Origin of the sequence: Micromonospora sp. NPDC005806, assembly GCF_042871425.1 — a bacterium.
In the GTDB taxonomy this organism is placed as follows: Bacteria; Actinomycetota; Actinomycetes; order Mycobacteriales; family Micromonosporaceae; genus Micromonospora.
Genome location: NZ_JBIAIL010000002.1, coordinates 282336 through 338798 on the forward strand (window position 1 = coordinate 282336; position 56463 = coordinate 338798).

Here is a 56463-nt window from a genome sequence, read left to right on the forward strand (position 1 = left end):
GAGGTGTGATGAGATGTTGATGCAATTTGATAGCAATCCGTCTGGCCGGAGTCACTCAAAGTAATGGCACACCCTCACCGCGTCGTCCTGCTCGCCGGGCCTTCCGGCTCCGGAAAGTCGTACATCGCACAACGAACCGGGCTTCCCGTGCTCTGCCTGGACGACTTTTACAAGGACGGCGATGACCCTACGTGTCCCCGCCTAAACGGACAAGTGGACTGGGAATCCCCCAGGTCCTGGGACGCGGCTTCGGCGGTGGACACCATTGCCCGACTGGCCCGGGAGGGCAAGTCCGAAGTGCCGGTTTATGCGATCGGCGCGGACCGGAGGGTGGCCACCCGGCCATTCGATGTCACCGGATCGCCATTTTTCATCGCCGAAGGGATCTTCGCCGCCGAGATCGTCGAGGAGTGCCGCCGCCGCGACCTGCTCGCCGGGGCGTATGCGCTGCGCCGGCCGCGCGGGGCGACGTTCCTCCGCCGGCTCGCCCGCGACCTGGCCGAGCAGCGCAAGGCACCCGCGGTGCTGATCCGGCGCGGGCTGACGCTGCTGCGCGCCGAGCCCGCGGTGCTGCGCCGGCAGACCGGGCTGGGCGCCGAGGCGGCCCGGGCCCGCGAGGTGCTGCGCCGGGTGGCCGATCTGCTCGCCGGCCACCCGCACCAGCAGGTCTGATCAGCCGATCAGCTTCGCGTAGGCTGGCTTGATCACCTCGTCGATGATCTTCAGCCGCTCGTCGAACGGGATGAAGGCGCTCTTCATCGCGTTGATGGTGAACCACTGGAGTTCCTTCCAGCCGTAGCCGAAGGCCTCCACCAGCAGCGCCATCTCCCGGGACATCGAGGTGCCGCTCATCAGTCGGTTGTCGGTGTTGACGGTCACCCGGAAGCGCAGGTCACGGAGCAGCCCGATCGGGTGTTCGGCGATCGACGGCGCCGCCCCGGTCTGCACGTTGGACGACGGGCACAGCTCCAGCGGGATGCGCTTGTCCCGGACGTACGCGGCCAGCCGGCCCAGCATCGGCGGGTTGCCCGGGGTGATGTCGTCGACGATCCGGACGCCGTGGCCCAGCCGGTCGGCGCCGCACCACTGGATCGCCTGCCAGATCGACGGCAGCCCGAAGGCCTCGCCGGCGTGGATGGTGAAGTGGAAGTTCTCCCGCTGGAGGTACTCGAAGGCGTCCAGGTGCCGGGTGGGCGGGAAGCCCGCCTCCGCGCCGGCGATGTCGAAGCCGACCACACCGGTGTCCCGGTGCCGGACGGCCAGCTCGGCGATCTCCTGCGAGCGGGCGGCGTGCCGCATCGCGGTGAGCAGGGTGCCCACCCGGATCGGGTGGTCCCCCTCAGCCGCCAGCACGCTCCCCTCCCGGAAGCCGGCCACCACCGCCTCGACCACCTGGTCCAGGGTCAGGTTCCGCTCCAGGTGCTGCTCCGGGGCGAACCGGACCTCGGCGTAGACCACGCCGTCGGCGGCCAGGTCGAGGGCGCACTCGCGAGCCACCCGGCGCAGCGCCGGCGCGGTCTGCATGACCGCCACCGTGTGCGCGAAGGTCTCCAGGTAGCGCTCCAGGGAGCCGGAGTTCGCCGCCTCGGCGAACCAGCGACCCAGCGCCTCCGGGTCGGTGGTGGGCAGCTCGTGGCCGACCTCGGCGGCCAGCTCGACGATCGTCGCGGGCCGCAGACCGCCGTCGAGGTGATCGTGCAGCAACGCCTTCGGGACCTTGACGATGTCCTCGTACGAGATTGCGACCATGCTCAGACCCTAGTCACCACCTTCGGGGTACGGCACCGGACCGGTCACGGCCGCCAGCCGTACACCCGCTCGACGGTGAGGCGGAGCACCAGCCGGCCGTCGGCGACCATCGCCGCCCGGTAGTCCGTCCAGTCCGGGTGCTCGCCCCGGATCCGCCGGTAGACCTCGACCAGTTCGTCGACGGTGGCGTCGTCGGTCGCATCGGCCGGCGGGGTGAGCGTCACCGTGCCCTCGGCCACCGCGTACGCCCCGCCGTCGGCGGTGGTGACGTGGAAGCTGGCACGCGGGTCGCGTCGCAGGTTGCGCACCTTGGCCCGCTCGGCGGCGGTGGAGCAGCGAATCAGCCCCGGCTCCGCCAGATAGTCGAGGTTGGAGAGCTGCGGGCGGCCGTCCCGGCGCAGGGTGACCAGCACCCCGCGCCCCCGCTCCCCGAACAGCTCCCACAGCCGGGCGGTCACACCGCCACCCGCAGTGGCGCGAGCGCGGTGGCCAGCCGGGCGAGCTGGTCGAGCATGAACTCGGCGGCGGCCTCGCGGCTCCGCCCCCGAGCAACGATCACGTTCAAAGTGGTTGACATGTCATCGACACTAGGGATCATTTAATGACATGTCAACCACTCGGCTAGGATCGGCGCATGGACGAACCACGCTGGTTGGACGAGCGGGAGAACCGGGCCTGGCGGGGCTACCGCCGGATGCGCCGCCTGCTCGACCTGGAGCTGGCCCGGGAGCTGATGCAGGACGCCGGCCTCTCCGAGCCGGACTACGACGTCCTCTCCGACCTCTCCGAGACGCCCGACCAGCGCCTGCGCCTCAGCGAGCTGGCCGACCGGATGCTCTGGTCGCGCAGCCGCCTCTCCCACCACCTGTCCCGGATGCAGCAGCGCGGCCTGGTCACCCGGGAGGAGTGCCCGTCCGACGGCCGGGGCTCGATCGTCGCGCTCACCCCCGCCGGCCGGCAGGCCATCGACGCGGCCGCACCCGGCCACGTCGCCGCCGTCCGCCGGCACCTGATCGACCTGCTCGGCCCGGAGGAGATCGATGCGCTCGGCGCGCTGACCCACCGGGTGGTCGACCACCTCGCCGACGGCGACCGCCGCCGCGGTCGGGCGGAGGTCTGAGTGGACCCCCGGATCCTGGCCCGGCTGCGCTGTCCGGTCTGCGGCGAGCCGCTGGCCGAGACCACCGCCGGCACCGCCCGGGCGCTGCGCTGCCCGCGGCGGCACAGCTTCGACATCGCCCGCCAGGGGTACGTCAACCTGCTCGCCGGCCGCGCCCCGCACACCGGGGACAGCGCCGAGATGGTCGCCGCCCGCACCGACTTCCTCGACGCCGGCCACTACGACACCGTCGCCACCGCCCTCGCCGCCGCTGCGACGAAGATCGTGTCCGGCACCGCGCGGACCGGTGACACCGGCCCGGCGGACGGCGACGGCAGCGCGTACCCCCTGGTGGTGGACGCCGGGGCCGGGACCGGCTGGTACCTCGCGGCGGTGCTGGCGGCGCTGCCGGACGCGGTCGGCCTGGCCCTGGACGTCGCCAAGCCGGCGGTGCGCCGGGCGGCCCGGGCTCACCCGCGCGCGGCGGCGGCGCTGGCCGACACCTGGCAGCGGCTACCGCTGGCCGACCGCTCCGCCGCCGTGCTGCTGAACGTGTTCGCGCCGCGCAACGGCGCGGAGTTCCACCGGGTGCTCGACTCGGCGGGCGCGCTGCTGGTGGTCACCCCGACTGCGGACCATCTCGCCGAACTGGTCGACGCGCTCGACCTGCTGCGGGTGGACCCGGCCAAGGCGGACCGGGTCGCGGGCAGCCTGGGCGCGCACTTCACCGAGGAGTCGGCCACGGTGCACCGGGCCCGGCTGCGGCTGAGCCGCACCGAGGTGACCACCCTGGTCGGGATGGGCCCGAGCGCCTGGCACGCCGACCCCGCCCGGCTGGCCGAGCGAATCGCCGCGCTGCCTGAGCCGGTGCCGGTGACCCTCGCCGTCCGGCTCGCCGTGCACCGGCCGCGCTGACCGCCGCTCAGGTGGAGAGGTCCACCTCTTCCCAGCCCGGCGGCTCGTCGTGGTACGGCCCGTACAGCATCACCGCCCATTCCAGCGCCCACCGGCGCTGCCCGATGGCATTCGCGTCGACCAGCCCGGGCAGCGCCAGGCCGGCCTGCTGCGACTCCAGGTAGGCCCAGTCCAGGCAGTAGTGCAGGTCGAGCAGGGCGGCGGCGTCGGCCGGGTGCTGCGGGGCGGCCAGGATCCGGGCCCGCCACCGCGGGAAGGTCTCCCCGGCGGCCAGGTTCGGCATCCGCTCGACCAGCCGCTCGTCCACCGGCACCGTCGGGTCCAGCTCCTTGGTGAGCCCGAGCACCCAGGCCAGCGAGAAGAGCGCGTCGTGATGCAGCACGAATGACCGGTGGTCGCCCCGGCCGCCCATCACGAACTGCCACTCCGGCGGGGTCACCGTCTCGACCAGGTGCGACTCCAGCAGCCAGCTCATCGCCGCCTGCGGGGGCATGCCGAAACACCGGGCCAGGATCACGTGCAGCACCGCGATCCGGGCCTCGATCTCGGCGGTGGGCCGCAGCTCGATCTCGTCGCCCGGCTCCCAGACCAGCGGGAACTGCGGCGGCGGCAGCGGGAGACCCAGCCGGGAGAGCTCGTCGAGGCTCGCCTCACGGACGGCCCGGGGGTCGGGGGCGGGTACGCGCACGGCTCAGGTCCCTGTCTGCTCACATCGGCTCATCGCCGGTCGTCCCCCCTGGCCAGGGAGAATAGCGGCTCGGGTCGGGCCAGCACCATGGCCCCACCCGAGCCGGGACGATCAACCGATCCGCTCGATGACCAGCGGCGTCGCGGCCGGGGTGTCGGGCGCGATCCGGACCGCCCGCTGCGCCTCGGCGAGCGCGGCCGGGATCCGCTCCGCGTGCTCCGCGCGCAGCTCGTACAGGGGCTCGCCGACGCGTACCCGGTCGCCGGGACGCTTGTGCAGCACCACGCCGGCCGGGATGCTCACCGGGTCCTCCTTGCGGGCCCGCCCGGCGCCGAGCCGCCACGCGGCCACCCCGATGGCGTACGCGTCGATCCCGGCGACGTAGCCGTCGTCGGTCGCGCACACCACCTCGACCTCGTTGGCGGTCGGCATCGGGGCGTCCGGGTCGCCGCCCTGCGCCCGGATCATCGTCCGCCAGGCGTCCATGGCCCGGCCGTCGCGCAGCGCCGCCTCGGGGTCGGCGTCCGGCAGGCCAGCCGCGTCCAGCATCTCCCGGGTCAGGGCGAGGGTCAGCTCCACCACGTCCGCCGGGCCGCCGCCGGCCAGCACCTCGACCGACTCGGTCACCTCGACCGCGTTGCCTACGGCCAGGCCGAGCGGGGTGGACATGTCGGTGAGCAGGGCGACCGTCCTCACGCCGTGCGCCTTGCCCAGCTCCACCATGGTCCGGGCCAGCTCGCGGGCGTCGTCGACGTTCTTCATGAACGCGCCGGAGCCGACCTTCACGTCGAGCACCAGCGCGCCGGTCCCCTCGGCGATCTTCTTACTCATGATCGAGCTGGCGATCAGCGGGATCGCCTCGACGGTGCCGGTGACGTCGCGCAGCGCGTACAGCTTGCGGTCGGCCGGGGCCAGCCCGTCACCGGCCGCGCAGATCACCGCGCCGACGTCCCGGAGTTGGGCGATGAACTCCTCGTTGCTCAGCGCCGCCCGCCATCCCGGGATCGACTCCAGCTTGTCCAGCGTGCCGCCGGTGTGGCCGAGGCCCCGACCGGAGAGCTGCGGCACGGCGGCGCCGCAGGCGGCGACGAGCGGGGTCAGCGGCAGGGTGATCTTGTCGCCGACACCGCCGGTGGAGTGCTTGTCGGCGGTGGGCCGGGCCACCGAGGAGAGGTCCAGCCGCTCCCCGCTGGCGATCATCGCGGCGGTCCACCGGGCGATCTCCGGCGCGCTCATGCCGCGCAGCAGGATCGCCATGGCCAGCGCGGACATCTGCTCGTCGGCCACCAGCCCCTTGGTGTACGCGTCGACGACCCAGTCGATCTGCGCGTCGCTCAGCACACCCCCGTCCCGCTTGGCCCGAATAACATCAACCGCCGTAAACGCACTCACCCTGAGTTCCCATCAATAGATCAACCAAAGCGTCGGGCACGGGCTGCACCAGGCCGCGGACGGCGACCACCGAGGGATCGGGCCGACGGTGACCGGCGGAGGGATCAAGCCTGACCGCCCGGAGCCGGGCACCGTCGGCCCGATCCCCCCAGCTCAAGCGCCGGACCACCGCAACGGAACCTCCAGCGGCGGCTCGCCCTCCCCGGCCCAGAAGATGGTGCCCGACGCGTCCACCACCACGACCCGGGGCGTACGCGCCAACCCCCAGGTGATCGCCTCGGCCGGGTCGTCCCAGGTGGGGCCCTCCTCCAGCACGCCGGTCTCGGCGTCCTCGGTGTCCCCGGCCGACCGCTCCCAGTAGGCCGTCCAGACCTGCTGCCCGGCCGAGAGGTCCGGGTGCACGAAGACCGTGCCCCGCCCCCGCCAGGCGGCCAGCCGCTCCGGGACCACCGGCACCGGCGTCTCGCCGGTCACCGCCTCCAGGTTCTCGACGCCGAACGCGTGCGGCAACAGCTCGGCCATCCGCAGCGGGGTCCCCTTCGCCTCGATCAGGCACTCCGGGCCGCCGTTCTCCCAGAGCAGCTGCCGGCACCGGCCGCAGGGCATCAGTGGCTCACCGGTGGCGTCGACGCAAGACAGCGCGACGATCCGCCCGCCGCCCGTGGCATGCAGCGAGGAGACCACCCCGCACTCGGCGCAGAGCACCACGCCGTACGCCGCGTTCTCCACGTTGCAGCCGACCACCACCCGGCCGTCGTCGACCAGGGCGGCCGCCCCGACCGGGAACTTCGAGTACGGCACGTACGCGTGCCGCATCACCTCGGTGGCGGCGGCCCGCAGCCGCTCCCAGTCGATCTCCATCACGCCTCCCATTCTGCCCAATTCACGCTGACCGGTCGCGGTACCGGCCCGGAGACGGCCGTGCCCGGCGGGTCTCCCCGGCCGGGCACGGTGCGTCGAGGACGGTCAGCCCTTGATGTACGGCTTGCCGTCGGCGGCCGGTGCCCGGACCTTCCCGACCAGCCCGGCCACGGCCAGGATGGTCGCCAGGTAGGGCAGCATCGCCAGGAACTGGCTGGGGATGCTGCTGCCGATCGCCCCCAGGTAGGTGGCGAGCTGGTCGGCGAAGCCGAAGAAGAGCGCCGCGAGCAGCGCACCGGTCGGGCTCCACCGGCCGAAGATCAGCGCGGCCAGGGCGATGAAGCCCTTACCGCCGATCATGTTCTTGGTGAAGGAGTAGAGCGCCAGGGTGTACGAGGCGCCACCCACGCCGGCCACCAGCCCCGCCAGGAGCACGTTGCGGTAGCGCAGCCGCAGCACCTTCACGCCGAGGGTGTCGGCCGCGGTCGGGTGCTCACCCACCGAACGGGTCCGCAGACCCCACCGGGTACGGAACAGCGCGATGTGGATGATCAGCACCAGCAGCAGGCCGAGGTAGAGGAAGATGTTCCCCCGGAACAGCGCCGGACCGAGCAGTGGGATGTCCTTGAGCAGCGGGATCTCCCAGTTGCTGAACCGGGGCGCGCTGTTGTACTTCGTCGCGTCGGTCTGCATCAACCGCTCGTAGAGGAAGCCGGTGACGCCGACCGCCAGCAGGTTGAGCACGATGCCCATGACCACCTGATCGACCAGGTAGCGGATGGCGAAGACGGCGAGCAGCAGCGAGATCAGCGCGCCGCCGATCGCCGCGGCGACCAGCCCGACCCAGACGTTGCCGGAGATGCTGCCGAAGAGCGCGCCGGAGAAGGCGCCCATCAGCAGCTGGCCCTCGATCGCCACGTTCACCACGCCGGTCCGCTCGCAGAGCACGCCGGCCAGCGCGCCGAAGATCAGCGGCAGGGCCAGGATGAACGTGCCCCGGACGATGTTCACCAGCGGCATGAAGTTGCGGCCCTCGGGGGCGGCGGAGACCTGCCAGCAGAGGAAGCTCAGCACGAAGGCGACCAGCCCGATCCCGAGCAGCAGGGTGAACCAGCGCTTCGGCATCCCGGCGAGCAGGGCGGCGCCGGCCGCGGCGGCGATGACCCCGAACAGGATCGCGCCGACCGTGCCGTTGATCTCCAGGGCGGCACCGCCCTCGGTCTCGCTGAGCGTGAACCGGGCCTGCTGGCCGGTGGCGAGCGCGCCGAACAGCACCGTCGCGAGCACGCCCAGCGCCAGCAGGACGGCCCCGCTCTTGCGGGCGCGCGTCCAGAAGCCCTCGTCGACCGTGGTCACGGCGACCTCGGGGACAGCGGTGGTGGACATGCTCACCAGCCCTTCGCGAGGCTCGTCTGCAGCCGGGCGGCGCGGGCGGCCCGGAGCTGGAAGATCGCCTTCACCAGGGCCGGCGCGGCGATGAAGATGACGATCAGCGCCTGGAGCACGGTGACCAGCTCCAGCGAGATCCCGGAGTACGACTGCATCCGGTTGCCGCCGGCCTGGAGCGCGCCGAACAGCAGCGCGGCCAGCAGCACGCCCCACGGCTTCACCCGGCCGAGCAGCGCGACCAGGATGCCGTCGAAGCCGATCTGCGCGATCACCAGCGGGGTCAACGCGTCCGCGGTCGAGCCGAGCACCATGTTCGACCCGCCGAGGCCGGCCAGCAGCCCCGAGATCACCATGACCAGCACGTACGCCTTGGTGACGCTGATGCCGGCGGTCCGGGCGGCGTTCGGGTTCTCGCCGACCGCGCGCAGCTCGAAGCCGAGCGTCGAGCGGTTCAGCAACCAGGCGACGAACCAGGTGACCAGCACCGCGAGCAGGATGCCGGCGTGCACCCGCAGGTTGTCGCCGAGCAGCCGGGGCAGCTGGGCGGAGGACTCGACCGGCTTGCTGATCGCGTCCGAACGGTTCGGGTTCTGCACCCCGTTCTGGACGATGATCCAGGACAGGAAGTAGACCGCCACGTAGTTGAGCATGATCGTGTTGATCACCTCGTGGGCGCCGGTCCGCGCCTTGAGGATGCCGGGGATGAAGCCCCAGAGCGCGCCGCCGGCCGCACCAGCGATCAGCGCGACCAGCAGGTGCACCACCGGCGGTAGCGGCAGCGCGAAGCCGGCGACGGCGGCGAGGATGACGCCGATGGTCGCCTGGCCCTGGGCGCCGATGTTGAACAGGCCGCCCCGGAAGGCGAGCGCCACCGACAGGCCGGTGAAGACCAGCGGCGCGGTGTAGGTGAGCGTCTCCGAGATCGGGCTGAGCGCGGCGGTGAAGCCGGTCGCGTCCGGGTCGAAGATCGCGCCCTTGAACAGATTCGCGTACGCCTCGCTGACCACGGTCCAGCTGGAGTTGATCGCGTCCGCCGGCCGGGCGGTGATGTAGCCGTAGGTGGCCAGCACCTCCGGGTCGGAGACGATGATCAGCACCGCGCCGACCAGCATGGCCAGCAGCACCGCCAGCACGGTGACCGTGACCGTGTTGGCCGCCCAGAGGTTGTCCAGGAAGAGCCGGCCCAGCGAGGGGCGGGGCTCGTCGGGCGCGGGCGCCTTGGTCGCGGTGGCGGGCACCGCCCGCTCGGTGTCGCCGGCCGGCGCGGTCGGGGTCGTCCGCGCCTCGCTCTGTGCCTCCTGCGCCTCGGTCGCCGGCTCCTTGTCCGGGGAGCCCGACACGGGGTTCGGGTTGCTCATGCCTTGTCCTCGCTGCCAGGGCCCTCGGGGGCCGGGGCCGCCGGGCCGGGCGTACCGCTGGTGCCGTCGGCCGGGGTCGTGGTGGCGGTGTCCGGGGTGATGCCCGCCATCAGCAGGCCGATCTCCTCACGCGGAGTGTCCGGGCTGACCACGCCGATGATCCGGCCGCGGTACATCACCGCGATCCGGTCGGCCAGGCCGATGACCTCGTCCAGCTCGCTGGAGACCACCATGACGGCGGTGCCGATGTCCCGCTCGCGGATCACCCGGCTGTGGATGAACTCGATCGAGCCGACGTCGACGCCACGGGTGGGCTGGGCGGCGATGAAGAGCTTCAGCGGCCGGGACAGCTCCCGGGCCACGATGACCTTCTGCTGGTTACCGCCGGAGAGGGTGCCCACCGCCGCGTCGGCCGAGGAGGTGCGGATGTCGAACTGCTCGATCCGCTCCTTCGCCGACTTCGCGATGGCGTCCGGCTTGAGCGAGAGGCCCTTGCCGAAGGGCGGCTGGTCGTAGATGTCCAGCACCAGGTTCTCCGCCACGGAGAACTCCTTGACCAGGCCGTCGACGCTGCGGTCCTCCGGCACGTAGCCGACGCCGGCGCGGAGCACCTTCTTGGTCGGCCAGCCGTGCACGGCCTCGCCGTCCAGCGTGACGGTGCCGGCGAGCGCCGGCCGCAGGCCCATGATCGCCTCGATCAGCTCGGTCTGCCCGTTGCCCTGCACGCCCGCGATGCCGAGCACCTCGCCCGCGTGCACGGTCAGATCGATGCCGTCGACCGCGCGTACCGCCCGGTCGTCGTCGACGACCAGGCCGGCGACCTCGAGGATCGGCTTGCCGGGCTGGGCCGGCTTCTTTTCCACGGTCAGCCGGACACTGCGGCCCACCATCAGTGCGGCCAGCTCGTCCCGGCTGGCGCTCGGCGAGGCGGTGCCGACGGTCTTGCCGCGCCGGATCACCGTGATCCGGTCGGCGATCGCCTTCACCTCGCCCAGCTTGTGGGTGATGAAGACGATCGACTTGCCGGCGGCCTTGAGCGACCGCATGACCGCGAGCAGTTCCTCGGTCTCCTGCGGGGTCAGCACGGCCGTCGGCTCGTCGAGGATCAGCAGGTCGACGTCGCGGGTGAGGGCCTTGACGATCTCCACCCGCTGCTGGATGCCGACCGGCAGGTCCTCGATCACCGCGTCCGGGTCGACCCGGAGGTTGTACCGCTCGGAGACCTCGGCGACCTCCCGCCGGGCCCGCCGCCGGTCGAGGAAGCCGGTGAAGGCGCCCGTGACCTGCTCGGCGCCGAGCATGACGTTCTCGGCCACCGTGAAGACCGGCACCAGCATGAAGTGCTGGTGCACCATGCCGATCCCGGCTGCGATGGCGTCCGACGGGCCCTTCAGCTTCAGCGGCTTCCCGTCCACCAGGATCTCGCCCTCGTCGGGCTGGTAGAGCCCGTAGAGCACGTTCATCAGGGTCGACTTGCCGGCGCCGTTCTCGCCGAGCAGGGCATGAATCTCTCCAGGCTCCACCGTCAGGTCGATGTGGTCGTTGGCGACCAGGTCACCGAACCGTTTGGTGATGCCGCGCAGTTCGAGTCTCAGCGCAACCTCCTGGAGTGCGAGCGATGGTGCAGCGTAGCGGCTGCCCGCCGGCCACCGCGCCGGGTGGGGGTCAGGTGGGAGGTGAAGGTGGATCGGCCGCCCCGGCTCCGCGGGGTCTTCCCCACGTACGCCGAGGCGGCCGGATCGTCATGCCTGGTGCCCGCCGGCCCCCGCCGATGGTCTCATCGCGGCGGCCGGCGGATCGGTCACTTGGTCGGCTGGGCCTTCGAGGTGACCGTGATGGTGCCGGCGGCGATGTCCGCCTTGATCTTGTCGACCTCGGCCTTCAGGTCCGCCGGGACCTTGCTGTCGAAGTCGTGGTACGGGGCGATCGAGACGCCGTTGTTGGCCAGGGTGCCGACGAAGCCCGGCTTGGCCTGGAGCTTCTCGCCACCGGCGGCCTTGAGCACGGCCTCCTTGACGGCGTCCGGGATGTTCTTGACGACCGTGGTCACCAGCGCCGGGCAGTTCGGGGTGCTCTCGCAACCGTCGACGTCCACCCAGATCACCGAGTACTTGCCACCGGAGGCCTGGGCGGCGGCGGTGGTGCCGAGGCCGGAGCCACCGGCGACCGGCATGATGATGTCCGCGCCCTGGGCGACCAGCGCGTCGGAGACCTTCTTGCCCTCGTCCTGCTTGACGAAGTCGTTGGTGAAGGAGCCCTTCTGGGTCGCCTTGTCCCAACCGAGGACCTGGACGTTCTTGCCCTTGGCCTTGTTGTAGTACGCGACGCCGTCGGCGAAGCCATCCATGAAGATGGTCACCGGCGGGATCGGCAGACCGCCGTAGGTGCCGACCTTGCCGGACTTGCTCATCCCGGCGGCCAGGTAACCGGCCTGGAAGGCGGCCTGGGCGGTGTCGAACTGCATCGGGTAGATGTTGTCCAGGCCCGGGTTCGAGTCGACGATCGCGAACTGCTGGTTCGGGTTCGCCTGCGCGGCCTTCTTGGTGGCGTCGGACATCAGGCCACCGACCGCCAGGATGAAGTCGCACTTCTGGTTGACGAACCCGGTCAGGTTGACCTCGTAGTCCGCCTCGGCCTTCGACTGGACGTTCTTGATGTCGATGTTGTCGTTTTCCTTCTTCGCCTCCTGCAGGCCCTTCCAGGCCGAGGTGTTGAAGGACTTGTCGTCGATGCCACCGACGTCGGTCACCATGCAGGCGCTGAACTTCTTGCCGCCGGTGCCGCCGGCGTTCTTGTCGTCCTTGGGGGCCTCACCACACGCGGCGGCACCCAGCACGAGGCCACCCGCGACGATCGCGGAGGCGATCCGCATCCCACGCACAGAGCGCAAGACGTCTCCTTCCCATTGCACACCGCGTCGTGCGCGGTGGCAGCCCATGCGCCGGCCTGCGGTGTGCCGCCGGCGTCCCACGTTACGGACGGGAGCGTACGCCCGCGCCCACCCACCGGCCGACAATCGTGCACGACTGTTGAGCGGTCGTTACCCCTACGTAACCCTTGGGTGGGGCAAATCACTTCTCGTGCCGAGAGCCGCCCCGGAGAGGTGTCGCAAACGTCCGTTTCCCGCGGCGTTTCCGCTGCCGACGACCTACCGCCAGAAGACCGCCACCGCAGCGTTGACCAGGGTCAACCCAATGATGGCAAGGAAATGGCCCCGGTTCACCGACTCCCGCTTACGCGAGAAGAAGACCATGACGAAGATCAGCAGCGCGAACACCAACTTGGTAACAAGCTTTGCCGGTGCCGGCTCGTCGCCGTCACGCAGCGGCGCGGCCAGACCGAGACCGGTCAGCAGCCCGATCACCGAGCCCCAGAGCATGGCCGCGTTGATCCGTAGCCGGCCGCTGACGAACTGGGCGATCGAGCCACCGAGCAGCATCGCGAAACCGATCAGGTGGACGTAGAGAAGTACCAGCCGAAGAGCTTCCATGCCGGCCATCCTCCCCTATCCACGACGATTTGTAGTAGACCGCCCGTCGAGCCGTGGTCACACCGTGACCTCGGCCCGGCGCCCCTGGTCCGACGCCGGCGCCGCGTCGCCGCCTGACCGGAACCGACCCACCAGCACCAGGGCCAGGCCGACGACCGCGTAGCCGGCCAGCACGGCGAGGGCGCGGGACCCGCCGGCCCCGTCGAAGAACGCGGCCGAACGGAGCAGCGTGCCGCCGGCTCCGACCGGCAGGAACTGCCCGACCGTTCCCCATGGCTGGGGCAGCAGCTCGGGTGCGGCGCTGACCGCGGAGAGCGGGTTGCCGACCAGGAAGACCAGCAGCGCGCCGAGCCCGATGCCGGGACCGCCGAGCAGCGCCCCGAGGCCGGCCACCGTGCTCGCGGCGGCCAGCGCGAACAGCCCGATCGCGCGTGCCTCGAGCCAGCCGGAGCCGGCCAGGACGCCCAGCCAGCCGTGCAGAACCGCGACCCCGACCAGGCCGGCGAGGGCGGCGTAGCCGACCAGCCCCAGCAGCCGGGCGCCCCGGCGGGCGACCAGGGCGACGAGCAGCGCCCCCGCCAGCATGCTGGTCAGCGCCAGCGGCAGGAAGCCGGCGGCGAACCCGGCGCCGCGCGGGTCGTCCGGGGCGGCCGGGACGACCGTCACCACCGGCACCGGACGGCCGGCGGCGAGCTGGGCCGAGGCCTCGGCGAGCAGCGCGGCGACCGTCGGGCTGGCCGCCGGTGCGGTGTGCAGGGCGACCCCGTCCGGGCCGGCGACGAAGGCGGCGTACACCTCCCGGTTGCGCAACGCCCGGTCGGCCGCCGCGCCGTCCGGGAGCGTGGTCACCTGGAAGGCGCCCGGCCGGGCGGCGGCGAGCCGGCCGGCGAGTTCGCTCGCCGCCGGTGCCGGGCCGGCGACGGCGACCGGCAGATCGCGCGGCGCGAGGTGGGCGGCCGGTGCCGCGAACAGGGGTACGAGCAGCGCCTGCACCCCGACCACGAGGGCAACCAGCAGGACGGCGAGCAGCCAGGGGGACGGGTCCCGGGACGGTCGAGCGAACATCTCCGCCTCCTAAAACGAACGTTCGTTCTCTTGACTTGAGAGTGCGCCCGCCGACCGTCGCCAGTCAAGAACGAACGTTCGCTTTACACTGTGGGTCGTGCCACGCGTATCGGACGAACACCTCGCGGCCCGCCGCCGGCAGATCCTCGACGCGGCCCGGCGCTGCTTCCTGCGCGACGGCTTCCACAACACCTCGATGCAGGACGTGATCGCCGAGGCGGGGCTCTCCGTCGGGGCCGTCTACCGCTACTTCCCCAGCAAGAACGACCTGATCACGTCGATCGCCCAGTCGGTGATCGGCGGGGCGGAGGAGGTCTTCGCCGAGCTGTCCCGGCACGAACCGCCACTGCCCCTGACCGAGGTGCTGGAGCGGGCGCTCACGTACGTCGACTCCCAGACCGGCCCGGACGGCGTCCTACCGCTGGCGATCCAGGTGTGGGCCGAAGCGCAGCGGGATCCGGCGCTCGCCGCGTTCGTCCGCGGGACCTACACCGCCTTCCGGAACCACTTCATCACGCTGACCCGCCGGGCCCGCGCGGCCGGCGAACTGCCTGCGGACGCCGACCCGGAGGCGGTCGGGGCAGCCCTGTTCGGCCTGGTGCCCGGCTACCTCATGCAGCGCATCCTGACCGGCTCCCCGGACCGGACCACCTACCTGGCCGGTGTCCGAGCCCTGCTCCAGACCCACCCCGCACCCCGCTGACCGGCGCCCCGCGCCGGATGCGCGCTGGAACGTGGAAGTAGTGGCCTCCGGCCGACGGGGAGACCACTACATCCTGGTTCGAGGGCCGGCCATGGCCCCGCCGTCGGGAGTCGGGCTCAGGGCCGTCAGGCGAGACGCCAGACCTGGAAGGTGGGGCCGTCGGCGGGCAGAGTCACCGCGCCGTCGGCGTCGGGGCGCAGCGCGGGGGCGTCGCCGTAGACGTTCTCCGCCGCCGGCAGGCCGGGCAGCCGCACCGGGGTGCCGGCCGCGCGGCGGGCCAGCACCAGCACCGTGCCCGTGGGCGCCTCGCGGAGGAAGGCCAGAGTGTCGGCGTCGGCGTGCACCCAGCGCAGGCCGCCGCGCCGCAGCGCCGGCTCGTCGCGGCGCAGCGCGAGCAGCGACCGGTACGCGTCGAACGTCCGCCGGTCCCAACTCTCCGGCCGGTGCCACGGCATCGGGGTACGCGAGCCCTCGCCGTTCGTACCGGTAAGCCCCAGCTCGTCCCCGGCGAAGATCACCGGGGTGCCGGGCATGGTGGCGAGCAGGCCGGCGGCCACCTCCTGCCGGGCCGCGTCGCCGACCACGGTCCGGATCCGGGCCGAGTCGTGCGACCCGAGCAGCTGCCACGAGTGCACGTACGAGCGCCAGGAGATCAGCGACCGGTAGGTGTTCATGGTGGCCAGCACCGCGCCCGCGTCCCGGCTGCGGACCCCACCGGGCGTGCCGAGGAAGTTCGGCACCGGGCCGTCACCGAGGCGCAGCCAGGACCAGACCGGGTCGGTGAAGCCGACGTAGTTCATGGTGCCGTGCCAGCCGTCCCGGTCCAGGTCACCGGTGTGGTCGTGGCCGTGTTCGGCGAGCAGCAGCCCGTCGGCCCGGGTGTCGGCGACCACCTCGCGCAGCAGCCGCGCCACCTCGTGGGTGTACGCGTCCGCGCCCCGCCGGCCGGTCATGTTCGCCACGTCGACCCGCCAACCGTCCAGCCCGTACGGCGGGCGCAGCCACCGGCGCAGCAGCGAGTCCTCGGCGGTGGCGAAGCGGCGGCGCAACTCGGGGCTGCCCCAGTTGAGCTTCGGCAGCGACTTGACCCCGTTCCAGGACTCGTAGTCGCCGCCGGCGAGGTCGAAGTAGTAAAGGTCCCGCTCGGGGGCGGCCACGTCGGAGACGGCGGCCGTGAACCACCGGTGGGCGTCGCCGGTGTGGTTGCTGGTGATGTCGCCGAGCAGCCGCCAGCCCCGGCCGTGCACCGCGTCGGCCAGCCGGGCCAGGGCGGCGTCCCCGCCGAGCAGCGGGTCGACGGTGTCGAAGCTCGCCGCGTCGTAGCGGTGGTTGGAGCGGGCCGGGAAGACCGGCGTGAGGTAGACGGTGTTCACCCCGAGCCGGTCCAGGTGGTCCAGCCGGTCGGTGACGCCGTCGAGGTCGCCGCCGTAGAACTGGCGGGGCGTCTCCGGGCCGCACCCGATCACCGGAGTGTCCCAGTCGCACGGGATCGCCCAGTCCGGCGCGGTGCGGCCGTCGGCGGCGGCCGAGCGGGCGAACCGGTCCGGGAAGATCTGGTAGATCACCGCGTCCCGGGCCCAGGCCGGCGGCGGCGCGTAGCTGACCAGCTTGAAGTCGCCGTGGTCCGGCACGTCGTGGTCGACGAGCCCGGCCGCGTTCAGCCAGCGGGCGCCCGTCCCGCCGTCGACCAGGAAGCGGTAGTTGCTGACCGGATTGCGGACCTGGACGTCGGCCCGCCACCACACGTCACCGCCCTCGGTGCGGTCGACCACGGCCTCCGCGAAGCGCGGTTCGCCGTCGCCGGTGGTCCGGACGTGCATCTGGCGCACGCCGGCGCCGGCCGGCACCCGGACGAAGACCGGGACGGTCTGCCCGAGCGCGGGCTCCTGCTCCGGCACGTAGGTGGCGGATCCGTCGTGGTGCGGCTGGAGAGACATGGGGATGCCTTTCGCGTCGTTGAAGACAGGGAGGGGGGCGGGCACCCGCCGCGATCGGTCACCCGACCGCGGCGGTCCGCCCGGAAACCGCTCCGGTGTACGTCGACACGACGCCCTTGCCGCAGCGTGAGCCGAGGAGGCTCAGCCTTTGACGGCTCCGGCGGTGAGGCCGGAGACGATGTAGCGCTGGAGCAGTTGGAACACCAGCACCGTCGGGACGGCGGTGAGCAGGGTGCCCGCCGCGAACATCCCGAAGTTGTTGTTGCGCTCGCCGGCCACCAGGCCGAACATGCCGACCGCCAGGGTCTTCGACTCCGGCTCGGTGAGGAACACGTTGGCGATGAGGAACTCGTTGATCGCGCCGATGAAGGCGAGCAGTCCGGTCACCGCCAGGATCGGCGCCACCAGCGGCAGCATGATCCGGAAGAAGACCTGGACGTGCGAGGCGCCGTCCATGGTCGCCGACTCGTCCAACTCCTTCGGCAGGGTGTCGAAGAAGCCCTTCATCAGCCAGGTGTTAGCGCCGAGCGCAGTGCCCATGTAGAGCAGGAACAGGCCCCACGGGGTGTTGAAGCCGATCGCCGGCCACAGGGCGGTGACCGTGGTGAAGATCAGGAAGATCGCCACGATGGCCAGGAACTGCGGGAACATCTGGATCAGCAGCAGCGCGAGCAGCCCGACCCGGCGACCGGCGAACCGCATCCGCGAGAACGCGTACGCCGCGAGCGCGGACAGGAAGATCGACGCGAAGCTGGCCACGCCGGCGAGCAGCAACGAGTTGAGGAACCAGTGGGCGAAGGCGGTCTTGTCGAACAGGTTGGTGAAGTTCTCCAGGGACGCCCCGGTCGGCAGCAGCTCGGTCGAGGAGAGTGTGCCGAGCGGGTTGAGCGCCGCGGAGATGACGAACAGGATGGGGAAGAGGCTGAACGCCACTGCCAGCACCCCGACCAGGTGCCGCCAGCCCACCTGGGCGAACCAGCGACCCTTCGACTTCCCCGTCGCGTCGCGGTTGGCGACCGGGGCGTCCGCGTAGGTGGTCACGAGTACACCTCCTCCTGCTTCCGGGTACGCGAGAAGCTGATCGCCGCCACGGCGGCCACGATCGCGAAGATGAAGATCGATACCGTGGTGGCCAGGCCGTACTCGGCGCCCTGGGCGCCGAAGGCGAGCCGGTAGGTGTAGGTGATGAGCAGGTCGGTGGCGCCGTTGGTCGGGTTGTCCGCCGGGAAGGGCCCACCCTCGGTGGTGAACAGGATCGCGTTGACGTTGTTGAAGTTGTACGCGAACGACGCGATCAGCAGCGGCGAGAGCGCGACCAGCAGCAGCGGCAGGGTGACCGCCCGGAAGGACTGCCACGGGCTGGCGCCGTCGACCGAGGTGGCCTCGGTCAGCTCGCGCGGGATCGCCTGGAGCGCGCCGGTGGCCACCAGGAACATGTACGGGTAGCCCAGCCAGAGCTGCACCAGCAGCACCGCGAGCCGGGCTGTCCACGCCCCGCCGAACCAGTCGACCCCCAGCCCGAACAGGTTGTTGATCAGGCCGAAGTCGGTGTTGAACATGTCCCGCCAGACCAGCAGCATCGCGAACGACGGCATGGCGTACGGGAGGATCAGCAGCACCCGGTAGAGGTTGGTGCCCCGCATCCGGGGCGAGTGCAGGACGAGCGCGATGGCCATGCCGAGCAGGAAGGTGAGCCCGGTCGAGCCGATCGCGAAGGCGAAGTTCCAGATCAGCGTGCCGAAGAACGGGCCGGAGATGTTCGGGTCGGTGAGTACCCGGCTGAAGTTCTGCAGCCCGACGTTGACCTTCCAGCCCTGGGCGAGCCGCTCGCCGTCGGCGGCGACGAAGGAGCCGCTCGCCGCGTCGGCGGTCCAGGTCTTGCCGGTCTCGCTGTCCTTGACGCAGTCACAGCCCCCGTCGTACGCCCGGACGGCCTTGCCCTCGTAGGCGCGGGACAGGCCGTTGGAGCGGATCGCGCCGCCGGAGGTCGGCACGACGAGGTCGGTGATCTCCTTGCTCCGGGTGCCGGCCTGACCGAAATTGAGCACGGTGTAGCCGTCGGCAGCGGTGATCTTGCCGGTCGGGCTGACCGTGACCTGGCCCACGTCGAGCTTGCGCAGCCCGCCCGGGTCACCGGCGAAGACCTCCTTGCTCTTCGGGTCGCTCAGGAGGAAGACGAGCGGAGCCGTCGCCGGGTCGCCCTTGGTGGCGATGGAGAGGGCGTACTCGGTGGAGCCGGGGACCTGCTTCACCGAGGAGGTCTGGATGGCGACGATCGCGTCGTCCTTGCTGCCGCGGTGGCCGTCGCCGAAGTTCGTGAACGCCGTGCTCGCGGTGTAGAGCACCGGGAAGATCTGGAAGGCGATCAGGAAGAGCGTGCCGGGGACCAGGTACTTGGCCGGGATGTGCCGGCGGCCGAGGTAGAGGTAGAAGAGGGCGGCGGTGGTGGCCGCCAGGATGCCCAGTCCGACCCAGTGTTCGGCCTCGATGAGCGGAAACGCCGCCCAGAGCGCGATCCCGGCCACCAGGCCGAGCAGGACCACCTTGACGACGAGGCCGGTCGCGGTGATCGGCGCGTGGTTCCGCGCGGTACGGGACTTGCGCGGGAGCCCGCTCCGAACGGGCTCCCGGCCCGGGGTCTGCATGGCAGACCCCGGGCCGGACAGCGACGTGCTCATTACTTGATCTGACCCGCGATGGTCTTGCCAGCGGCGGTGATCGTCTTGGCCGGGTCGGCGCCACCGATGACGGCGGCCTCCGCCTTGCCGAACGGGTCCCAGATCGCGGCCATGGCCGGGATCGCCGGGAGCACCTGGCCGTTCTTGCCGGCCTCCTGGAACTTGGCCAGGTCCGGGTCCTCGCCCTTGACCTGCTCGAAGGCGGCGGTCAGCGCCGGCGGGCGCGGCTCGGCCTTGTACAGCGCGACGGCCAGCTCGGGCTTGGTCACGTAGTTGGTGACGAACTCCTGGGCCAGGGCCTTGTTCTTGCCCTTGGCGGCGACGTAGAACGCCTGGACGCCCACGAACGGCTGGGCCTCCTTGCCACCGGCGAAGCCGGGGACCGGCGAGATGTCGTACTTGATGCTGGCCTTCTTGGCGTCGGCGATGGCCCACGGGCCGGAGACCAGGAAGGCGCACTTCTTGCCGGTGAAGGTCGCGATGGAGTTCTCGCCGGTGATGGACCGCTTCAGCGCGCCCTCGCCCTTCTCACCGAGCTTCGCGATCTTCTGGAAGGCCGCGATCGACTCCGGCTTGCCCACACCCAGGTCCTTCGGGTCGTAGTCGCCGTTGGCCGCGGTGCCGAACAGGTAGCCGCCGCCGGAGGTGTACAGCGGGTAGATGTGGTACGCGTCGCCGTTCTGACCGGACTGGAGGCAGAGGATCTCCTGGACCTTCTTCTCGGCCTTGAGCCTCTTGCCGGTGGTGACGAGGTCCTCGATCGTCTTCGGCGCCTCGGGGGCCAGCTCGGTGTTGCGGATCAGCGCGACGTTCTCGGTGGCGTAGGGGACGCCGTAGAGCTGGCCGTTGAAGGTCACGGCCTTGACCGCGGTCTCGTTGAACGCGCTCTTCTGCTCGGCGCTGAGCTGCACCGGGTCGATGGCGCCGTTCTGGACCATGTTGCCGATCCAGTCGTGGGCGCCGACCACGACGTCCGGGCCGCTGCCCTGCTGGGAGGCGGTGACGAAGTTGGTCTGCAGGTCCTTGGAGACGGCCTGGACCTCGACGGTGACGCCGTTCTCCTTGCCGAACTCCTCGGCGAACGGCTTGAGGGCCGCCGCCCGCTTGTCGTCGGCCCAGATCACCAGCTTGCCGCCCGCCGCCTTGGCGGACTCCTTCGCAGCCGGCTTGTCGCTGCCACCGTTACCGCAGCCGGACGCGGCGAGCGCCAAGCCGAGGACAGCGACCACACCCGCGGTACGGATGCGCATCGGTACTCCTGTCGTCATGGCGGCCCGCCGGGGGAAGGGCGGCCCGCCAGTGGAAACCTCTGTAATTTCTTGCTGACCGGCGCTGGGGTGCCGCGCCGCTGCTCACGCATGTTGCGGGGACGTTAGCAAGAGGTTGCAGAGAATGGAAGGGATTGCAGGAGTGTACGCAAGACTTTGCCGTTGAGCTAAAGTGCCGCCATGCGCGCTCGACTGTCCGACATCGCCCAACAGGCCGAAGTCAGCGAGGCCACGGTGTCGCGGGTGCTCAACGACCGCCCCGGAGTGGCCCCCGAGACCCGGCAGGCCGTCCTGACCGCCCTCGACGTGCTCGGCTACGAGCGCCCCGCCCGGCTGCGCAAGCGCAGCGCCGGGCTCGTCGGGCTGGTCGTACCCGAGCTGGACAACCCGATCTTCCCGGCCTTCGCCCAGGTCATCGAGTCGACGCTGGCGCAGAGCGGCTTCACCCCGGTGCTCTGCACCCAGACCCCGGGCGGGGTGACCGAGGACGAGTACGTCGAGATGCTGCTGGACCGGCAGGTCTCCGGGATCGTGTTCGTCTCCGGCCTGCATGCCGACACCGCCGCCAACCACGACCGGTACCGCGCGCTGATCGCCCGGCCGCTGCCGATCGTCATGATCAACGGATTCGCCCCCGGCATCGCGGCGCCCTTCGTCTCCTGCGACGACAAGGAGGCCACCGAGCTGGCCGTCGGGCACCTGGTCGTGCTCGGCCACCGCCGGATCGGCCTGATCACCGGCCCGGACCGGTTCGTTCCGGTGCAGCGGCGGGTGGCCGGTTTCCGGACCGCCATGACGCGCCTGGCCGGCACGGCCGAGGCGGAGGTCGGCGAGCTGGCCCAGCTCTCCCTCTTCGGCGTCGAGGGCGGGGAGGTCGCCGCCGGCCGGCTGATCGAGCGTGGCGTGACCGGCATCGTCTGCGGCTCCGACCTGATGGCGCTCGGCGCGATCCGGGCGGCCCGCCAGCGCGGCCTCTCGGTCCCCGGTGACATCTCCGTGGTCGGGTACGACGACTCCCCGCTGATGGCGTTCACCGACCCGCCGCTGACCACCACGCGCCAGCCGGTCGCCGCCATGGCGGTGGCCGCGGTCCGCGCCCTGGTCGACGAGATCAACGGGCACCCCGCTCCGCACTCCGAGTACCTGTTCCGCCCGGAGCTGGTGGTCCGGGGTTCCACGGCGGTGGCCCGCCAGGCGGGCGCCGCCCCGGGCGGTGGCGCGGAGCGACAGCGCCCGACCGCCCCCACCCTCGCCGTCCCGGCGTGACGACGCCAGTCTCTCGCCCCGTTTCCGCGACCGAGCCTGGCCGCGCGTGATGGCCGTCATTTCTTGCGCAAGGAATGCTTGACTCTTGCAGCGCTTGAGCGGCATTCTGCTCAGACACCCGCGCCCGTAACCCGCCTCCGCGCGGGTGCCGCCGCCCCTTGCCACAGAACGGGGATCGTCACCGATGACCGCCGCCGCCCATCCCACGCCGCTGACCTCCGACGACGACTGGTGGCGATCCGCGGTCGTCTACCAGGTCTACGTCCGCAGCTTCGCCGACGCGAACGGGGACGGCGTCGGTGACCTCGAGGGCATCCGCCAGCGGCTGCCGTACCTGCGCGAGCTCGGCGTGGACGCGCTGTGGCTGACCCCCTTCTACACCTCGCCGCAGATCGACGCCGGCTACGACGTGGCCGACTACCGGGACGTGGACCCGCTGTTCGGCTCCCTCACCGACTTCGACGCGATGATCACCGACGCGCACGCGCTGGGCCTGCGGATCATCGTCGACCTGGTGCCCAACCACACGTCCAGCCAGCACCCGTGGTTCACGGCGGCCCTCTCGGCCGGCCCGGGCTCCCCGCAGCGCGAGCGCTACCTGTTCGCCGAGGGCAAGGGCGAGCAGGGCGAGCTGCCGCCGAACGACTGGGAGAGCATCTTCGGCGGCCCCGCCTGGACCCGGATCGCCGACGGTCAGTGGTACCTGCACCTGTTCGACCCGGCCCAGCCCGACCTCAACTGGCGCCACCCCGAGGTGCGCGCGGAGTTCGAGGACGTCCTGCGGTTCTGGCTCGACCGGGGCGTGGACGGCTTCCGGATCGACGTGGCGCACGGGATGATCAAGGCCGAGGGGCTGCCGGACGTCGGGTTCAACTCGATGACCACCGGCCAGCGCCAGTCGGAACTGCTGGGCAAGGGCCAGCTGCCCTACTTCGACCAGGACGAGGTGCACGACATCTACCGCGCCTGGCGGCCGATACTGGACAGCTACCCGGGCGGCCGGATGGCGGTGGCCGAGGCGTGGGCGGAGACCCCGCAGCGGCTGGCCCGCTACATCGGCCCGGACGAGCTGCACCAGGCGTTCAGCTTTGACTTCCTCGACGCCACCTGGTCCGCCGACTCGTTCCGCAAAGTGATCGACACCGCGCTCGCCGAGTCGACCATCGTGGGCGCCCCGACCACCTGGGTGCTCTCCAACCACGACCGGCAGCGGCACGTCACCCGGTACGGCGACGGTGAGGTCGGCCTCCGCCGCGCCCGGGCCGCCGCCCTGCTGATGCTCTCCCTGCCCGGCTGCGCGTACGTCTACCAGGGCGAGGAGTTGGGCCTGCCGGAGGTGCTGGACCTCCCCGACGAGCTGCGCCAGGACCCGGCGTTCCTGCGCACCGGGGAGAGCCGGGACGGCTGCCGGGTGCCGATCCCGTGGAGCGGCGAGTTGGCCCCGTACGGCTTCGGCCCGGAAGGCGGCGAGCTGAGCTGGCTGCCGGCCCCGGCGACCTGGCGGGCCCTCTCGGTGGCCGCCCAGGCCGGCGCACCCGGCTCGACGCTGGAGCTCTACCGGACCGCCCTGCGGATCCGGCACGAGCACCCGGCGCTGGCCGGCACCGACGGCATCACCTGGCTGGAGACCGAGCCCGGGGTGCTGGCGTTCCGCCGGGCCGCCGGGGACGTCGAGCTTACCTGCGTGGTCAACCTCAGCGGCGCGGAGGCCACGGTCGCCGGCTACGGCCGGCCGATCGTCGCCAGCGCCGACCTCACCGGGCGGGACGACGGGCACGTCCTGCCGGTGGACGCAGCTGCGTGGTTCGAACGGCGCTGAGCCGGGTAACCCGCCATTGACCTGGTCGTCCGTTGTGCCCCGCGCCGACGGGCGGCTGGGCAACCGACCCCTTGTGGTGGGGGGTGAGGTGGCACCGGTCCCTCGGGGAGTCCGCTCCCCGAGGGACCGTTGTCCATCCGGGACGTCCGTCAGGCGCCCTTGCCGGTGAGCAGCTTGGCGATCCGGGCGAAGCCGGCCCGCACCTCGTCCCGGCTGGGCGCGGGCAGCGGCTCGGGCACCGGCTCCTGCTCGGCGGCCAGCTCCAGCTCCTCGTCGATGACGTCCTCGAAGTCGCCGTAGAGGTCCGCCTGGTCGACCCGGGCCGCCTCGTCCTCCGCGGCGATCTGCGCCGCCGCGATCTCGCCACGGATCTCGTCGGGTGTGAGCGCCGGCAGCAGCGGCTCCACCACCGCCATCAGCTGTTCCTCGGCGACCACCGCCTCGGCCAGGGCGAGCGCGTGCGGCCGCTCGTACGGGCCGCAGACCACCGGCTCCCACTCCTCGGCGTCACCGAGCGGGCCGAACGTGATGATCCACGGCAGGCCGAGCATCGGCGAGTCTTCCGGCAGGTCCAGTGTCACGAGTGCGCCCACCGGCTCATCATGGTCGCTCCCGCCGACCCCGCGCTTCAAGATCCGCACAAGTTCAGGGAAAGTGCCGCCCTCACCCGCCGGGCGGCCACACTTTCCGGGACGTTGTCCGGATCCTGCCCCCCGGGCGGCCGCCTGGTCAGGCGGAACGGGTGGCGTCGAGGGCGGCGCGGACCAGGGCGAGGGCGCGGTCCGGCGGCACACCCAGGCGGGCCGCCTCGGCGGCGTACTCGGCCGCGGCCTGGTGCAACCGGTCGGTGGCGTCGTCGCGCCCCGGGGCGACCACGGTCCCGTGCCGTCCCCGGGTCTCCACCAGCCCGGTGCCCTCCAGCTCCCGGTATGCCCGGGCCACCGTGTTCACCGCCAGCCCCAGGTCGGCGGCGAGCTGCCGGACCGCGGGCAGCCGGGTGCCCACCGGCAGCCGGCCGTCGCCGATCATCCGGGCGAGCTGGCCCCGCACCTGCTCGTACGGGGGCACCGCCGAGGCCGGGTCGATCCGGATCCGGGTGGTCATCCCGCCCCTCCCGGCGTACCCGGTTCGGTCTCCTCGTCGAGCTCCACGTCCACCTCCGCCGCGCCGCCACCCTCAGCCAGGTCCACCACCCGGCCGTACCGGCTGGTGGCGGCCAGCGCCGCCCCGAAGAGCAGCAGCTGGTTGAGCAGGTAGAGGTAGAGCAGCAGCCCCACCGCGCCCGCCACCACCGTGTACGCCGGATTCCGCTCGGTCCGCACCACGTAGTAGCGCCCGACCGTGTTGAGCAGGGTGATGCCGACCGCGACCACCAGCACCACCGGCCGCAACCGGCGACGGCTCATCCGCAGCCGGGGCACCGCCACCAGCAGCGCCACGGCCAGCAACGCGTTGATCACGACGCTGAGTACCGCGCTGACCGTGGTCAGCCCGACCGAGCCGGTGCTGCGCAGCAGGAAGCGCAGCAGCGACTCCAGCGCGTCCACGGCGGCCACCGAGACGCCGAGCAGTACGAAGATCGCGACCAGCACCCCCAGGTCGACCAGACGGCGGACCACCAGGTTGCCGGGCTGCTGGTTGAAGCCGTACATCAGCCGCTGGGAGGAGCGGATGGCCTCCACCCAGCCGATCCCGGTGAAGACCAGGATGATCAGGCCGACCACGCCGACGGCGTTGCTGCTCTGGGCGATCTGCTGCGGGTTGAGGAACGGCAGGTTCCGCTCCAGGAAGTCCGCGGCCGCCTTGCTGACCTCGTCGTTGTCCTCCAGGATCGCCCCGAAGATCCAGTACGCGACCAGGGCGAGCGCGAAGACCGCGAAGAAGCCGTAGTAGGCGATCGCGGCCGCGAGCCGGCCGGCCAGCACGTCGGCGTAGAGCGCCCCCGCCCGCCACAGGTGGTCGAACACCGGCAGCCGGACCCGCGCCGCGTCGATCCGGCGGCCGGCGGCGGCCTCGATCCGGCCGAGCACGTTCACCAGAACCTCCGCAGAGTGCCTCGTCCTCCGGTGCGGGGAGGAAGGCGGGTGTCCGCAGGGCGGGGACGGCTACCTTGTCGTACCCACTGGCTACGTTCAAGACCATGGCCACCACGGCGGCAGGTGAGGAGACCGGACACGCCCGGTACACCTACCGGCTTCGTGTGTCCACCACTGCACAACGGCGACTGGAAGCCGAGTGGGGCCGCTGCCGGTGGTTGTGGAACGAATGCGTCGCCCGGTCGAAGAAAGCCCACCGCGACGGGGAGAAGTGCGGGCCGGCCCGCCTGGACAAGATGCTGACCGACGCCCGTCGCATCACTCCGTGGCTTGCCGAGGGTGCCAGCGTGCCGCAGCAGCAGCTCATCCGTGACTTCGGCCGATCCCGGGACAAGGCGCTCCAGGACATCAAGGCCAGGGTGCCGATGCGCCGGCGCGCCGGGATGCCCCGATACAAGAATAAACACACGGCCGCGCCGACGCTGAACTACACCCGCCGCGGTTTCCGCATCTGCGACGGGCGGCTGCACCTTGCCGGCGGGATCGTGGTGACGGTCGTGTGGTCCCGGGAGTTGCCCGCGCCGCCCAGCTCGGTGCGCGTCTACCGGGACAGCCTCGGCCACTGGTACGCGTCGTTCGTCGTCGAAGCACAGGTGCAGCCGCTGCCCGCCACCGGCGTGGTGATCGGCGTCGACTGGGGTGTGCGGCAGATCGCGACCACCACCTCCGACGCCCACGACCTTCCCCACCCCGGGCATGGCAGGAAGGTGGCGGGAAAGGTGGCCCGGTACCAGCGGATGATGGCCAGGCGAGAACGGCCGAAGGGCAAACCCGCCACGCGCGGCTACCGTAAGGCGGCGCGGCAGGCCGCGAAGGTGCACAAGAAGATCGCCCGGCAGCGGCAGGACACCGGCCGTAAGTGGGCGAAGAAGGTTGCCCGTGACCATGATGTGATCGCGGTGGAGGACTTCCGGCCGAGGTTCCTGGCGAAGACGACGATGGCCCGTAAGGCGGCTGACGCGGCGGTTGGTGCGACGAAACGGGCCCTGATCGAGATGGGCCGTAAACACGGCCGCACCGTGCACCTGGTCAATCCTGCGCATACCACGATGGATTGCGCGCAGTGCGGAGCGAGAGCCAAGCACGCACTTCCCCTTTCCGAACGCACATACACATGCACCGCGTGTGGGCTTGTCTCACCGAGGGACAAGAACTCCGCCCGTGTGATGCTGGTCCGGGCTGGTCTGAACCCGGCTGGTGTTGATCGCGTAAGACCTGATCGTCCGCAGGGCGATCAGGCAGCGTGAGCCAGGAATCCCCTTCCTTCAGGGAGGGGAGCCGTCAACACGTCATCCTCGCCGATCCCCAGCCGCCACGGGGGCGGGCCGGCCGGGCGCTCAGCTCAACCGCCGAGCCGGAAGTCGCGGCGGGGCTGCCACCGCGCCGCCCCGCTGTGCGAGAAGAGGGTGAACGCCTCCACCTCGAACAGCGCGGAGAAGTCGGCCAGGTCCTCGTACGCCTTGTCCAGCACCTCGGGCGGGACCTCCTGGGCCACCGTGACGTGCGGGTGGTACGGGAAGCGGGCCTCCCGCTGCAGCTCAGGGGCCGAGTTGATGGCGGCGGCGAGCAGCTCGCACTCGCTGATCCCGGCCGCCACCGCCACGAAGACCACCTGGGTGACCGGCCGGAACGTGCCGGTGCCCCGCAGGTGCAGGGTGAACGGCAGGTGGATGGCGGCCACCCGGGCCAGGTGCTCCTCGACGGCCGGCAGCGCGCTCACCGCGATCTCGGTGGGCCCGAGCAGGGTGACGTGGGCGGGGACGGCCTGCGGATCACCGGCCTCGATGCGGCGGCGGGTGAGCATCCCGCCCCACGGCTCGGGGATGTCCACCGCGATCCCGATCTGGATGGAGTCGCCGGCGTCCGACGCACCGTCCCTGCCAGCCACGCTCCGCGCCACCCCTCCGGCCACCGACTGCGTCCCACCCGATCCCGTCGCGCCCGGGCCGCTACTCGAACCGGACCGGCGGGAAGAAGCCGATCCGGTCGTACACGGTGCGCAGCGTCGCGGCGGCGACCGCCCGGGCCTTCTCCGCGCCGTGCACGAGCAGCTTGTCGAGCTGGGCCGGGTCGTCCAGGTAGCCGCGGGTGCGCTCCTGGATCGGGGTGACGAACTCCCGGACCACCTCGGCGAGGTCCTTCTTGAGGTCGCCGTAGCCCTTGCCGTCGTACGCGGCGACCAGGTCGTCGATGCTCCGGCCGGACAGCGCCGAGTAGATGGTGAGCAGGTTGGCGATGCCCGGCTTGCCGTCGGCGTCGAAGACGATCTCGCGGCCGGTGTCGGTGACCGCGGAGCGGATCTTCTTGGCCGAGCGGGCCGGGTCCTCCAGCAGGTCGATGATGCCGGCCGGCGAGGAGGACGACTTCGACATCTTGGCCGTCGGGTCCTGCAGGTCGGTGATCTTCGCGGTGTCCTTGACGATGTGCGGCGCGGGCACCGTGAAGGTCGGCCCGAACAGCGAGTTGAACCGCTGGGCCAGGTCCCGGGAGAGCTCCAGGTGCTGCCGCTGGTCCTCGCCGACCGGCACCGCGTGCGCCTGGTAGAGCAGGATGTCCGCGGCCTGCAGGATCGGGTAGGTGAAGAGGCCGACGCTGGCCCGCTCGCTGCCCTGCTTCTGCGACTTGTCCTTGAACTGGGTCATCCGGCTGGCCTCACCGAACCCGGTGATGCAGCCGAGCACCCAGGCCAGCTGCGGGTGCTCGGGCACCTGCGATTGGACGAACAGGGTGCTGCGGTCCGGGTCGAGGCCCAGCGCGAACAGCTGCGCGGCGGCGACCCGGCTGCGCTGCTTGAGCACCTTCGGGTCGTGCCCGGCGGTGATCGCGTGCAGGTCCACCACGCAGTAGAACGCGTCGTGGCTGTCCTGCAACGCCACCCAGTGCCGCAGCGCGCCCAGGTAGTTGCCGAGGTGGAACGAGTCGGCCGTCGGCTGGATGCCGGAGAAGACGCGCGGGCGGGCGGGTACGTCGGACATGCCGGCAATTCTGTCAGCAAGGTCCGGCGTACGTCATGACGGGCCGGCGGGTCGGCTCTCGGCGGGCCTGGCCGGGGCGTTGATCTCGCGCCGCTGCTCGGGCAGGCGCGCGGCGGAGACCGCGAGCCGGGACACCCGCCGCCCGTCCAGGGCGAGCACCCGGAGCAGCCAGCCGTCCGGCGGGTCGTCCGGGTCGGGCCCGCCGGCGCCGTCCGGGGCGGAGGCCACCGGGACCTCGTCGCCGGCGATCGGCAGCCGGCCCAGGGCCGCCATCACGAACCCGCCGACCGTCTCGTAGGGCCCGGCGGGCAGCGGCACCCCGGTGCGCTCGGCGAAGTCGGCCAGGTTGAGCCGGCCGTCGACCACGGCGGGCAGGCCGGCGTGGGCCGGCTCGGGCGGGGCGTCGTGCTCGTCGTGGATCTCCCCGACCAGCTCCTCTACCAGGTCCTCGCAGGTGACGATGCCGGCCGTGCCGCCGTACTCGTCGACCACCACGGCGAGGTGGTGGCCCTCCCGGCGCATCTCGGTGAGCGCGGCGAGCACCCGCTTGCTGCCGGGTAGCTGTTTCACCTCGCGGGTCAGTTCCCCGACGACGGCGCAGCGCTCGCGCTCGGGGCGGAGCAGCACGTCCCGCAGGTGGACGAAGCCGACCACGTCGTCGTGGGTGCCGTCGATCACCGGGTAGCGGGTGTGCGTCTCGGCCCGGACCAGCCGTTCCGCCTCGGCGATGGTGAGCCCGGCGGAGAGGAACACCACCTCGGTGCGCGGCACCATCACCTCGCGGACCAGGCGCGCCCCGGCCACCAGCACCTCGTCGATGATCCGGCGCTCGTCCGGGTCGAGCAGGGTGTTGGCGGCGACCAGGTCGCGCAGCTCGGCCTCGCTGATCCGTTCCCGGCCGGCGGTGGGGCTGGCCCCGAGCAGGTCGGTGACCAGGCGGGTCACGCCGTCGGCGGCGCGGACCACCAGCTGGGCGACGGTCCGGGCGACGGGACCGGGTTCGCGTCGTGGTCGCCCCGGCGGTCGTCGCCGGAGCCCGGGACCACCTGCCTCCCGCATGACAAGGATGGTAGACAGCGCCCGCCGAAGGCTCGCGGCGATGTTCATATCTGTTCAATCATGACGGATCATGGTGGAATAACGATGTGTCGCAGGCAGCGGAGGCACAGCCGGCGGCCCTAGGGTGATCGACGGACGGCCGGCGCGGGGCCCGGCCAGGCAGGGAGGACCCGACGTGAAACTGCTCGTCACCGGCGGCGCCGGCTACATCGGCAGTGTGGTGACCCGGATGCTGCTCGACGACGGCCACGACGTCACCGTCCTGGACGACCTGCGCACCGGTCACCGGGCGGCCCTCGCCCCCGAGGCCACCCATGTCGACCTGCCGGTCCACGAGGTCGCCCGGGTGCTCACCCCGCACGCCGGCTTCGACGGCGTGCTGCACCTCGCCGCGCTGATCGCCGCCGGCGAGTCGATGGTCAAGCCGGAGCTCTACTGGCAGACCAACACCATCGGCTCGCTCGTCCTGCTCGACGCGGTCCGCGCCGCCCGGGTGCCCCGGCTGGTCTTCTCCTCCACCGCCGCGGTCTACGGCAACCCCACCGAGCTGCCCATCCCCGAGACCGCCGTGAAGGCCCCGACCAACACCTACGGGGCGACCAAGCTGGCCGTCGACATGGCGCTCACCTCCGAGGCGATCGCGCACGACCTGGCCGCCGTCTCGCTGCGCTACTTCAACGTCGCCGGGGCGTACCGGCACGACGGGCGGGCCATCGGCGAGCGGCACGACCCGGAGACCCACCTCATTCCACTCGCCCTCGAGGTGGCCGCCGGGCGGCGCGAGAAGCTCCAGCTCTTCGGCGACGACTACCCGACCGTCGACGGCACCTGCGTCCGCGACTACATCCACGTCGCGGACCTGGCCCGGGCCCACCTGCTGGCGCTCACCGCCGCCACGCCCGGCCGGCACCGGATCTACAACCTGGGCAACGGCAGCGGCTTCACCAACCGGCAGGTGATCGAGGTGGTCCGCGAGGTCACCGGCCACCCCGTACCGGTCGAGGTGGCCCCGCGCCGCGAGGGCGACCCGGCCGAGTTGGTCGCCTCCTCCGCGCTGGCCCGCGCGGAGCTGGGCTGGGTGCCGGCGAAGCCCACCCTCCAGGACATGGTCGGCGACGCCTGGGCGTTCTACCGCGAGCACGTGCTGGGACAGCGGTGACCGGCCTGACCGCGGCCGCCGCGTCGCCGACCGCGCCGCCGGGCGACGTCGCCGACCGCGCCACCACCGGCTTCCGCCAGCGGTACGGCGCGGAGCCGGCCGGCCGCTGGGCGGCTCCCGGCCGGGTCAACCTGATCGGCGAGCACACCGACTACAACGACGGCTTCGTGCTCCCATTCGCGCTGCCGCTGCGTACGGTGGTGGCCGCGGCGGCCTGGGACGACGAACGCTGGACGGTCTGGTCGGAGCTGGACGACGACCCGGTCGAGTTCGGGCCCGCCGAGGCCGACGAGCCCGGCCGGGTCATCGGTTGGGCCGCCTACGTGGCCGGCGTGGTCTGGGCGCTGCGGGCCGCCGGCTGGGCGGTGCCCGGCGCCCGGCTCGCCATCGCCTCCGACGTGCCGGTCGGCTCCGGGCTCTCCTCGTCGGCGGCCATCGAGGCCGCGGTGCTGGCCGCCCTGGTCGAGCTGGGCGGGCTGGACCTGGCCGCCGAGCGGCGGCCCCGGCTCGCCCAGCGGGCCGAGAACGACTACGTCGGCGCGCCCACCGGGATCATGGACCAGTCGGCGGTGATCCGGGGCCGCCCGGGGCACGCCCTCTTCCTGGACTGCCGCACCGAGCAGGTCGAACACATCCCGTTCGACCTGGACGCCGCCGGGCTGGCCATGCTGGTGATCGACAGCCGCGCCCCGCACCGGCACGCCGACGGCGAGTACGCCGCCCGCCGCAGGTCCTGTGAGCAGGCTGCGCGGACCCTCGGGGTGCCCGCCCTGCGCGACGTGGACATCGCCGACCTCGACGCCGCGCTGGCCAGCCTGGACGACGACGAGACCCGGCGCCGGGTCCGGCACGTGGTCACCGAGGACCAGCGGGTGCTCGACACCGTCACGCTGCTGCGCGCCGGCCGGATACCCGACGTCGGCCCGCTGCTGACCGCCTCGCACGCGTCGATGCGGGACGACTTCGAGATCACCGTGCCGGAGATCGACATCGCGGTCGAGGCGGCCCTGGCCGCGGGGGCGTACGGGGCCCGGATGACCGGCGGGGGCTTCGGCGGGTGCGTGCTGGCGCTCGTCGACGCCTCCGCCGCCGACGCCGTGGCGGCCGCCGTGACCGTCGCGTACGCCGAGCGCGGCTTCGCCGCCCCCGGCACCGTCACCGTCCTCCCGGCCGGCGGCGCCACCCGCCTCGACTGAGCCGACCGTCCGATCGGAACGGTCGGCAGGGTGTGGCCGCGACGGAGGGGAGGCAACGTGAGCGACGTCGGGGTGGCCGCCCAGGAGCGGGCGCAGGCGCTGATCCAGGTGGGCCGGCACGCCGAGGCGGCGCAGGTGCTGCGCGAGGCGCTGGCCGGGCAGCCGGAGCACGTCGGGCTGCTGGTGCAGCTGGCCCGCTGCCACCGCCAGCTGGGCCAGCTCGCCGAGGCGAACCGGCTGGTGGACCGGGCCCTGGGGCTGAGCACGGCTCCGCAGCACCTGTACGCCGAGAAGGCCCGCATCTTCCTCGCCGCCGACGAACCCCGGTTCGCGGCGGCGGCCGCCCAGCGGGCCCTGGAACTGGCGCCCCGCTCCTGGGCGTACCACGGCCTCATGGCCGAGTCCCTGCTCCGGATGGGCAACCCCAACCGGGTGCTGGCCGCCCGCCGGCACGCCGACACCGCCCTGGACCTCGCCCCCGACGACCCCGAACTGCACGTGCTCGACGCCCGGCTGCACGCCCGGATGGGCCGGCTCCGCGCGGCCCGGGACGCCTGCGGCCGGGCCCTCGCCGTCGACCCGGCGCATGAGCCGGCGCTCCGCGAGCTGGCGCGGTTCGACGCCGGCCAGGACCGGACCAGCGCCGCCGCCCGCCGCTTCGGCGACGCCCTCGCCGCGAACCCGCGCGCCACCTGGAACGTGACGGCCCACGAGGTGGTCTCCCTCGCGCTGGGCTGGCGACTGTTCGACGTCACGGCGCTCGCCGCCCTCGCGTACTGGTCGGTGTTCGCGCTCGTCGACCCGGTGCCCGACGGCGTCCGACCGGTGGCGGCCGGGGTGGTCCTGGTGGTCCTCGCCGGCGCGACCGGATACGCCTGGCGGCGGCAGCCGGACCCCGTACGCCGGCAGCTGCGCCGGTGGGCCCGCGCCGCGGCGGCGGTGCCGTTGATGCTGCTCGTCCTGGCGGCACTGGCGTCCCTGGTGCTCGGCGGCCTGGCCCCGGCGGCGGGCAGCCCGGCGACCGAGGTGGCGGCACTGCTGCTGCTCCCGGTCACGGGCGTGCTGGCGTTCCGCCTCTGGCGGCAGCTCCGCCGCCGCGCAGCCCTGGCCCTGCGCCGCCTCGGCTACGCCGTCTGGGCCCGCCTCGTCGCGAGCCGCACCCCGGCCGCCACCTGACCCCCACCCTCGCTCCCGCCCCCGAGCGGCCTCTGTCACGGAAAGAGTGGCCATCCACGCCGGAATGGCCACTCTTTCGGTGAATCAGCGCCCAGACGGCGGGGTCAGCTCGCTTCGACGATCATGCCGGCGCCGACGGTGCGGTTGGTGGTCTCGTCGATGATGACGAAGCCGCCGGTGGTGCGGTTGCGCCGGTACTCGTCGGCGAGCAGCGGGACGGTGGTCCGCAGCCGGACCCGGCCGATCTCGTTGAGCCTCAGCTCGGCGGCCGACTCGTCCCGGTGCAGCGAGTTGATGTCCAGCCGGTAGTGCAGGCCGCGCACGATCGCCCGCGCCGAACGGGTGGTGTGCTTGATCGCGTACTTGCCGCCGACCTGCAACGGGCGGGTCTCGTCCAGCCAGCAGACCATCGCCTCGATGTCCTGCGCCACGGCCGGGGCGTTGTTCGGCCGGCAGATCATGTCGCCGCGGGAGATGTCGATCTCGTCGGTCAGCCGGACCGTCACCGACATCGGCGGGAACGCCTCGGCCACCGGGCCGTCCGCCGTCTCCACCGACGAGATCCGGCTGGTGAAGCCGGACGGCAGCACCAGCACCTCGTCGCCCGGCTTGAGCACCCCCGAGGCCACCTGGCCCGCGTACCCCCGGTAGTCGGTGACGGTGGTGGACTGCGGGCGGATCACGTACTGCACCGGGAAGCGCACGTCGACCAGGTTCCGGTCGGAGGCGATGTGCACCCGCTCCAGGTGGTGCAACAGCGACGGCCCCTCGTACCAGGGCATGTTTTCCGAGCGGGAGACGATGTTGTCGCCCTTGAGCGCGGAGATCGGCACCACCGTCAGGTCCGGCACGTCGAGCTTCGCGGCGAACGCGGCGAACTCGTCGGCGATCCGCTCGAACACCTCCTCCGACCAGTCGACCAGGTCCATCTTGTTGACGCAGAGGACCAGGTGCGGCACCCGCAGCAGCGAGCAGAGGAACGCGTGCCGGCGGGACTGCTCCACCAGGCCCTTGCGGGCGTCCACCAGGATCAGCGCCAGGTCGGCGGTGGAGGCACCGGTGACCATGTTCCGGGTGTACTGGATGTGCCCCGGGGTGTCGGCGATGATGAACTTCCGCCGCGGTGTGGCGAAGTAGCGGTACGCCACGTCGATGGTGATGCCCTGCTCCCGCTCCGCCCGCAGGCCGTCGGTGAGCAGCGCCAGGTTGGTGTACTCGTCACCCCGGGCCGCGCTGACCGCCTCGACCGCGGCGAGCTGGTCGGTGAAGAGCGACTTCGTGTCGTACAGCAGCCGACCGATCAGGGTCGACTTGCCGTCGTCGACGCTGCCGGCGGTGGCGAACCGCAGCAGGTCCATCGGCCGGGCCTCCGGCCCGGCCCCGGCGGCAGCCCGGGCGTCCGGTGCCAGCGTCTCTGCGCTCATCAGAAGTAGCCCTCCCGCTTGCGGTCCTCCATGGCCGCCTCGCTGACCCGGTCGTCGCCGCGGGTCGCGCCGCGCTCGGTGATCCGCGTGGCGGCCACCTCCTCGATCACCTTCTCCACCGTGTCCGCGTCGGAGCGGACGGCCGCGGTGCAGGAGGCGTCGCCGACGGTCCGGTAGCGCACCTGCGCCTTGAACCGTTCCTCGCCCGCCTTGGGCCGGATGAACTCGTTGACCGCGTAGAGCATGCCGTCCCGCTCGATCACCTCGCGCTCGTGCGCGTAGTAGATCGGCGGCAGCGGGATCCGCTCGCGGGCGATGTAGTGCCAGACGTCCAGCTCGGTCCAGTTGGACAGCGGGAAGACCCGGATCGACTCGCCCGGGTGGTGCCGGCCGTTGTAGAGCGCCCACAGCTCGGGGCGCTGGTTCTTCGGGTCCCACTGGCCGAACTCGTCGCGGAAGCTGAACACCCGCTCCTTGGCTCGGGCCTTCTCCTCGTCCCGCCGGGCGCCGCCGAAGAGCGCGTCGAAGCGGTGCTTCTCCACCGCGTCGAGCAGCACCGGGGTCTGGATCCGGTTGCGCATCCCGTCCGCCGACTCGCGGACCAGCCCCGCGGCCAGGGCCTCCGGCACGCTGGCCACGAGGAGCTGCAGGCCCAGCTCGGCGACCCGCTGGTCCCGGTACTCGATGACCTCGGGGAAGTTGTGCCCGGTGTCGACGTGCATCACCGGGAAGGGGACGTTGGCCGGGGCGAACGCCTTCTGGGCCAACCGGAGCATCACGATCGAGTCCTTGCCGCCGGAGAAGAGCAGCACGGGCCGCTCCATCTCGGCGACGACCTCGCGCATCACGAAGGTGCTCTCCGCCTCCAGCGCGTCGAGGTGGGAGACCTGGTACGCGGCCGGGAACGTCACGACACGATTCCGTTCATCGAATTCCAGACCTTTCCGGTCGGACTCGTCGAGAAGAACGTTCAGGCTACCCCGAATGCCGCTGCAACGCTGCAAGTAACCGACTGGCGAGATCCTTACGGCAGACCAGGAGGTCGGGCAGGCGCGGGTCCGCCTCGTTGTATTTCAGCGCAGAACCGTCGATCCGGGAAGCGTGCAGCCCGGTGGCCGTCGCCACAGCGACCGGGGCGGCCGAGTCCCACTCGTACTGGCCGCCCGCGTGGATGTACGCGTCCACCTCACCGGTCACCACCGCGGCGATCTTCGCGCCCGCCGAACCCATCGGCAGCAGGTGGGCGCCCACGTCCTCGGCCAGATCCGAGAGGAACACCGGCGGACGGCTGCGGCTGGCCGCCAGCCGGAGCGTCCGCCCGCCGCCCGAGGTCGCCGCCTCCAGGGTCATCGGCGGGTACGCCGGCGGGTAGTCCGTGCCCAGCACCCGGTGCTGCGCCGGCAGTCCCACGGCCCCCGCCACCAGGCCGTGCGGCGTCGGCGCATGCCGCGCCCAGAGCGCCACGTGCACCGCCCAGTCCGAGCGGCCCTCCTCGGCGAACTCCCGCGTGCCGTCCAGCGGATCGATGATCCACACCCGGTCGGCGGTCAGCCGGGACACCGTTCCGGCGCTCACCTCCGCCGTCCAGGCCAGCCGCGAACCCTCGTCCTCCTCCGACAGCACCGCGTCGGCCGGACGCCACTTCGCCAGCTCGGTACGGATCAGATCGTGCGAGACCTTGTCCCCGGCCGACCTCAACGCCCCCGGATCGGCGAAGCCCAGCTCCGCGCGCAGGTTCATCAGCGCCTGCCCGGCCCGCGCCGCCAGCCAGCGGGCGAACGCGCCGTCGATCATCGGAGGATTGGCCATGGGTCTTCCGCTCCCGTCGCTCCCGTCGCCTCCAGAAAGGCGCAGACTACCGGCCGGGACCCGCCGCGCCCCGTAACCCGCCCGAGGTCACGCCCCGTGGTAGAGGTTCTGGGTCGGCTCCACCCCGCGGCTGATCACCGACTCCACCACGTCCGCCGCCCGGTCCACGAGGAACTCCAGCTCCTTGCGCTCGACCGAGGAGAAGTCGGACAGCACGTAGTCCGCCGGGTCCTGCCGCCCCGGCGGCCGGCCGATGCCGAACCGCACCCGGACATAGTCCTTCGTGCCCAGCGACTTCGACATCGAGCGCAGGCCGTTGTGGCCGCCCTCGCCGCCGCCGCACTTCACCCGCACCTGCCCGTACGGGATGTCCAGCTCATCGTGCACCGCGATCACCCGGGCCGGCGGAATCTTGTGGAACTGCGCCAACGCGACCACCGGGCCGCCGGAGAGGTTCATGTAGGTCAGCGGCTTGACCAGCACCAGCTTCGGGCCGCCGAAGCCGAGTCGCCCTTCGGCGACCTCCGCCACCGCCCGCTTGTGCCGCCCGAGCTTCGCGCCCAGCCGGCCGGCCAGCAGCTCGGCCACCATGAAGCCGACGTTGTGCCGGTTACCCGCGTACTCCCGACCGGGGTTGCCCAGGCCGACCACCAGCCAGGGCCCCGCCTCGTCCGTCACGCCACGTCCCTTCCGTCATTTCCGACGACTCCAGCTCGCCACGACCTGGCGCCGTCGCGCGCGGGCCGCCACCGGACGGCCGTCCCCGATACGCCGACAGGCGCCCCCGGAACCCGGGGACGCCTGCCGCACAGCCTGCGGACCGATCAGGCCTCGGTCTTCTCCTCGGCAGCCGGCTCGCCCTCGGCCGGAGCACCCTCCGGAGCCTCGGCGGTCTCCTCGCCGACCTCGGCCTCGGCCTCCTCCTCGGCCACCTCGACCTCGGGGAGGGTGGCCTCGAGCTGCTCGGCGGTCGGGGCGGCGGTCACCGTGGCGACCGGCAGCTCCGGGTCGGCGGCCAGCTCGACACCGGCCGGCAGCTCCACGTCGGCGGCGGTGACCTGGACGCCCGGCACGGCACCCTCGATCGAGGCCTCCAGGTGGTCCGGCACCTTGGTCGCGTCGGCGGTCACCGACAGGGTGTCGTGGTCGTGCACGATCAGGGTCTCCTGCGCCGGCTCACCGGTCAGCTGGACCGGGACCTCGACGGTGACCTTCTCGCCGCGGCGGACCAGCAGCAGGTCGACGTGCTCGAAGGTGTCCTTGATCGGGTCACGCTGGATCGCCTTCGGCAGCGCCAGCACCTGGGTGCCGTCGCTCACCTCGATCGCGAAGAGCTGGTTCGCGCCGCCCTTGCGGATCGCCGCGGCGAACTCACGCGCCGGGAGCGCGATGTGCTTGGGCTTCTCGCCGTGGCCGTACAGCACGGCGGGCACCTTGCCGGCCCGGCGGGTACGACGGGCACCACCCTTGCCGAACTCGGTACGGGGCTCGGCGCTGATCTTTACCTCGGACACGGGGAAACTCCTGATGCTTCGCTGCGGCTGCTTGTCGACTGGCGGTGCTGGGGCGAGGGGCTCGCTGGGGCTCATGCGTCATGAACGACTGCCCGGAGCACCGCGTCGATGACGGCGCCTCCGTGCGGTGCTTTTCAGCGGCCCGCCGGGCACCCTCGCCGTGGCAACCGCACCAGTCTACCCGAGAGATTTCCCGGCTATCCGGCAGTCCCCATGTCATCGTCGCGGCGGGCCCGCAGGCCATCCGCCCGGTCGCCGACGAGCCGCCGGCGACCGGACCGTGACCTCAGCTCAGGCCGCCGAAGAGGGTGGTCACCGAGCCGTCGTCGAAGACCTCCCGGATCGCCCGCGCCAGCAGCGGGGCGATCGACAGCACGGTGATCTTGTCGAGCTGCTTCTCCGGCGGCAGCGGGAGCGTGTTGGTCACCACCACCTCGCTGATCGGGCTGTTCTTCAGCCGCTCGGTCGCCGGGTCCGACAGCAGCGCGTGGGTCGAGGCGACCAGGATCTCCGCCGCGCCGGACTCCTTCAGGATGTCGGCGGCCTTGGCGATCGTGCCACCGGTGTCGATCATGTCGTCGACGATCAGGCACACCCGACCCTCGACGTCACCGACCACCCGATTCGCCACCACCTGGTTCGGCTTCAGCGGGTCCCGGGTCTTGTGGATGAAGGCCAGCGGGCAGCCACCCAACCGGTCCGTCCACCGCTCGGCCACCCGCACCCGGCCCGAGTCCGGTGCCACCACGGTCATCGGCCGACCCGCGTACTTGTGCTCGACGTACTCGGCCAGCACATCCATCGCGAACAGGTGGTCCACCGGCCCGTCGAAGAAGCCCTGGATCTGCGCGGTGTGCAGGTCCACCGTCAGGATCCGATTCGCGCCCGCCGTCTTGAGCAGGTCGGCCACCAGCCGCGCCGAGATCGGCTCCCGGCCCCGGTGCTTCTTGTCCTGCCGGGAGTACGGGTAGTACGGCAGCACCACCGTGATCCGCTTGGCCGAACCGCGCTTCAGCGCGTCGATCATGATCAGGGTCTCCATGACCCAGGTGTTGACCCCGTGCGTCACGGACTGCACCACGAAGGCGTCCGAGCCCCGCACCGAGTCCTTGAAGCGTACGAAGAGCTCGCCGTTGGCGAACTCGTACGAGTCGGAGGGGGTCGGCGCGACGCCGAGCACCTCACCGATCTCCTTGGCCAGCTCCGGAAAGCCACGTCCGGTGAAGAGCATCAGGCTCTTGCGGTTTTCGGCGACGATGCTGCCCATGGGCCCGTCTGCTCCCGTTTGTCGGTGGTTCCCGGCGGCGGTGGAGCCGGGGACTATTCGGTTGCAGTATCCCCCGCGTTCACCGCTCCACCCACGGCCTACGGCCCCCCGTGGGGTCAGTCACCTTCGCTTGCGGCCCCGGCCTCGTCCGACGCACCCTCGCGGGCCCGCTCCGCCGCGTCGGCGGCCGCCGTGCCAGCGCGCTTGCGCAGCACCCAGCCCTCGACGTTGCGCTGCTGACCCCGGGCCACCGCCATCGCGCCCGCCGGCACGTCCGAGATGATCACCGAGCCGGCCGCCGTGTACGCGCCGTCGCCCACCCGCACCGGCGCGACGAACATGTTGTCCGCCCCGGTACGCGCGTGGCTGCCGATCGTGGTGTGGTGCTTCTTCACCCCGTCGTAGTTGACGAACACGGTCGCCGCGCCGATGTTGCTGTGTTCGCCGATCGTCGCGTCCCCCACGTACGACAGGTGTGGCACCTTGGAGCCCTCGCCGATCGTGGCCTTCTTCGTCTCCACGAACGTGCCGACCTTCGCCTTGCGGCCCAGCCGCGACTCCGGCCGCAGGTACGCGTACGGCCCAACGCTGGCCTGCGGACCGACATCCGCGCCCAGCGCGTGGCTGCGCACCACGCTGGCGCCCTCGCCGACCGTGGTGTCGATCAGCGTGGTGTCCGGACCTACGGTCGCCCCAACGCCCACCACCGTCGCGCCCTGGAGCTGCGTGTTCTGGTCGATCACCGCGTCCCGCTCGACGGTCACCGTCACATCGATCCAGGTGGTGTGCGGGTCGAGGATGCTCACCCCGGTCCGCATCCAGCCCTCGTTCACCCGGTCGCGCAACAGCCGGCGCAGAGCCGCGAGCTCGACCCGGTCGTTGCAGCCCAGTGTCTCCACGTGGTCCGCGGCGCAGTGCACCGCCACCGGTTCCCCGGCGTCCCGGAGCAGGCCGAAGACGTCGGTCAGGTACTCCTCGCCCTGGTCGTTGTCGGTGGAGAGCTTGCCCAGCGCGTCCCGCAGCCGGGCCAGGTCGAACGCGTAGATGCCCGCGTTGATCTCCCGCAGCGCGCGCTGCTCGGGGGTGGCGTCGCGCTCCTCGACGATCTGCGCCAGCCGGCCGTCGGCGTCCCGCACGATCCGGCCCAGGCCGGTCGGGTCGGGCACCTCGGCGGCGAGCACGGTCGCCGCCGCGCCGGCGCCCTCGTGCGCCTCCACCAGGGCCGCCACGGTCTCCGGCCGCAGCAGCGGCACGTCGCCGTTGATCACCACGACGGTGCTGGTGACGTCCGGGACGGCGTCCAGCGCGATCCGCACCGCGTGCCCGGTGCCGAGCTGCTGCTCCTGGAGCACCGGGGTGACCTCCGGCGCGATCTCGGCCAGGTGCGCGCGGACCTGGTCGGCACCGTGCCCGACCACCACCACGGTGCGATCCGCGGCCAGCGGGGCGGCCGCGGCCAGCACGTGACCGAGGAGGGTGCGACCGAGCAGCGGGTGCAGCACCTTGGGCAGGGAGGACTTCATCCGCTTGCCCTCACCGGCGGCGAGCACGACAACGGTGCGGAGGCGCTGCTGGGACACGACGGGGCTCCAGTCGGGACGGCGACAGTCTCGCGGCCATGCTAACCACGCTGCCGCAGGCGAGCAGCAGAAGCTCCCGGGAGAGGATTCGAACCCCTATAATCAGGACCAAAACCTGACGTCCTGCCATTAGACGACCCGGGACGGTCGAAAACGGGCAAAAGGTAACCCATTCGGCGGTTGCCTACACCTTACCGGTCGCGCTGCCGATCCTCATCGGTCATTCCCTTCATGATCCCTTCGATCCTCCAGTAGATCCGGGTCGACCCGAGCACGTAGACCGTCAGGCAGCCGCGGTAGCCCTCGCCGAGGTTCTTCCGCATGGTCACCGGCCGATGCTTCTTGAGGGACGTAGCCTGGAATTCCTCAGGCGGCACGCCGACCCGGTCGGCCCACCACCGGACCGCCTCGGCCACGTCGGCCGTCTCGTGGATGCTCACCCGGAACCGCCGATCGGACTGCGGCACCCCGAACGCGTCGAGGAAGTGCAGGAAGAGCGTGACCAGCAGCGGGTCGCTGTTGATGAACTTGACCCGCCAATCGTGCGGACGCCAGGGTTTGGCCTTGGCCCCCTCGCACCAGTAGAGGGCCGCACCGATCAACACCAGTTCGCGATAGCGCAGCCGACCCACCCAACGAGCGGCCGCATCCACCGTGGCGGCGTGGGCCGCGTCCCGCGCCAGCCGGTGGGCGCTCCACTGCGCGTCCGCCCGGGCGCGCGAGCGCTCCCGCCGCCGTTGTCGGACCAGGTCCGGATCGAGCGGCAGGTGACGGGTCCACAGGTAGGCGGTCGACTTCGACACCCCCAACCGCTCGGCGATCTCCCCGACCGGGCAGCCGTCCCGGCGGAGGACGAGCGCCTGCTCGTACAGCTCCGGTTTCCATCCCCGATATGGGCGCACTTCAGCGGGAGCAGCATCATCGTCCGTCACGAGCCGCAGGTTAGAACAGACGTACGACAGCTAGTTCCATCCACGAACGGCAGTCTCCGGTGCGATCTAGGACTTCCGTGGTTACGGTGACGTAGGCGTAGCCCGTTTCGTTGGGAGGTGCCATGTCGACCGCCCTGACCGGCCCGGACACCGGACCGAAGCCACTGACCCAGGGACATCAGTCCCGGGGCATCCTGGTCGCCCTGTGGGCCTTCGTGCTCGTCCCGTTCCTCGCCCTGCTCGCCGCCGTCCCGGTGGCCTGGGGTGGCTGGCTGGGCTGGAGCGACGTGGGGGTGGCCCTCTTCTGGTACGTGCTCTCCGGGCTCGGCATCACGGTCGGCTACCACCGCTACTTCACCCACGGTTCCTTCAAGGCGAAGCCGTGGCTGCGGGCGAGCCTGGCGGTGGCCGGGTCGTTCGCGGTGCAGGGCGAGATCATCCAGTGGGTGGCGGACCACCGCCGGCACCACGCCTTCTCCGACCTCGAGGGGGACCCGCACTCGCCGTGGCGGTTCGGGGCGAGCGTCGGCGGGCTGGCGCGCGGGCTGTTCCACGCGCACGTCGGCTGGCTGTTCGACCGGGAGCTGTCCAACCGGGAGCGGTTCGCCCCGGACCTGCTCACCGATTCGGCCACCCGGCGGGTGGACCGGCTCTTCCCGGTGCTGGTGGCGGTCTCGGTGCTCGGGCCGGCGGCGATGGGTGGGCTGCTCACCTGGTCGTGGCAGGGCGCGCTGACCGCGTTCTTCTGGGGCGGGCTGGTCCGGATCGCGCTGCTGCACCACGTCACCTGGTCGATCAACTCGGTCTGCCACGTGTACGGGGAGCGGCCGTTCGCGGTACGCCAGGGGGACCGGGCGTCGAACTTCTGGCCGCTGGCGCTGCTGTCGTTCGGGGAGAGCTGGCACAACCTGCACCACGCCGAGCCGACCAGCGCGCGGCACGGGGTGCTGCGCGGCCAGCTCGACCCGTCGGCGCGGGTGATCTGGTTGTTGGAGAAGACCGGGGCGGCGTGGGCGGTCCGGTGGCCGAGGCCGGAGCGGATCACCGCGAAACTGGTGGGTGCGGGGCGGGTGCGCAGCCGTTCCGGGCGGTGACGGGTCTGTCGGCCGGACGCCGGCCTGGCAGGATGGCCGGGTGACCGAGGTTCCCGGCAACGACGCCAGCACCGCCCGGCGGCGGGCCGTCCCGGCCGCCAAACCCTCCTCCCGGGTACGGATGTCCGCGGCGCAGCGCCGCGAGCAGTTGATCTCGATCGCCCGGCAGATCTTCGCCGAGCGCGGGTTCGACGCCACCTCGATCGAGGAGGTGGCCGCCCGGGCCAAGGTGTCCAAGCCGGTGGTGTACGAGCACTTCGGTGGCAAGGAGGGGCTCTACGCGGTGGTGGTGGACCGGGAGGTCCGCTCGCTGCTGGACCGGATCACCACGGCGCTGACCGCGGGTCACCCGCGCGAGCTGCTGGAGCAGGCGGCGTTGACGCTGCTGACCTACATCGAGGAGGAGACCAGCGGGTTCCGGGTGCTGGTCCGGGAGTCGCCGCTGATGTCGGCGACGGGCAACTTCAGCAGCGTGATGAACGACGTGGCGCACCAGGTGGAGCACATCCTGGGCGCGGAGTTCTCCAGCCGGGGGTACGACCCGAAGCTGGCGGAGCTGTATTCGCAGGCGCTGGTGGGCATGGTGGCGCTGACCGGGCGCTGGTGGCTGGAGGTGCGCAAGCCGCGCAAGGAGACGGTAGCGGCGCACCTGGTGAATCTGGCCTGGAACGGCCTGTCGCACCTGGAGGCGAAGCCGGGTCTGATCACGTCGCGCAAGCCGGGCTGAGTCCGGGGCGGCTCAGGGGTTGGCCTCGGCGATGGGGTGGTTGCGGCGGCGGCGCTCCGCCTCGGCGTGTTCGGCCGGGCCGATCTTGTCGTAGAGGCCGGTGGCGAGCAGGATCAGCCCGAACAGCATCGACACGAGGACGGTGGACATCGAGAAGTTGAGGAAGTTCGCCGGGGTCTGCAGCACGGCCATCATCAGGATGGAGGTGGCCAGGAAGACCCCTCCGGCGGTCAGGTTCATGTAGTGGCCCAGGTTGTCGCGTCGGGACGCGCCGATCAGCAGGAAGGCGCCGAAGACGACGGAGACCAGCGAGAACGCCAGGTTGGTGCGAAGGCCGAGCGCCCAGTTGCTGTGCCGGCTGAAGAGCCCCTCGCCCCAGGTCTGGAAGACGCCGTACACCCCGAAGACCAGGATGTAGAGGCCGATGAGCCCGGACAGCACCCGGTAGAGCGGTCGCGCGGGATGGTTCACCGGAATGTGCGCCATGGGTCCCTCCAACCAAGTGACCAATTCGGGGCAATTGTCCCCTGCGGCCCCCGCACCCGTCTCCGGAAACGCCGAAGGCCCGGCCGAAGCCGGGCCTTCTGCTGGTTCGGGGTCAGAGCACCAGGCGGGCCTTCTGCCAGTTCTCGTGCTCCTCGTCGCTGCCGACCTTGCCGTACATGCCGGCCATCAGGAGCACCACGGAGAGCGTCAGCACCACGATGTCGGTCATGATCGAGAAGTTGAAGATGTTGGCGTCGGTGTGCAGGAACGCCAGCTCGGCCAGGCCGAGGACGATCAGGGCGTACGCCAGCCACTGGTTGATCATCACGTCGAGGTTCCGGCCGATCGCGACGCCCAGCAGGATGAGGGCCCCGAGCACGATGGAGAGCAGCGAGAAGCCGAGGTTGGTGCCCTGGCCGAGGACCTTGGTGTCGTCCTGGGCGAGCACGTCGTTGCCGGCGCTCGTGATGATGCCGAGCACGCCGAAGAGGACGAGGTACAGACCAACGAGCCCGCCGATCGCCCGGTAGATCGGCCGCGCGGGGTGGTTGACGGGGGTGTGGGCCATCTCTGCGTCTCCAAGACCGTTCGAGTGAGGGGTCGCCTGGGATTGTCCCGCACGCCGAGGTGTGACGCCGCACACCCCCCACCCCCGTGCCGACGTCAGCCGGCCGGCAGCTCGTCGGCGAGGGCCAGCCAGGCCTCCTCGGTGCGTTCCCGCTCGGCCCGCAGCTCCTTGAGCTGGGCGTCAAGTTCGGCGACCTTGGCGTAGTCGGTGGCCTTGACGGCGAGCTGTTCGAGCAGTGTGGCCTCCTTCTGCTCCAGCTTGGCGATCTGCCGTTCCAGCTTGCCGAGTTCCTTCTTCGCGGTACGTACCTCGGCGGCGGACATGCCCTCCCGGTCCGGGCCGGCCACGGCCGGGGAGAGGTCGGCGGGCGCCGGGCCGTGACCCGCGGCGGCGCGGGCCAGATACTCGTCGACCCCGCCGGGCAGGTGCACCAGCCGCCCGTCGCCGAACATCCCGTACGCGAGGTCGGTGACCCGCTCGATGAGGTACCGGTCGTGGCTGGCCACGATGATCGTGCCGGGCCAGGAGTCGAGCAGGTCCTCCAGCGCGGCGAGGGTGTCGGTGTCCAGGTCGTTGGTGGGCTCGTCGAAGAGGAGCACGTTGGGCTCCCCGGCGAGCAGCCGGAGCATCTGCAGCCGGCGGCGCTCGCCACCGGAGAGGTCGCTGACCGGGGTCCAGAGCCGCCGGTCGTCGAAGCCGAACATCTCGGCGAGCTGGGCGGCGCTGATCTCCCGGTCACCGAACTGGACACGCCGTGCCACCTCCTCGACGGCCTCGAGGACGCGCAGGTGGCCGGGGAGTTCGGCGAGCTCCTGGGAGAGGAACGCGGGCCGCACGGTCTGCCCGGTGGTGAACCGGCCGCCGTCGGCGCGGGTCACCCCGGCGAGCATCCGCAGCAGGGTGGTCTTGCCGGCGCCGTTGCGGCCGAGGATGGCCACCCGGTCGCCCGGGCCGACCTGCCAGGTGGTGTCGTCCAGGATCTCCTTGGGGCCGGCGTGCAGGGTGACCTGATCCAGGTCGTACACCTGCTTGCCGAGCCGGGCGGTGGCGAGCCGTTGCAGCGACGTGGTGTCGCGCGGCTCCGGCACGTCGGCGATGAGCGCGTTGGCGGCGTCGATGCGGAACTTCGGCTTGGAGGTACGGGCCGGCGCGCCGCGGCGCAGCCAGGCGATCTCCTTGCGGAGCAGGTTCTGCCGGCGGGCCTCGGTCGCGGCGGCGACCCGCTGCCGCTCGGCCCGGGCGAGGGTCCAGGCGGCGAAGCCGCCCTCGTACGCCCGGACGGTCTGGTCGGCGACCTCCCAGGTGGTGGTGCAGACGGCGTCGAGGAACCACCGGTCGTGGGTGACCACGACGAGCGCGCCCTTGCGGGTGACCAGGTGCTTCGCCAGCCAGTCGACGCCGCCGACGTCGAGGTGGTTGGTGGGCTCGTCGAGGATCAGCAGGTCGGCGTCGCGGACCAGCAGCGCGGCGAGGGCGACCCGGCGGCGCTCGCCGCCGGACATCGGCCCGACGGGTGCTTCCAGGCCGAGGTGGGCCATGCCGAGGCCGTCGAGGATGGCCCGGACGCCGGCGTCGCCGGCCCACTCGTGTTCGGCGCCCATGCTCTCGCCGAGCCAGGCGGTGCCGAGCACCACGTCGCGGACGGTGGCGTCGGGGGCGAGGGTCAGGCTCTGCGGCAGCCAGGAGACGCGCAGGTCGCGGCGGTGGGTGACCCGTCCGTCGTCGGGCTCCTCGGTGCGGGTGAGCAGCCGCAGCAGGGTGGACTTGCCGGCGCCGTTGAGGCCGACCACGCCGACCCGGTCGGCGTCGTCGAGGCCGAGCGAGACGTCGGTGAGCAGCGGCCCGGCGGCGCCGTACCCCTTGGACACCCGGTCCAGGTTGACGATGTTGGCCACTTCCCCACCTTTCATGATCAAGGCGTCCCGGTGCCGGCGGGCACCTCGGGACGCCTGGCCCCTCAGGGTACGCGGAGAGCGGGGGCACGCCCGGCGGGCATCTGGCCCCGTCGAGGGTCAACGACCCCCGCCGCCCGATTTGTTCCACCCGGGCGTTAGTCCGGTGGCTCAGACGATGCGGGCCCCGGCGACCGGGCCGTGGGCGACCCGGGCCTCCCGGCAGACACCGGCGGCCGCCAGGTCGGCGGCGATCCGGCCGGCGTGCGCCTCGTCGGTGGCGAGGAAGGCGCAGGTCGGGCCGGAGCCGGAGACGATGCCGGCGAGCGCGCCGGCCGCCTCCCCAGCCTTCAGCGTCTCGGCCAGCGCGGGGCGCATGGTCAGCGCGGCGTCCTGGAGGTCGTTGCCGAGGGCGGCGGCGAGCACCCGCGGGTCGCGCTGGCGCAGCGCGGCGAGCAGGGCGTCCGTGCTGCCCAGCGGCTCGCCCGCCGTGCCGGCTTCGCGGAGCCGGTCCAGCTCCCGGTACGCGGCCGGGGTGGAGAGGCCGCCGTCGGCGATGGCCACCACCCAGCGCCAGGAGGTGGGGCGGGCCAGCACCGGGCTGACCGCCTCGCCCCGGCCGGTGCCGAGCGCGGTGCCGCCGTGGATCAGGAACGGCACGTCGGAGCCGAGGTCGGCGGCAATGTCGGCCAGTTCGTCCCGGGACAGTCCGGTGCCCCAGAGCGCGTCGCAGGCCACCAGGGCGGCGGCCGCGTCGGCGCTGCCCCCGGCCAGCCCGCCGGCGAGCGGGATCTGCTTGCGCAGGTGCAGCCGGGCGTGCGGCGGCACGCCCGCGTACCCGGCGAGGGCGTGGGCGGCGCGGATCACCAGGTTGGAGTCGTCCAGGGCCAGCTCACCGGCGCCCTCGCCCTCCATGGTGAGGGTGAGCGTGTCGCCCCGGCGGGCGGTCAGCTCGTCGTAGATGGAGATCGCGTGGTAGACGGTGTTCAGCTCGTGGTAGCCGTCGCGCCGCAGCGGTCCCACCCCGAGGTGGAGGTTGACCTTGGCGGGCACCCGGACCTTGACCGGGCCGCTGGCTCCCCGCCGCCGCTGCTCCTCCTCGTCGTCCGGTCGCCAGGCCTCGGTCACGGGGCGGTGTCCCTCGGGCGCAGGCGGATGTCGAACGGCTTCTCCACGGTGAGCTCCTCGGCGGGGTGCGGCGACGGCGCTCAGCCTACTGGTCGGCGGCGGGGGCGGTCGCGGTCGACGCGGCGATGGCGGCGAACTGCTCCACGGTGAGTGACTCGCCGCGTGCGCCGGGGTCGACGCCGGCGGCGGTGAGCACCGCGGCGGCCCGGTCGGCGCCGCCGGCCCAGCCGGCCAGCGCGGCACGCAGGGTCTTACGGCGCTGCGCGAACGCCGCGTCGACCACCGCGAAGACGGCCTGCCGGGGTACGTCGGCGCGGGGCGGCTCGCGCCGGGTGAAGGCGACCAGCCCGGAGTCGACGTTCGGCACCGGCCAGAAGACGTTCGGCGGCACCTTGCCGGCGGCCCGGGCCCGGGCATACCAGGCGAGCTTTACCGACGGGACGCCGTACACCTTGGAGCCGGGACCGGCGACGAGCCGGTCGGCGACCTCCTTCTGCACCATCACCAGGCCGTGCCGCAGGGTGGGCAGCTCGGCGAGGAGGTGCAGCACCACCGGCACGGCGACGTTGTACGGCAGGTTCGCCACCAGCGCGGTGGGGGCGGGTTCGCCCAGCTCGGCGGCGGTGATCCGGAGCGCGTCGCCCGGGTGCACGGTGAGCCGGTCGGCGTCCGGGCCGGCAAGCCGGGCGGCGGTCTCCGGCAGCGCGGCGGCCAGCGTCGGGTCGAGTTCCACGGCGTGCACGTGCGCGGCCACCGGGAGCAGGGCCAGGGTGAGCGAGCCGAGCCCGGGGCCGACCTCCAGGGCCACGTCGTCCGGGGCCAGCCCGGCGGTGGTGACGATCCGGCGGACGGTGTTCGGGTCGTGTACGAAGTTCTGCCCGAGCTTCTTGGTCGGCGTCACGCCGAGGCGCGCGGCGAGCTCCCGGATCTCCGCCGGGCCGAGGAGGCCGGTCACGCCCCGTAGCGTATTCGCCCGCCCCGGCGGGAAAGGAGGGGCCCCTTCTTAACGCCGAGTGTTAAGAAGGGGCCCCTCCTTTCACCACGGGCCGAAGGCGCGGTCGCCGGTGGCGGAGATGGCGGCGCAGAGGTCGTCGAGGTCGGTGCCGGTGGTGTCGGCCAGGAAGCGGACGGTCAGCGGAATCAGGTACGACGCGTTCGGCCGGCCTCGGTGCGGCATCGGGGTCAGGTACGGCGCGTCGGTCTCCACCAGCAGCTGGTCGATCGGGGTGACCAGGGCGGCCTCGCGCAGCGCCCCGGCACTGCCGAAGGTGACCGTGCCGGCGAAGCTGAGCAGGTAGCCGCGGCGAACGCACTCGCGGGCGAAGTCGGCGTCGCCGGAGAAGCAGTGCAGGACCACCGTGTCCGGGGCACCCTCGTCGTCGAGGATCCGCAGCACGTCGGCGTGCGCGTCCCGGTCGTGGATCACCAGGGCCTTGCCGTACCGCTTGGCGATGGCGACGTGCGCGCGAAAGCTCTCCTCCTGCGCGGCTCGCCCCTCGTCCCCGGTACGGAAGAAGTCCATCCCGGTCTCGCCGACGCCGCGTACCCGGTCGCGCGCGGCGAGGGTTTCGATCTCGCGCAGCGCCTCGTCCAGGTCGGCCAGGCGGGGCGCCTCGTTGGGGTGCAGCGCCACGGTGGCCAGCACCGCGCCGTAGCGTTCGGCGACGTCGGCGCTCCAGCGGGACGACTCGACGTCCACGCCGACCTGGACCAGTCGGTCCACACCGACGCCGGCGGCCACCGCGATCGCCGCGGCGACCGGGTCGTCGGCGGGTCCGCCGCTTGAGCCGTCGTTCGCTCGCGACTGCGGGGCTCGCAACCCCGGCTCACTCCTCGCGCTTCGCGGGGGGACGCCGTATTCGCTGACGGTGATGTCCAGGTGGGTGTGGCTGTCCAGCACGGGGACGGGCAACGCCTCCGGGGCGGGTGGGAACTCGCCGGCCCGCCGGGCGGCCCGCTGCTTGCGGGTTTCGGTCTGCTCGGTCATCGCGGCCAGCATCACACACCGCCGGGGGCCGTCGTTTCCGGACCGCCATCGACTGTTCACACACTCCACACCTGTTGCGCTTAGCGTTCGGTGGGTGACCGTCACCCCTCAGGCCAGCGGGGCCACCCCGGAGCGGACCGGGCCGCACGTGACGTACGAGGGCCGGGTGTATCCGGCGGCGGAACTTGCCCGCGGCGCGGCGTACGAGTTGTTCAGCGCCGACGAGGTGCCCGGCTTCGAGTGGGCGCTCCGGCCCGGCGTGGCGTACCCGTGGCGGAAGTTCGTGCACGTCACCGAGGTCAGCGCGGTGCAGGGAGGGGTCGAGCCGACCGAGGAGGCGGACCCGCCGCTGCTGATGCCGGTGCACCGGCAGCGCGGCTGGGCGCACCTGCACCAGCTCAGCCAGCAGCCGGGCGCGGCCGGCGACCCGACGCTCGCCGCGGTGCGCGCGTCGGCGGTGATCCGGCCGGGAACCCGGATGGTGAAGGTGCTCTCCGCCCGGCAGCTCGCCGGGTATGTGCGGGGTTGGCTGCCGCACGGCTTCTGCTACCGCGAGCACGACGTGGCCCACCTGCGTACGCCGGCCGGGATGGCGGTGCTGCGCGGCGACGGCGAGGGCGGTGACGTGGCGTACGCGCTGCGCTGGCGGGCCACCGACCCGGCCGACTACGACGTGCCGGTCGGCCCGGCGCACCACGGCCTGACCGGGCTGCCGCCCCGGGACCGGCTCGGGCCGCCGGTGCTGGGCACCGGGTTCGTGCCGAGCAACGCCCAGCTCATCCCGGAGTTCGTCACCCGGGACCTCGCCGACCTGCCGATGCCGGCGAACGCCACCCTGCTCGCCTACCCGGCGGAGGGCGTGGAGGTGGTGCTCTACACCTACCAGGCGGAGCAGCGGGGCTGGCTGCGCATGGTCGGCCCGCAGTGGCGGCACCTGCTCGCCGCGGTGCCCGGCCTCTCGCCCGACCAGGAGTACGTGCCGACCGGCGACGCGCCCCGCTCCACCCAGCTCGTCGGCCTGTACGGCGGCGGCGAGTACGAGGCGGTGGCCGACCAGCCGGGCGGGTTCCGGGTGCTGGCGATGACCCGGGCGGCCCGGTACCCGGTGGAGTCGGCGGCCCGCCGGCTGCGCCACGCCACCTGGCGCGGGGTGCCGTGCCTGGTGCTGCGGGAGGAGTCGGGCTGGCTGCGGCTGCGGCTGCGTCATCCCGATGCGGACGCGGTGCTGACGACCGGGGCGCAGTGCCACGAGCGGGGCATCTACGAGGCCTGGGCGCCGGGGGCGGAGCTGACCGACGACCAGGTGATCGACCTGCCGTACCCGGCCGCATAACCGGGGGCAACGCGGGAATGCGCGCGGTCCGACCGGACCCAGCTCAGGAGAACGCAGATGCCCTTCATCACCGTCGGCACGGAGAACTCCGCGCCCATCGACCTGTACTACGAGGACCACGGCTCCGGCCAGCCGGTGGTGCTGATCCACGGCTTCCCGTTCAACGGGGCGACCTGGGAGAAGATCAGCATCCCGCTGCTGAATGCGGGATATCGGACGATCACCTACGACCGGCGCGGTTTCGGCGCTTCCGCCCAACCCACCATGGGCTACGACTACAACACGTTCGCGGCGGACCTGGACGTGCTGATGACCGAGTTGGACCTGCGCAACACGATCCTGGTCGGCCACTCGATGGGCACCGGCGAGGTGACCCGATATCTGGGCACATACGGGTCGGACCGGGTGGACCGGGCGGTGCTGATGGCTCCGTTGGCGCCGTTCCTGCTGAAGACGCAGGACGATCCGGAGGGTGTGGAGAAGAGCCTCTTCGACGGATTCCAGCAGGCCATCATCCAGGACCGGTTCGCCTTCCTGACCCAGTTCTGCGAAGCGTTCTTCAACTACAGCGAGAACAAGGGCAAGTGGGTGAGCGAGGAGGCGCACCGGGCGCACTGGGAGATCGGCGCGCGGGCGTCGGCCAAGGGCACCCACGACTCCGTGGACGCCTGGCAGACGGACTTCCGGGGCGACCTGCCGAACATCAACGTGCCGGTGCTGATCATCCAGGGCGACAAGGACAACGTGCTGCCGTATCCGGCCACGGGTCAGCGGTTGCAGAACATGCTGTCCGACTGCCGGCTGGTGACCCTGAAGGGGGCGCCGCACGGCACGCCGTGGACGCACCCCACGGAGGTCAACAAGGCGATCATGGAGTTCGTCGGCGCGCCGAAGATGGCCCGCGCCTGAGCCACCGACGACAGCGGCCCCGGGGACGTCCCCGGGGCCGCGTCGTCCGACGGCCAGCTCAGCCGGCCAGCCGGGCCAGCTCCTCGTCGACGATGGACGGGTCGAGCTTGCGGAACACCGGCTTCGGCGCCGCGAGCGGCCGGCCCACCTCCAGCGGTACGGACTCCCAGCGCGCGCCGACCGTGTAGTCACCGGTCAGCACCGGGTACGCCGGCCCGCCGTCGAGGTCCTCGACCTCCTCGATCACCGGCATCGGGGCGTGCACGCCGGTGCCGCCGAGCAGCTCGTGGATCTTCTGCGCGGAGTGCGGCAGGAACGGGGTGAGCAGCGTGTTGGCGTCGCTGACCACCTGCAGGGCGACGTGCAGGATGGTGCCCATCCGGGGCTTGTCGTCCTCGCCCTTGAGCTTCCACGGGGCCTGCTCGGAGAGGTACTTGTTGGCCTCCGCGACGACCCGCATCGCCTCGCTGATGGCCTGCTTCTGCCGGTGCCGGGCGATCAGGTCGCCGACGGTGGCGAACCCGGCCCGGGCGGTGTCGAGCAGCGCCTGGTCGGCCTCGGTGAGCCCGGCCGGGTCGACCGGCGGGATGGCGCCGAAGTTCTTCGCCGCCATCGAGATGGACCGGTTGACCAGGTTGCCCCAGCCGGCGACCAGCTCGTCGTTGTTGCGCCGGAGGAACTCGGCCCAGGTGAAGTCGGTGTCGTTGCTCTCCGGCCCGGCGACCGCGATGAAGTAGCGCAGCGCGTCGGCGTCGTACCGCTCGAGGAAGTCCCGGACGTAGATGACCACCTTGCGGGAGGAGGAGAACTTACGCCCCTCCATGGTCAGGTATTCGCTGGAGACCACCTCGGTGGGCAGGTTGAGCCGGCCCAGCTCGCCCGGCTCGCCGTCGCGGGTGCCCTCCCCGGAGTAGCCGCCGAGCAGCGCCGGCCAGATCACCGAGTGGAAGACGATGTTGTCCTTGCCCATGAAGTAGTAGCTGCGGGCGTCCTTCCCCTCGGCGTCGGTCGACCACCACTTGCGCCAGGCTTCGGGGTCCCCGGTACGGCGGGCCCACTCGATGGAGGCGGACAGGTAGCCGATGACGGCGTCGAACCAGACGTAGATCCGCTTGTCCGGCCGGTCGCGCCAGCCGTCCAGCGGGATCGGCACGCCCCATTCCAGGTCCCGGGTGATGGCCCGGGGCTGGAGGTCGTCAAGCAGGTTCTTCGAGAAGCGCAGCACGTTGGGGCGCCAGCCCTCCCGGCTGTCCAGCCACTGCCGCAGCGCGGCGGCCAGGGCGGGCAGGTCCAGGAAGAAGTGCTCGGTCTCGACGAACTCCGGCGTCTCGCCGTTGATCTTCGACCTGGGGTTGATCAGGTCGATCGGGTCGAGCTGGTTGCCGCAGTTGTCGCACTGGTCACCGCGGGCGCTGTCGTACCCGCAGATCGGGCAGGTGCCCTCGATGTAGCGGTCGGGCAGGGTGCGTCCGGTGGACGGGGAGATCGCCCCCGTGGTGACCTTGGGGACGATGTAGCCGTTGCGATGGAGCCCCTGGAACAGCTCCTGCACCACGGCGTAGTGGTTGCGGGTGGTGGTCCGGGTGAACAGGTCGTACGACAGCCCCAGCGCCCGCAGGTCCTCGGCGATCACCCGGTTGTACCGGTCGGCCAGCTCGCGTGGGGTGACCCCCTCGGCGTCGGCCTGCACCTGGATCGGGGTGCCGTGCTCGTCGGTGCCGGAGACCATGAGCACGTCGTGACCGGCCATCCGCATGTACCGGGAGAAGACGTCGGAGGGAACGCCGAATCCGGATACGTGGCCGATGTGGCGCGGGCCGTTGGCGTAGGGCCAGGCGACCGCGGCGAGAACGTGACTCATGAGCAGCAAGCCTAGTGATTGCCGTGGGCCACCCGCGAACCAATAGGGCGCGTCCCACGACCCGACCCGGACAGGCCGCCCGATTTGTCGCCGACACGCGGCCTGAGCTGCCCGACAGGTTCGGGCTGCCGGTGTGGAATGAACGGCGTGACCAGCAGACGAACGGCACCGGGGCCGGAGGGATCCGCCGCCACCACGGCGACCGGCGAGGGCGAACCGACGCCCCGCACGGGCCCGCCGCGGGGTGGCTCGGTCGCCCCGCACCCCCGGCTGGACCCGACGGACCCGCCGGTCGAGGTGCGCCCGCCCACCGGCGCGCCGGTGGCCGCCGCGCCCCGCCGGGTGCCGGTCCGGCAGGCGCGCCGGCAACGGCTGGCCTCCCCCGGCGGTACGCCGGACGGGGACCGCGGGGCGGGCCGGGCGCCGATCGAGGAGGTGCACCGGCACGGCACGCCGCTGCGCGAGGAACCCCAGACGGCCGGCCGCCCGGCCTCGCGGCGGGCCCGGCCCCGGGCAGGCCGCCCGCCGGACCCGCTGGTCGGGATGGCGGTACTGATCACGGCGAGCCTGCTGGCGGCGTTCTTCGCCTGGGTCAGCGCGGGGCCGCTCTGGCTGGCGCTGGGACACTCGACGAGCGGGACCACGGTGATCACGAACTGCTCCGGAGCCGGCCTGACCCAGCGCTGCCGGGGAGTCTTCCGGGCCGACGCCGACCGCTTCGTCGCGTACGGCGTACGGGTGAGCGGCGTGCCGGCCGAGCGCAGCGCCACCGGCACCGCCCTGCCCGCCCGGATGACCGGGCCGGACGGCGGCACCGCGTACGCGGACTCCGGGATCGGCCGGCACCTGCGCTGGCTGCTCGGGCTGCTGCTGGTGGCGGCCTGCGCCGCCGGGATCGCCCGGTGGACCGGCGCGACCCGGCTGCCGGACCCCCGGCACCGCCACTGGGCGGTGGGCGCCGCGCTGGGCGGCCCGCTACTGATCACCGCCGGCTTCCTCGCCGCCGCCTGGTAGGCCGGGCAGGCGTGAGGCGTCAGAGGTGCACGACCGTGTAGACCTCGCGGCGGCGCAGCCCGTACTCGGTGGCGACCTCGGTGATGGCGTCCCGCCGGGACAGCCCGGCCGACTCCCGCTCGGCCACCGCGGCGCGCAGCGTGTCGTCGTCCGGCCGGGTCGCGGCGGCCGGCGGCGCGCCCGCCACGACCAGGGTGATCTCGCCCCGGGGCTCGCCCTCGGCGGCCCACCCGGCCAGCTCGCCCAGCGGCCGGCGGACCACCTCCTCGTACGTCTTGGTCAGCTCCCGGCAGAGCGCGGCGGGCCGGTCCGGGCCGAACGCGGCGGCCAGGTCGGCCAGCGCGCCGGCGATCCGGTGCGGCGCCTCGAAGAAGACCAGCGTGCGCTCCTCGGCGGCGAGGGTGCGCAGCCGGGACCGGCGGGCCCCGGGCGTGCGGGGCAGGAAGCCCTCGAAGCAGAACCGGTCGCAGGGCAGCCCGGAGAGGGCCAGCGCGGTGGTCACCGCGCTCGGCCCGGGGGCCGCGGTGACCGGGACGCCGGCGTCGATGGCGGCCCGGACCAGCCGGTAGCCGGGGTCGGAGACGCTGGGCATACCGCCGTCGGTGACCACGGCGACGGTGTAGCCGGCGGCCAGCACCTCGACCAGCTCCGGGGTACGCCGTTCCTCGTTCCCCTCGAAGTAGGAGACGATCCGGCCGGGCACGGTGACGTCCAGGTCGCGGGCCAGCCGGGTGAGCCGACGGGTGTCCTCGGCGGCGACCACGTCGGCGGTGGCGAGCACCTCGCGGAACCGGGTCGAGGCGTCGGCCGGGTTGCCCAGCGGCGCGCCGAGCAACACCAGCCGGCCGACCTCGGACATTTCACCCACGGAGTGCGCTCCTTCATCGACGGCCGTACCAATCTCGGTGACGACGGGCGCCACCGGGCACCTTCGCAGCCTACGATCGCCGGGTGACGAGTGCGTCGACTGCACAGAGCGCGAGCGCGGGTCGGGCCGGATCGGACCCGGCGACCGCCGGCGAGCCCACCGACGACCGGGCCACCGGGTCCACGACGACCGGTGCGGGCGGCGTCCCGGCCATCGTCCGCCGACGGCTCGCGACCGTCGACGCCCGGCTCGACGGGCACGCCTGGCTGGCCACCGCGGTCGTCGTGGTGATCGCGGCGATCCTGCGCTTCGTCGGGCTCAGCAGCCCCAAGGGCAAGATCTTCGACGAGACCTACTACGCCAAGGACGCGTACGGGCTCATCGACCGGGGCGTCGAGTGGAACTACAAGGACAACGGCCCGTCGTACGTGGTGCACCCGCCGCTGGGCAAGTGGCTCATCGGGCTCGGCGAGTGGGCCTTCGGCTACCAGGACCCGGAGACCAACATCTCCGTGCCGGGGCATCTGATGACCACCGCCCCGGAGTTCGGCTGGCGGTTCGCGGCGGCCGTCGCCGGCACCCTGTCGGTGCTGATGCTGGTCCGGATCGGCCGGCGGATGTTCCGCTCCACCACGCTGGGCTGCGCGGCCGGGCTGCTGCTCGCCCTGGACGGCTTCCACCTGGTGCTGTCCCGGACCGCCCTGCTCGACATCTTCCTGCTGCTGTTCGTGC

General features: G+C 72.2%; 53 protein-coding genes, 1 tRNA gene and 1 pseudogene (1 of these 55 cut by a window edge). 16 read left to right on the forward strand and 39 right to left on the reverse strand.

Translation table 11 applies throughout. The annotated features are described in order from the left end of the window. The first annotated feature begins 255 nt into the window (after window positions 1–255). Window positions 256–672, forward strand: coding sequence for a hypothetical protein (locus tag ACFYOS_RS03845; RefSeq protein ID WP_387135805.1), 417 nt, complete (start codon window positions 256–258; stop codon window positions 670–672). On the opposite strand, the gene ACFYOS_RS03850 is transcribed toward ACFYOS_RS03845, so the two are convergent. From ACFYOS_RS03850 to ACFYOS_RS03860, 3 genes are read right to left on the reverse strand one after another with little or no spacing between them, the layout of a single operon-like run. Further along, window positions 673–1749: an adenosine deaminase gene (locus tag ACFYOS_RS03850; protein WP_387135807.1), complete on the reverse strand. Its 1077-nt coding sequence runs from the start codon at window positions 1747–1749 to the stop codon at window positions 673–675. 44 nt (window positions 1750–1793) lie between these two features. Continuing rightward, window positions 1794–2207 carry a PPOX class F420-dependent oxidoreductase gene (locus tag ACFYOS_RS03855; protein ID WP_387135809.1) on the reverse strand — a complete coding sequence of 138 codons (414 nt, stop codon included), beginning with the start codon at window positions 2205–2207 and terminating at the stop codon, window positions 1794–1796. After that, on the reverse strand, window positions 2204–2326 hold the full coding sequence (locus tag ACFYOS_RS03860) for a hypothetical protein (protein WP_387135811.1): 123 nt from the start codon (window positions 2324–2326) through the stop codon (window positions 2204–2206). The genes ACFYOS_RS03855 and ACFYOS_RS03860 overlap by 4 nt, the downstream gene beginning before the upstream one ends. Window positions 2327–2383: 57 nt before the next feature. Here ACFYOS_RS03860 and ACFYOS_RS03865 point away from each other — a divergent pair, with 57 nt between their 5' ends. Together ACFYOS_RS03865 and ACFYOS_RS03870 are read left to right on the forward strand one after the other, a co-directional pair. After that, the gene (locus ACFYOS_RS03865; RefSeq protein WP_387135813.1) at window positions 2384–2869 is read left to right on the forward strand and encodes a MarR family winged helix-turn-helix transcriptional regulator; all 486 of its coding nucleotides are present in this window, start codon (window positions 2384–2386) and stop codon (window positions 2867–2869) included. Continuing rightward, window positions 2870–3763, forward strand: a complete 894-nt coding sequence (locus ACFYOS_RS03870; protein WP_387135814.1) for a putative RNA methyltransferase — start codon at window positions 2870–2872, stop codon at window positions 3761–3763. A 7-nt stretch (window positions 3764–3770) separates the two neighbouring features. On the opposite strand, the gene ACFYOS_RS03875 is transcribed toward ACFYOS_RS03870, so the two are convergent. From ACFYOS_RS03875 to ACFYOS_RS03915, 9 genes are all read right to left on the reverse strand, one after another. After that, a complete protein-coding gene (locus ACFYOS_RS03875) occupies window positions 3771–4451 on the reverse strand; it encodes a DUF4272 domain-containing protein (protein WP_387135816.1) in 681 nt (226 codons plus the stop codon). A 111-nt stretch (window positions 4452–4562) separates the two neighbouring features. After that, entirely contained in the window at window positions 4563–5843 is a 1281-nt protein-coding gene (locus tag ACFYOS_RS03880) for a thymidine phosphorylase (RefSeq protein ID WP_387135818.1), read from the reverse strand. 153 nt (window positions 5844–5996) lie between these two features. After that, window positions 5997–6716, reverse strand: coding sequence for a cytidine deaminase (locus ACFYOS_RS03885; protein ID WP_387135820.1), 720 nt, complete (start codon window positions 6714–6716; stop codon window positions 5997–5999). Between the two features lie 93 nt (window positions 6717–6809). Then, window positions 6810–8090: an ABC transporter permease gene (locus ACFYOS_RS03890; protein WP_387135822.1), complete on the reverse strand. Its 1281-nt coding sequence runs from the start codon at window positions 8088–8090 to the stop codon at window positions 6810–6812. 2 nt (window positions 8091–8092) lie between these two features. Further along, on the reverse strand, window positions 8093–9451 hold the full coding sequence (locus ACFYOS_RS03895) for an ABC transporter permease (RefSeq protein ID WP_387135824.1): 1359 nt from the start codon (window positions 9449–9451) through the stop codon (window positions 8093–8095). Continuing rightward, window positions 9448–11046, reverse strand: a complete 1599-nt coding sequence (locus ACFYOS_RS03900) for an ABC transporter ATP-binding protein (RefSeq protein ID WP_387136050.1) — start codon at window positions 11044–11046, stop codon at window positions 9448–9450. The genes ACFYOS_RS03895 and ACFYOS_RS03900 overlap by 4 nt, the downstream gene beginning before the upstream one ends. 206 nt (window positions 11047–11252) lie before the next feature. Next, a complete protein-coding gene (locus ACFYOS_RS03905; RefSeq protein ID WP_387136051.1) occupies window positions 11253–12323 on the reverse strand; it encodes a BMP family protein in 1071 nt (356 codons plus the stop codon). Window positions 12324–12599: 276 nt separating this feature from the next. Further along, window positions 12600–12941, reverse strand: coding sequence for a hypothetical protein (locus tag ACFYOS_RS03910; protein WP_387135826.1), 342 nt, complete (start codon window positions 12939–12941; stop codon window positions 12600–12602). Between the two features lie 57 nt (window positions 12942–12998). Next, the gene (locus ACFYOS_RS03915; RefSeq protein WP_387135828.1) at window positions 12999–14006 is read right to left on the reverse strand and encodes a hypothetical protein; all 1008 of its coding nucleotides are present in this window, start codon (window positions 14004–14006) and stop codon (window positions 12999–13001) included. Between the two features lie 97 nt (window positions 14007–14103). Here ACFYOS_RS03915 and ACFYOS_RS03920 point away from each other — a divergent pair, with 97 nt between their 5' ends. Continuing rightward, window positions 14104–14709: a TetR/AcrR family transcriptional regulator gene (locus ACFYOS_RS03920; RefSeq protein ID WP_387135830.1), complete on the forward strand. Its 606-nt coding sequence runs from the start codon at window positions 14104–14106 to the stop codon at window positions 14707–14709. Between the two features lie 125 nt (window positions 14710–14834). Here ACFYOS_RS03920 and ACFYOS_RS03925 read toward each other — a convergent pair whose 3' ends face one another. From ACFYOS_RS03925 to ACFYOS_RS03940, 4 genes are all read right to left on the reverse strand, one after another. Beyond that, entirely contained in the window at window positions 14835–16646 is a 1812-nt protein-coding gene (locus ACFYOS_RS03925; RefSeq protein WP_387135832.1) for a glycoside hydrolase family 13 protein, read from the reverse strand. Between the two features lie 141 nt (window positions 16647–16787). Then, window positions 16788–17687: a sugar ABC transporter permease gene (locus ACFYOS_RS03930; protein ID WP_387135834.1), complete on the reverse strand. Its 900-nt coding sequence runs from the start codon at window positions 17685–17687 to the stop codon at window positions 16788–16790. After that, window positions 17684–19324, reverse strand: coding sequence for an ABC transporter permease subunit (locus ACFYOS_RS03935; RefSeq protein WP_387135836.1), 1641 nt, complete (start codon window positions 19322–19324; stop codon window positions 17684–17686). The genes ACFYOS_RS03930 and ACFYOS_RS03935 overlap by 4 nt, the downstream gene beginning before the upstream one ends. After that, window positions 19324–20574: an extracellular solute-binding protein gene (locus ACFYOS_RS03940; RefSeq protein WP_387135838.1), complete on the reverse strand. Its 1251-nt coding sequence runs from the start codon at window positions 20572–20574 to the stop codon at window positions 19324–19326. The genes ACFYOS_RS03935 and ACFYOS_RS03940 overlap by 1 nt, the downstream gene beginning before the upstream one ends. Window positions 20575–20772: 198 nt before the next feature. Between ACFYOS_RS03940 and ACFYOS_RS03945 the strand changes: the two genes are divergently transcribed. Beyond that, window positions 20773–21858, forward strand: a complete 1086-nt coding sequence (locus tag ACFYOS_RS03945) for a LacI family DNA-binding transcriptional regulator (protein WP_387135840.1) — start codon at window positions 20773–20775, stop codon at window positions 21856–21858. Between the two features lie 184 nt (window positions 21859–22042). Next, window positions 22043–23677 (forward strand): glycoside hydrolase family 13 protein, encoded by a 1635-nt coding sequence (locus ACFYOS_RS03950; RefSeq protein ID WP_387135842.1) that lies wholly within the window; start codon window positions 22043–22045, stop codon window positions 23675–23677. 149 nt (window positions 23678–23826) lie between these two features. Here the strand turns inward: ACFYOS_RS03950 and ACFYOS_RS03955 are convergent, their stop codons facing one another. The 3 genes from ACFYOS_RS03955 to ACFYOS_RS03965 all read right to left on the reverse strand — a co-directional run bounded on the left by ACFYOS_RS03955 (window position 23827) and on the right by ACFYOS_RS03965 (window position 25713). Then, entirely contained in the window at window positions 23827–24270 is a 444-nt protein-coding gene (locus ACFYOS_RS03955) for a hypothetical protein (protein WP_387135844.1), read from the reverse strand. A 136-nt stretch (window positions 24271–24406) separates the two neighbouring features. Next, on the reverse strand, window positions 24407–24781 hold the full coding sequence (locus tag ACFYOS_RS03960; RefSeq protein ID WP_387135846.1) for a GntR family transcriptional regulator: 375 nt from the start codon (window positions 24779–24781) through the stop codon (window positions 24407–24409). After that, window positions 24778–25713, reverse strand: a complete 936-nt coding sequence (locus tag ACFYOS_RS03965) for a YihY/virulence factor BrkB family protein (RefSeq protein WP_387135848.1) — start codon at window positions 25711–25713, stop codon at window positions 24778–24780. The genes ACFYOS_RS03960 and ACFYOS_RS03965 overlap by 4 nt, the downstream gene beginning before the upstream one ends. 104 nt (window positions 25714–25817) lie before the next feature. Here ACFYOS_RS03965 and ACFYOS_RS03970 point away from each other — a divergent pair, with 104 nt between their 5' ends. Beyond that, window positions 25818–27020, forward strand: coding sequence for an RNA-guided endonuclease InsQ/TnpB family protein (locus ACFYOS_RS03970; protein ID WP_387135850.1), 1203 nt, complete (start codon window positions 25818–25820; stop codon window positions 27018–27020). A 95-nt stretch (window positions 27021–27115) separates the two neighbouring features. On the opposite strand, the gene ACFYOS_RS03975 is transcribed toward ACFYOS_RS03970, so the two are convergent. From ACFYOS_RS03975 to ACFYOS_RS03985, 3 genes are read right to left on the reverse strand one after another with little or no spacing between them, the layout of a single operon-like run. Further along, complete coding sequence (locus tag ACFYOS_RS03975; RefSeq protein WP_387135852.1) at window positions 27116–27685, reverse strand: 2'-5' RNA ligase family protein; 570 nt, start codon at window positions 27683–27685, stop codon at window positions 27116–27118. Window positions 27686–27722: 37 nt separating this feature from the next. After that, window positions 27723–28748, reverse strand: coding sequence for a tryptophan--tRNA ligase (gene trpS / locus ACFYOS_RS03980; protein ID WP_387135854.1), 1026 nt, complete (start codon window positions 28746–28748; stop codon window positions 27723–27725). 33 nt (window positions 28749–28781) lie between these two features. Then, entirely contained in the window at window positions 28782–29807 is a 1026-nt protein-coding gene (locus ACFYOS_RS03985) for a hemolysin family protein (protein WP_387135856.1), read from the reverse strand. Window positions 29808–29982: 175 nt separating this feature from the next. Here ACFYOS_RS03985 and galE point away from each other — a divergent pair, with 175 nt between their 5' ends. The 3 genes from galE to ACFYOS_RS04000 are packed head-to-tail and all read left to right on the forward strand — an operon-like array spanning window position 29983 to window position 33338. After that, window positions 29983–30966: a UDP-glucose 4-epimerase GalE gene (gene galE / locus ACFYOS_RS03990; RefSeq protein ID WP_387135858.1), complete on the forward strand. Its 984-nt coding sequence runs from the start codon at window positions 29983–29985 to the stop codon at window positions 30964–30966. Then, window positions 30963–32162 carry a galactokinase gene (galK, locus tag ACFYOS_RS03995; RefSeq protein WP_387135860.1) on the forward strand — a complete coding sequence of 400 codons (1200 nt, stop codon included), beginning with the start codon at window positions 30963–30965 and terminating at the stop codon, window positions 32160–32162. Before galE ends, galK begins: the two co-directional genes overlap by 4 nt. Window positions 32163–32219: 57 nt before the next feature. After that, on the forward strand, window positions 32220–33338 hold the full coding sequence (locus tag ACFYOS_RS04000) for a tetratricopeptide repeat protein (RefSeq protein ID WP_387135862.1): 1119 nt from the start codon (window positions 32220–32222) through the stop codon (window positions 33336–33338). A 104-nt stretch (window positions 33339–33442) separates the two neighbouring features. On the opposite strand, the gene ACFYOS_RS04005 is transcribed toward ACFYOS_RS04000, so the two are convergent. From ACFYOS_RS04005 to ACFYOS_RS04045, 9 genes and pseudogenes are all read right to left on the reverse strand, one after another. Next, entirely contained in the window at window positions 33443–34762 is a 1320-nt protein-coding gene (locus ACFYOS_RS04005; protein WP_387135864.1) for a sulfate adenylyltransferase subunit 1, read from the reverse strand. Beyond that, window positions 34762–35673 (reverse strand): sulfate adenylyltransferase subunit CysD, encoded by a 912-nt coding sequence (gene cysD, locus ACFYOS_RS04010; RefSeq protein ID WP_387135866.1) that lies wholly within the window; start codon window positions 35671–35673, stop codon window positions 34762–34764. The genes ACFYOS_RS04005 and cysD overlap by 1 nt, the downstream gene beginning before the upstream one ends. A gap of 64 nt (window positions 35674–35737) precedes the next feature. Continuing rightward, window positions 35738–36571: an inositol monophosphatase family protein gene (locus tag ACFYOS_RS04015; RefSeq protein ID WP_387135868.1), complete on the reverse strand. Its 834-nt coding sequence runs from the start codon at window positions 36569–36571 to the stop codon at window positions 35738–35740. Window positions 36572–36658: 87 nt separating this feature from the next. Beyond that, window positions 36659–37249, reverse strand: a complete 591-nt coding sequence (gene pth / locus ACFYOS_RS04020; RefSeq protein WP_387135870.1) for an aminoacyl-tRNA hydrolase — start codon at window positions 37247–37249, stop codon at window positions 36659–36661. 146 nt (window positions 37250–37395) lie between these two features. Then, on the reverse strand, window positions 37396–38085 hold the full coding sequence (locus tag ACFYOS_RS04025; RefSeq protein ID WP_387135872.1) for a 50S ribosomal protein L25/general stress protein Ctc: 690 nt from the start codon (window positions 38083–38085) through the stop codon (window positions 37396–37398). A gap of 286 nt (window positions 38086–38371) precedes the next feature. After that, window positions 38372–39352, reverse strand: coding sequence for a ribose-phosphate diphosphokinase (locus tag ACFYOS_RS04030; protein WP_387135874.1), 981 nt, complete (start codon window positions 39350–39352; stop codon window positions 38372–38374). Window positions 39353–39450: 98 nt separating this feature from the next. Then, a pseudogene (gene glmU / locus ACFYOS_RS04035) lies at window positions 39451–40932 on the reverse strand (bifunctional UDP-N-acetylglucosamine diphosphorylase/glucosamine-1-phosphate N-acetyltransferase GlmU). Window positions 40933–41005: 73 nt separating this feature from the next. Continuing rightward, window positions 41006–41076, reverse strand: a tRNA-Gln gene (locus ACFYOS_RS04040). Between the two features lie 47 nt (window positions 41077–41123). Then, window positions 41124–41864 carry a resolvase gene (locus ACFYOS_RS04045; protein ID WP_387135876.1) on the reverse strand — a complete coding sequence of 247 codons (741 nt, stop codon included), beginning with the start codon at window positions 41862–41864 and terminating at the stop codon, window positions 41124–41126. Window positions 41865–41986: 122 nt separating this feature from the next. Between ACFYOS_RS04045 and ACFYOS_RS04050 the strand changes: the two genes are divergently transcribed. Both ACFYOS_RS04050 and ACFYOS_RS04055 read left to right on the forward strand, forming a co-directional pair. Then, window positions 41987–42958, forward strand: a complete 972-nt coding sequence (locus ACFYOS_RS04050) for an acyl-CoA desaturase (RefSeq protein WP_387135878.1) — start codon at window positions 41987–41989, stop codon at window positions 42956–42958. Between the two features lie 40 nt (window positions 42959–42998). Then, a complete protein-coding gene (locus ACFYOS_RS04055; protein WP_387135880.1) occupies window positions 42999–43685 on the forward strand; it encodes a TetR family transcriptional regulator in 687 nt (228 codons plus the stop codon). Between the two features lie 12 nt (window positions 43686–43697). Here the strand turns inward: ACFYOS_RS04055 and ACFYOS_RS04060 are convergent, their stop codons facing one another. From ACFYOS_RS04060 to ACFYOS_RS04085, 6 genes are all read right to left on the reverse strand, one after another. Further along, complete coding sequence (locus tag ACFYOS_RS04060) at window positions 43698–44171, reverse strand: DUF4383 domain-containing protein (RefSeq protein WP_387135882.1); 474 nt, start codon at window positions 44169–44171, stop codon at window positions 43698–43700. Between the two features lie 112 nt (window positions 44172–44283). Beyond that, complete coding sequence (locus ACFYOS_RS04065; protein ID WP_387135884.1) at window positions 44284–44739, reverse strand: DUF4383 domain-containing protein; 456 nt, start codon at window positions 44737–44739, stop codon at window positions 44284–44286. Window positions 44740–44834: 95 nt separating this feature from the next. After that, window positions 44835–46634, reverse strand: a complete 1800-nt coding sequence (locus tag ACFYOS_RS04070; protein ID WP_387135886.1) for an ABC-F family ATP-binding cassette domain-containing protein — start codon at window positions 46632–46634, stop codon at window positions 44835–44837. Window positions 46635–46802: 168 nt separating this feature from the next. Then, a complete protein-coding gene (locus ACFYOS_RS04075; RefSeq protein WP_387135888.1) occupies window positions 46803–47759 on the reverse strand; it encodes a 4-(cytidine 5'-diphospho)-2-C-methyl-D-erythritol kinase in 957 nt (318 codons plus the stop codon). Window positions 47760–47844: 85 nt separating this feature from the next. Next, window positions 47845–48714, reverse strand: coding sequence for a 16S rRNA (adenine(1518)-N(6)/adenine(1519)-N(6))-dimethyltransferase RsmA (gene rsmA / locus ACFYOS_RS04080; RefSeq protein ID WP_387135890.1), 870 nt, complete (start codon window positions 48712–48714; stop codon window positions 47845–47847). Between the two features lie 81 nt (window positions 48715–48795). Next, complete coding sequence (locus ACFYOS_RS04085; protein WP_387135892.1) at window positions 48796–49758, reverse strand: TatD family hydrolase; 963 nt, start codon at window positions 49756–49758, stop codon at window positions 48796–48798. 82 nt (window positions 49759–49840) lie between these two features. Between ACFYOS_RS04085 and ACFYOS_RS04090 the strand changes: the two genes are divergently transcribed. Next, window positions 49841–51079, forward strand: coding sequence for a hypothetical protein (locus tag ACFYOS_RS04090; RefSeq protein ID WP_387135894.1), 1239 nt, complete (start codon window positions 49841–49843; stop codon window positions 51077–51079). A 57-nt stretch (window positions 51080–51136) separates the two neighbouring features. Further along, window positions 51137–51988 (forward strand): alpha/beta fold hydrolase, encoded by an 852-nt coding sequence (locus ACFYOS_RS04095; protein WP_387135896.1) that lies wholly within the window; start codon window positions 51137–51139, stop codon window positions 51986–51988. Between the two features lie 58 nt (window positions 51989–52046). On the opposite strand, the gene metG is transcribed toward ACFYOS_RS04095, so the two are convergent. After that, on the reverse strand, window positions 52047–53849 hold the full coding sequence (gene metG, locus ACFYOS_RS04100; protein ID WP_387135898.1) for a methionine--tRNA ligase: 1803 nt from the start codon (window positions 53847–53849) through the stop codon (window positions 52047–52049). A 138-nt stretch (window positions 53850–53987) separates the two neighbouring features. Between metG and ACFYOS_RS04105 the strand changes: the two genes are divergently transcribed. Then, window positions 53988–54863, forward strand: a complete 876-nt coding sequence (locus tag ACFYOS_RS04105) for a hypothetical protein (protein ID WP_387135900.1) — start codon at window positions 53988–53990, stop codon at window positions 54861–54863. A gap of 19 nt (window positions 54864–54882) precedes the next feature. Here ACFYOS_RS04105 and rsmI read toward each other — a convergent pair whose 3' ends face one another. Then, a complete protein-coding gene (gene rsmI, locus ACFYOS_RS04110) occupies window positions 54883–55722 on the reverse strand; it encodes a 16S rRNA (cytidine(1402)-2'-O)-methyltransferase (RefSeq protein ID WP_387136052.1) in 840 nt (279 codons plus the stop codon). Window positions 55723–55814: 92 nt separating this feature from the next. Between rsmI and ACFYOS_RS04115 the strand changes: the two genes are divergently transcribed. After that, window positions 55815–56463, forward strand: partial view of a dolichyl-phosphate-mannose--protein mannosyltransferase gene (locus ACFYOS_RS04115; protein WP_387135902.1) — the 5' portion only. 1067 nt of this gene lie beyond the right edge of the window; the window shows 649 of its 1716 coding nt (coding positions 1–649); the start codon lies at window positions 55815–55817; its stop codon lies beyond the right edge, outside the window.

Excerpts from the sequence above, each read along its gene's own strand:
- ACFYOS_RS03885 (WP_387135820.1), bottom strand. The coding sequence starts at position 6,716 with ATGGGAGGCGTGATGGAGATCGACTGGGAGCGGCTGCGGGCCGCCGCC.
- rsmI (WP_387136052.1), bottom strand. The coding sequence starts at position 55,722 with ATGTCCGAGGTCGGCCGGCTGGTGTTGCTCGGCGCGCCGCTGGGCAAC.
- ACFYOS_RS03895 (WP_387135824.1), bottom strand. The coding sequence starts at position 9,451 with ATGAGCAACCCGAACCCCGTGTCGGGCTCCCCGGACAAGGAGCCGGCG.
- ACFYOS_RS03865 (WP_387135813.1), top strand. The coding sequence starts at position 2,384 with ATGGACGAACCACGCTGGTTGGACGAGCGGGAGAACCGGGCCTGGCGG.
- ACFYOS_RS03860 (WP_387135811.1), bottom strand. The coding sequence starts at position 2,326 with ATGTCAACCACTTTGAACGTGATCGTTGCTCGGGGGCGGAGCCGCGAG.
- ACFYOS_RS04105 (WP_387135900.1), top strand. The coding sequence starts at position 53,988 with ATGAACGGCGTGACCAGCAGACGAACGGCACCGGGGCCGGAGGGATCC.
- ACFYOS_RS04095 (WP_387135896.1), top strand. The coding sequence starts at position 51,137 with ATGCCCTTCATCACCGTCGGCACGGAGAACTCCGCGCCCATCGACCTG.
- ACFYOS_RS04005 (WP_387135864.1), bottom strand. The coding sequence starts at position 34,762 with ATGAGCGCAGAGACGCTGGCACCGGACGCCCGGGCTGCCGCCGGGGCC.
- ACFYOS_RS03905 (WP_387136051.1), bottom strand. The coding sequence starts at position 12,323 with ATGCGGATCGCCTCCGCGATCGTCGCGGGTGGCCTCGTGCTGGGTGCC.
- ACFYOS_RS03945 (WP_387135840.1), top strand. The coding sequence starts at position 20,773 with ATGCGCGCTCGACTGTCCGACATCGCCCAACAGGCCGAAGTCAGCGAG.
- ACFYOS_RS03910 (WP_387135826.1), bottom strand. The coding sequence starts at position 12,941 with ATGGAAGCTCTTCGGCTGGTACTTCTCTACGTCCACCTGATCGGTTTC.
- ACFYOS_RS03960 (WP_387135846.1), bottom strand. The coding sequence starts at position 24,781 with ATGACCACCCGGATCCGGATCGACCCGGCCTCGGCGGTGCCCCCGTAC.
- ACFYOS_RS03985 (WP_387135856.1), bottom strand. The coding sequence starts at position 29,807 with ATGCGGGAGGCAGGTGGTCCCGGGCTCCGGCGACGACCGCCGGGGCGA.
- trpS (WP_387135854.1), bottom strand. The coding sequence starts at position 28,748 with ATGTCCGACGTACCCGCCCGCCCGCGCGTCTTCTCCGGCATCCAGCCG.
- ACFYOS_RS03970 (WP_387135850.1), top strand. The coding sequence starts at position 25,818 with ATGGCCACCACGGCGGCAGGTGAGGAGACCGGACACGCCCGGTACACC.
- ACFYOS_RS04015 (WP_387135868.1), bottom strand. The coding sequence starts at position 36,571 with ATGGCCAATCCTCCGATGATCGACGGCGCGTTCGCCCGCTGGCTGGCG.
- ACFYOS_RS04060 (WP_387135882.1), bottom strand. The coding sequence starts at position 44,171 with ATGGCGCACATTCCGGTGAACCATCCCGCGCGACCGCTCTACCGGGTG.
- ACFYOS_RS03890 (WP_387135822.1), bottom strand. The coding sequence starts at position 8,090 with ATGTCCACCACCGCTGTCCCCGAGGTCGCCGTGACCACGGTCGACGAG.
- ACFYOS_RS03925 (WP_387135832.1), bottom strand. The coding sequence starts at position 16,646 with ATGTCTCTCCAGCCGCACCACGACGGATCCGCCACCTACGTGCCGGAG.
- ACFYOS_RS04030 (WP_387135874.1), bottom strand. The coding sequence starts at position 39,352 with ATGGGCAGCATCGTCGCCGAAAACCGCAAGAGCCTGATGCTCTTCACC.
- ACFYOS_RS04085 (WP_387135892.1), bottom strand. The coding sequence starts at position 49,758 with ATGCTGGCCGCGATGACCGAGCAGACCGAAACCCGCAAGCAGCGGGCC.
- ACFYOS_RS03940 (WP_387135838.1), bottom strand. The coding sequence starts at position 20,574 with ATGCGCATCCGTACCGCGGGTGTGGTCGCTGTCCTCGGCTTGGCGCTC.
- metG (WP_387135898.1), bottom strand. The coding sequence starts at position 53,849 with ATGAGTCACGTTCTCGCCGCGGTCGCCTGGCCCTACGCCAACGGCCCG.
- ACFYOS_RS03850 (WP_387135807.1), bottom strand. The coding sequence starts at position 1,749 with ATGGTCGCAATCTCGTACGAGGACATCGTCAAGGTCCCGAAGGCGTTG.
- ACFYOS_RS03950 (WP_387135842.1), top strand. The coding sequence starts at position 22,043 with ATGACCGCCGCCGCCCATCCCACGCCGCTGACCTCCGACGACGACTGG.
- ACFYOS_RS04050 (WP_387135878.1), top strand. The coding sequence starts at position 41,987 with ATGTCGACCGCCCTGACCGGCCCGGACACCGGACCGAAGCCACTGACC.
- ACFYOS_RS04065 (WP_387135884.1), bottom strand. The coding sequence starts at position 44,739 with ATGGCCCACACCCCCGTCAACCACCCCGCGCGGCCGATCTACCGGGCG.
- ACFYOS_RS03935 (WP_387135836.1), bottom strand. The coding sequence starts at position 19,324 with ATGAGCACGTCGCTGTCCGGCCCGGGGTCTGCCATGCAGACCCCGGGC.
- ACFYOS_RS03915 (WP_387135828.1), bottom strand. The coding sequence starts at position 14,006 with ATGTTCGCTCGACCGTCCCGGGACCCGTCCCCCTGGCTGCTCGCCGTC.